Source organism: Ensifer sp. SL37, assembly GCF_026672675.1.
Taxonomy (GTDB): Bacteria; Pseudomonadota; Alphaproteobacteria; order Rhizobiales; family Rhizobiaceae; genus Ensifer; species Ensifer adhaerens.
In genome coordinates, this window is sequence record NZ_JAPPRN010000006.1 from 3,503,373 (window position 1) to 3,559,682 (window position 56,310).

A 56,310-nucleotide genomic window follows, 5' to 3' on the forward strand; every position below is an offset into this window, starting at 1 on the left:
GATCGGCTGAAGCGCGGCATAGTCGCCAGCAAGCGCCGGCGACGCAGTGGCGGCCGCGGCCAGGCAACAAAGGCCGGAAATTGCCGCGCGTGTCGTCATCGATAAGCCTTCTCGGCCGGCGCACGGATCGCTTCGATCGCCGAGCGATAGGCCTCGACCGAGCCGCCCTTGAAGATCGCCGAGCCGGCAACGAGAACATTGGCGCCGGCGCCGGTGGCAATGGCTGCCGTTTCAGGCGCAATGCCGCCGTCGACTTCGATCTCGATCGGTCGATCGCCGATCATCGCCTTGATGCGACGGATCTTTTCCGCGGTGGCGTCGATGAACTTCTGCCCACCGAAGCCCGGATTGACGGTCATGACGAGGATCAGGTCAAGCTGATCGAGCACGTATTCGATCGCGCTTTCTGGCGTTGCCGGATTGAGCGACACGCCGGCCTTCTTGCCGAGCGACCGGACCGTCTGCAGCGAGCGGTGCAGGTGCGGACCGGCTTCCGCGTGCACCGTCAGGATATCGCAGCCGGCCTTGGCGAAGGCTTCGAGGAACGGGTCGGCCGGCGAAATCATCAGGTGGCAGTCGAACGTCGCATCGGTGTAGCGGCGCAGAGACTTGATGACATCCGGGCCGAAGGTGATGTTTGGCACGAAATGACCGTCCATGACATCGAGATGGATCCAGTCCGCGCCGGCATCGACGACATCGCGAACCTCCTGGCCGAGCTTGGAGAAATCGGCCGCCAGGATCGACGGGGCAATGCGGATAGGGTGGGTCATGGCGCACTCCAGCGTGTTTTCCGCGGGAATAGCACCGCCGAGCCCCGCAAACAACATGCCTGCGATCAAAGCTGCGTCAGCTACGCTCTGACCAGCAGGGCATGAGATCGTTTTCCGCCGGCGTTGCGTCGTGGACGCCGCGGGCGATCGCGCGCGCCATGGTCGAGGCTGCAACGGCGCCGAGATCGATGAAATCCTCTGTTGTCGGCGTCTTGCCGCTGGCGCCGGTCGCAAGCGCGAAGATCAGATCGCCGTCGAGCGGCGTGTGCGCCGGCCAGAGCCCGCGGGCGAAGCCGTCATGGGCGGCAATCGCCAGGCGCTTGGCTTCGGCCTTCGTCAGCACCGCATCCGTCGCTATGACCGCGATCGTTGTATTGGCGACGGCGGCCTGGCGGTCGCGGAACTTGATGCGGATGTCGGCCGCATCGGCCGGAATCGGGTGGGGCAGGCCAAGTCCGCCGAACTCGCTCTCCAGTTCGAAGGGCGCAGACCAGAAATGCCCGGTGTCGCCGACGGTGGCGGATCCGAGCGCATTGACGGCGACGAGGGCGCCGATGGTGATACCGTTCGGCAGAACCGTGGATGCCGAACCGAGACCGCCCTTCAGGCTCGCGGTCAGCGCGCCTGTGCCGGCGCCTGCCGAACCGGTCGAGAATGTCGCGCCGGCCCGCCCGACGGCCTCGAAGCCGAGTTCGCGATAGGGCGGGAAGCGGCCCCAATCCTTGTCGCCACCGTTGATGAGGTCGAAGAGGATCGCCGTCGGTACGATCGGTATCCGGTGTGGGCCGACGGCGAAGCCGCGACCCATTTCCCTGAGCGCCGCCTGAGCACCGGACGCGGCATCGAGCCCGAAGGCTGAACCGCCGGAAAGAACGAGCGCATCGACCGTCTGTACCGTATTGTGCGGATCGAGCAGGTCGGTCTCCCGGGTTCCCGGCGCACCGCCCAGGACCTGGACCGCAGCCGTCGCCGGGGGGTCGCAGACGATCGCGGTGACGCCCGATTTCAGGCGATGGTCTTCGGCGTTGCCGACCGTCAGACCTTTGACATCGGTGATCAGGTTCAGCGGTCCGGGACGCATCATGGGGCGGCTCCTTCAGCGGCCGCGGGCGCGAAATGGCCGCCTTGCCACTGCATCAAACGGTAGGGATTGTCGGCGCGCTCGTGCCCAGCGTTGAAGGCGGTGAGGCCGAGAACGGTCGGGTAGGGCCCCTTGCCGGCGATCGCTTCGATCAGCGACTTGTCGTCCTGTGCTGCCCGGTCCTTGGCTTCCTCCAGCAACGCCATCACGGCGAAGGCCGGCATCACATAACCTTCCGGCTCGATGCCGGCGGCGCGCATTTCGTCGGCAAAGGGCTTGCCCTCCGGCGACTGCGCCGCATCCGGCAGCGTTACCGCAAGCACGCCATCGGCAAGCGGGACAGTGAGATCGGCCGCATTCAAGGCATCGCCGCCAAGCAAGGTAAGGCTCGCGCCTTCGCCAATGGCATCGCGGGCGATCACGGCGGTATCCTGCCGGTCGCCGCCGGTGAAGACGTGGGTTGCACCGCTTTTCACCAGGCGCCGCACGAGGTTGATCTGCTGCTCCTGCGCCGGCCGGTAGGTGTCGCTGAAGACCGGCGTCATGCCGATTTCGGCGAGTGCTGCGCGCACCGCCTCGACCAGTTCCCGGCTGTGGATCGTGCCGTCGTCGACGAGCGCGATGGGCTTGTCCTTCCAGCGGTTGACGATGGCATCGACGATCGCCGCTGCCTCGGCATTGCCGCTGGGTGCGAGGCGGAAGAGCGGCCATTTGTTCTTGAGCGCGTCTTCCATCAGGATATCGGAGCGCACACTGAGCGTGATCGCCGGCAAGCCCGCCTCGGTCAGTGCCGGAAGCGCCGCATCCAGGCTTTCGGTGCAGAGGAAGCCGACTGCGGCCTCGGCACCTGCGGCAAGCAGCGCTTTGGTCAGTGCCTCGCTGCCGGCGGTATCGCAGGTCTCGGGAATGACGACGATCTCGCTGCCACGATCACCGGCCTTGAAGCCGGCGCCGTCGACAATCTGCTTGCCGAGCGGCGCGAACGGACCTTCCACAGGCGCCACGACCGCCACCTTGATGCCGGCCGCCAAAGCCGGCGTTGCCTGTACCAGTCCGGCAAGGATAAGGCTGCTGACAATGGATCGACGCATTCACTTACTCCGCCGCCGCAAGCTTTCCCGACCGAACCGATCCGGGGCAAAGTCCTACGGCGAGCCACCACAGCTTCCTGTTCCGTTGCCGCTCGCGTCAGACGCGAGGCAGGGTCGTTGCCGCATGTTTTAAGGATGTGCCTCCCGGCGTCAAAGGAAAAGATGCCGCTCCTGGCGAAGAAGGTTCAATCTGCGTCACGGCCACGTCGCAGATGTGCAAGATTCTCCCTCCGGCGGGTTTCATATTTTCCGCCAGCGTCTATGTATGTGCCTGACATCGCCCGGAGAAAGATGTGTTGGAGAAGACCCGGCTGGACCCTATCAGTTATCGCGACGCGATGAGCCGCCTGGCCGGTCACGTGCAGATCATCACCGCCGCTGACGGCAGCGAGCGGCGCGGCGTTACTGTGACTGCGGCCTGCTCGGTTTCCGATAGCCCGCCGACGGTTCTCGTCTGCCTGAACGGCGCCAATCCGCGCAACGATATCTTCACGCGCAGCGACAGCTTTGCACTCAACCTGCTCGGCGACGAGCACCGGGCGCTTGCCCATGGCTTCTCCGGCCGCGACCAGCTCGACATGGATCTGCGTTTTGCGCTCGGACAGTGGACGCGGCTTACAACCGGTGCGCCAATCCTCGTCAATGCCACCGCCGCTTTCGATTGCCGTCTGGTCGAGGTGAAGACGATCGCCACGCATCTGGTACTATTTGGCGAGGTCGTCGACGTCGCGATCGGGCCGTCCCGCCCGCCGCTTATTTATGTGGACCGCGGATACCACTCGCTATAAGTTTTTTGCTCAGCGGTCGACTGCTCATCGCAACATGAGAAGATCGCTCTAAGTCGTTGAGTTGGCCGGTGGATTTTGCCCCCTTCCAGCATCCAGCGATCGATTCTGGCCGCGGTGGAGGAGACATGGCGACACAGGCGGCAACGGGCCTGCCACAGTCCATCGAAGAGACGATGGCACTGCTGGAGGCACATGATTATCTCGCCGGCACGGCGCTGGCGACGGTGCTGTTTCTTGCACTCCGGATGAAGCGCCCGCTTTTTCTTGAGGGCGAAGCCGGCGTCGGCAAGACGGAGATCGCCAAGGTTCTGGCCAAAGCGCTCGACCGGCCGCTGATCCGGCTGCAGTGTTACGAGGGGCTCGACGTCGCCTCGGCCGTCTACGAGTGGAACTATCCGGCGCAGATGCTCGAAATCCGCCTGTCGGAAGCATCCGGCAAGGTCGACCGCAAGCGGGTCGAAAGCGACATCTTCTCCGAACGTTTCCTGATCCGCCGTCCTGTTCTGCAGGCCATTTCCTCCAATTCGGGACGCGCGCCCGTTTTCCTGATCGACGAGCTCGACCGGACAGATGAAGCCTTCGAGGCGTTCCTGCTGGAAGTTTTGTCCGATTTCCAGGTGACAATTCCGGAACTTGGTACGATCCGGGCGGACGAACCGCCTGTTGTCATCATCACCACCAATCGCACCCGCGAGATCCATGACGCACTGAAGCGCCGCTGCCTCTATCATTGGGTCGATTATCCCAAGGCGGCGCAGGAACTGGAGATCATTCGCCGCAAGGTTCCCGGCTGCAATGCCACCTTGTCACGGGAAGTCATCGCCTATGTGCAGCGGCTGCGCACGATCGACCTCTTCAAGAACCCGGGCGTTGCCGAAACCATCGACTGGGCAACGGCGCTGACGGAACTCGACCGGCTGGCGCTCGATCCAGAGACGATCGCCGACACGCTTGGCACCCTACTCAAATACCAGGACGACATCGCCAGGATAGAGGGGGCAGAGGGGCGAAAGCTGCTCTCCGAGGTCAAGGCGGAATTGCTGGCGGCAAGCTGATGACGGAGGCGCGGGAACAGCACAGGGACGATGTTCCCCCGCCAATCGCGGCAGGCGACGGACGGCTTGCCGACAATATTGTCTTCTTCGCGCGCGCGCTCCGGCGCGCCGGCATCAAGATCGGGCCAGGCGCCATCGCCGACGCCATCGATGCGGTGGCGCTGATCGGGATCGGTGGAAGGGACGCGTTCTACGCCGCGCTGCAATGCGTCTTCGTCAAACGTCACGAGGACCAGCCGGTCTTCGACGAGGCGTTTCGCTTGTTCTGGCGGTCGCGCGGTCTCGTCGAAAAAATGATCGCGATGATGTCGCCGCTGGCGCCGGAACGCGAGAGCGAACGGGAGCGGCGCCGGGCAGGAGAGACCCGCGTCAGCGACGCGCTGCTTTCTGGTCACGAGGCCGATCGACCGCCGCGCGACGAGCCGGAGATCGAAGTCGATGCACGTTTCACGGTCTCCGGTCGCGAGCTTTTGCGCCGGGCCGACTTCGCGCAGATGAGCGCTGCCGAGCTTGCCGAGGCCAAGCGCGCACTTTCGGCATTGACGCTACCGATGGACCGCGTCGTCACGCGCCGCTTCCGCCCCTCGAAGCGTCAGATCCGCATCGACCCGCGCGCCACCATGCGCGACGCCATGCGCTTTGGCGGCGAACTGATCCTTCCGAGGTTTCGGGAGCGGCGCGTCGTCCATCCGCCGCTTGCCGTCCTCGCCGACATCTCCGGCTCGATGAGCCAGTACACCCGCATCTTTCTGCACTTTCTGCATGCGCTGACCGAGGAACGGCGGCGCGTTCATACCTTCCTCTTCGGAACGCGGCTGACCAATGTCTCGCGCCAATTGCGCAATCGTGATCCCGATGCGGCGATCGACGACTGCGTCGCTGCGGTCAAGGACTGGTCCGGCGGCACGCGCATCGGCGAGACCTTGCATGAGTTCAACCGGCGCTGGTCGCGGCGCGTGCTCGGGCAGGGCGCGATCGTGCTTCTGATCACCGACGGTCTGGAGCGCGATGACGTCGCCGATCTCGAAATCGAAATCGACCGCCTGCACCGATCCTGTCGGCGGCTGATCTGGCTGAACCCGCTGCTGCGCTTCGACGGCTTCGAGGCGCGGGCGCGCGGTGTGCGGGCGATGCTGCCGCATGTTGACGAATTCCGGGCGGTGCACAATCTTGAATCAATTGGCGAACTGGTGAAGGCGCTGTCCGGGCAGCGCTCCCGCCAGGCGGACCCACGGCGGTTCCTAGAGCCTGGCCGGGCCACGGTGACCGGCGTGCATGGGAGGTGGCAGGCATGAGGCAGGCAGTCAATGTTCTCGATCCGCTCGACATCGCCGAAGCCTGGCTGAAGGAGGGACGCCGGGTGGCGATCGCAACGGTGATCGAGACCTGGGGCTCGGCACCACGGCCGGTCGGCAGCCATCTGGTGATCGATAGTGACGGCAATTTTCAGGGCTCTGTTTCGGGCGGATGCGTCGAGGGCGCGGTCATCACCGAAGCGGCCGACGTGATCGCCTCTGGCACCTCGCGCGTTCTCGACTTCGGCGTCGCGGACGAGACCGCCTGGCGCGTCGGGCTTTCCTGCGGCGGCCGGATCCGGGTCCTCGTGGAACGGGTTAACGGCTGACGATGGAACAGGCGATCCTGGAAACACTCAATCTTGCGCGCGCGGCCCGCCGCGCCGCCGTCACCGTCAGCGATCTTACCGGTGGTGTCCGCGTCTACCTCGAAGGCGACGACTGTCCAGAAGCCTGGCGCGAAGCCGTTGCCCGTGCCTTGCGGTCCGGCCGGGCCAGCATCGTCGAGACCGGGCAGGGCTCCTTCTTCCTCAATGTCTACCTGCCGCCGCCGCGCATCCTCGTCATCGGCGCGGTGCATATTTCACAGGCCCTGGCGCAGCTTGCGCCCGTTGCCGGCTTCGACATGACCATCATCGATCCGCGTACGGCCTTTGCCACGCCGGAACGTTTTGCCGGCGTCGACCTCATCGCCGATTGGCCGGAGGACGCCCTGAAACTCAGACCGCTCGACCGCTTCACGGCACTTGCAGCCGTGACGCATGACCCGAAGATCGACGACGAACCGATCCGGGCGGCACTGTCGGCCGGTTGTTTCTATGTCGGTGCGCTCGGCAGCCGCAAGACACATGCCACACGGATCGAAAGACTGCGGCATGCGGGTGTCGCCGATGCTGACATGGCTCGCATCCGTGCGCCGATCGGTCTCGATATCGGCGCGGCAAGTCCCGCCGAAATCGCGGTTGCGATCCTCGCCGAAATCATCGAGGCGCTGCGACGGCGGGACGTTGCTTCCGCAGGGAGTGGAGTATGAGGTTCGGCCCGATCAAGGTCGCAGAAGCAGAGGGCGCGATGCTCGCACATGCGGTGAAGGTCGGTGATGCCAGGCTGCCGAAGGGGCACCGGGTCACAGCCGCCGACATCGTCGCTTTGACCGCTGCAGGCGTCGAGCAGGTGGTGGCCGCCCGCCTTGATGCCGGTGACCTCCCGGAAGACGAGGCAGCCACGCGCATTGCCGCGGCCGTAGCCCCCGATCATCTCCGGTTTTCGCGGGCAGCGACCGGCCGCGTCAACGTCTATTCCGAGGTCGCCGGCCTCTTCGTTGCGAGCCGCGAAATTGTCGATCGCTTGAACCGCCTAGATCCCTCCATCACCTTCGCCTGTCTCGACGACCATATGCCGGTGCAGCCCGGCGATATGGTCGCAACGATCAAGATCATCCCGCTTGCGGTCGCCGGCGCCTTCGTCGAGCAGGCGGAGAGGCTTCTGCGCGACCATCGCGCCTTCGAGGTCAAGCCGTTTGCGCCGCGCCGCGCGGCCTTGATAGCAACGGAGTTGCCGAACCTCAAATCCCAGGTCATGGACAAGACCCATGCCATCCTCGCGGCGCGGCTGCGACAGGCCGGAAGCGAACTCTTCACCGAACGGCGCGTCGCGCATAGCGAAGACGCCGTGGGGGCGGCGATCGCCGAAATGCGATCAACGCACGACCTGCTGATCGTCTTCGGCGCTTCGGCGGTCGCCGATCCCGAAGACGTCATTCCGGCGGCGATCCGGCGGGCCGGCGGCGTGGTCGATCATGTGGGAATGCCTGTTGACCCCGGTAATCTTCTCGTTCTCGGCCGCGTCGGCGAAACGCCGGTCATCGGTGCACCCGGCTGCGCCCGCAGCCCGCGCGAGAATGGTTTCGACTGGATCCTCGACCGGATCCTTGCCGGCGAGTGGCCGAGTTTCGACGATATTACCGGCCTTGGCGTCGGCGGCTTGTTGAGTGAGATCCCGACCCGGCCGCAGCCACGCGAACATGCAACGGAGTTGTCATCCGGCTCGGTTTCAGTCGTCGTTCTGGCCGCTGGCCGGGCCAGCCGTATGGGCGCTGACGGCGGGCACAAACTTCTCGCAACTTTCGATGGCGTGCCGCTCGTGCGCCGCAGCGTCGAAGCCGCGCTTAAGGCCGCTCCGGGCAAGGTCAGCGTCGTGACCGGCCACCGCGAGGCCGATATCCGCCACGCGCTGCAAGGGCTGCCGGTGACGTTCGTTTCCAACCCCGACTACATTTCGGGCATGGCCTCTTCGCTGACGGCCGGGCTTTCGGCAGTCGGGGCGCGGGCGCCGGGCATGCTGGTGATGCTTGCAGACATGCCCGGGATAACCGGCGACGATCTGCGCCGGCTCATCGAACGTTTCGTCGCCGAAGGTGGCCGCTCCATCATCCGCGCGACCGCAGGCGGACAGCGCGGCAATCCGGTGATCCTGCCGCGACAGACATTTTCGGCGATCAAGCAACTGGTCGGAGACGTTGGTGCAAGGCACATTATCGAAAAGAGCGGGCTGCCGGTCATCGATGTCGAACTCGGCGCGGCGGCGCGCCTCGATCTCGACACGCCGGAACAGATCGTCGCCGCCGGCGGTATCTTGGAGGAACAGACGCGTGGATAATGCCGCAATCGAAGACATGTTCGCGGCCCTCGGGCCGGTGACCATCAAGCGGATGTTCGGCGGCAAGGGCATTTATTGCCAGGGTGTGATCTTCGCCCTTGAGGTCGATGGCGAAATTCTGCTGAAGGGCGACGAGCAAACAGCGCCGGCGCTGGAGGCGGCCGGTTCGCGGCAATGGGCCTATGACGGCAAGGGCAAGCCGGTGAAGATGCCCTATTGGAGCATTCCGGACGACGCATTCGACGATCCCGACGAGATGGCGCGGTGGGTGCGACTTGCCTATGAGGCGGCGCTACGCTCCAGGAAGTAGGCCGTCCAGCCTATGCGCGGCAGCTGCGCCTCAGATGAAAATATTGACACGATCACCACGTTTCCCATCGTCGCGCCTAAGTGACATCGGCCGGATCCGTTGGTGCCCGCGGAACGCCGCCAACAACGGCACCAGCAATGCGCAGAACGAGGGACGTACGAAGAACACCGGCCCCCGGTGGGCGGCTGCTATGCGGCGACGCCCTGTTCATGCCTGCGCAAGGCTTCGACGGCATCGGCGGTAAAGCGGGATAGCGGTTGGGGCAGGGCGTCGAGGCTAAACCAGCCGAATTCGGAAAGCTTGTCCGGCTCGGGGAGTTGAGGTTCACCTGAGAAATCCCGGGTCACATAGATCATAGAGATCCAGTGCTGGCGGTCGGCGTCGATCACCTGTTCGCTGAGGCAGAGGAATTCGGTCGAGCCAATCTTGAGGCCGGATTCTTCTTCGGCCTCGCGGCAGGCCGCAGCCTGCGAACGCTCCATGTGATCGACCTTGCCGCCGACGATGTTCCAATGCCCGGCCTCAGGCGCATTGACGCGCCTGTAGAGCAGAATCTTGCCATCGCGCACGATGACAAGTCCGCAGCCGAAGCCCGGAAAATCGATGCCCGGCTGGCCCATCCTTTCGGATCAGGCCTTGCCGGCAATCAGCATGAAGGCAGGGATTTCGTCGCCGAAGCCGACGGGCGTCGGGCCGTCGTCATAGTCGCGGCGGTGACGGTTGCGGCGGTCGCGATTGTCGTCGTTGGCAGGGTTCGATGCACGCACCGGACGATCGCCACGGTTGTTCTGTGCCTGCTTGTTCTCTGCGCTGCGTGCCGGTTTCACCGATTCCGCCCTTTCCACGACTGTTTCAATTTCGGCCTCACTATCGGCGCGCACGGTATCGGATTTATGATCGGAACGGGCCTTGGAGCCGCGATCCCCATCTTTTTTCCGGTCCTTGCGGCCATCACGACCGCGTTCACGGCGGCCGGTATCGTGGCTTTCCATCGGCTCAGGCAGATTGGAAAGGTCGCCGTTCAGCCATTCGACCTTCTGGCCGATCAGCTTTTCGATGGCGTCGGAGAATTTCGTGTCGCGCTTGGTCACCAGCGTGAAGGACGCGCCCGAGCGGCCGGCACGGCCGGTACGGCCGATGCGGTGGACGTAGTCTTCCGCATGGATCGGAACGTCGAAGTTGAAGACGTGGCTGACATCAGGGATATCGAGGCCGCGGGCCGCAACGTCGGAGGCGACGAGCAGCTTGATGTTGCCGTCCTTGAAGTTGGCCAGCATCGTCATGCGCGACCGCTGGTCCATGTCGCCATGCAGCGCACCGACGGAGAAGCCGTGGCGGTCGAGCGAACGGAAGAGGTCGGCGACATCCTTCTTGCGATTGCAGAAGATGATCGCGTTCTTCAGTTCGTCCTGGGCGCGAATCAGATCACGCAGTACCGCGCGCTTCTCGTAATCCTTGGCATGCGCCGCAACGAAGCGCTGCGTCACCGTCTGAGCCGTGGAAGCCGGGCGGGCGACTTCGACGCGCTCCGGGTTCTGCAGGAAGCGGTCGGCAAGCTTCTGGATTTCCGGCGGCATCGTCGCCGAGAAGAACAACGTCTGGCGCGTGAACGGGATCAGCTTGGCGATGCGCTCGATATCGGGAATGAAGCCCATGTCGAGCATACGGTCGGCCTCGTCGATGACCAGGATTTCCACGCCGCTCATCAGCAGCTTGCCGCGCTCGAAGTGGTCGAGCAGGCGGCCGGGCGTGCAGATCAGCACATCAGCGCCACGCTCAAGCTTGCGGTCCTGCTCGTCGAAGGACACGCCGCCGATCAGAAGCGCGATGTTTAGTTTGTGGTTCTTGCCGTACTTGTCGAAGTTCTCTGCGACCTGTGCGGCGAGTTCGCGCGTCGGCTCCAGAATGAGCGTACGCGGCATGCGCGCGCGGGCGCGGCCCTTTTCGAGCAGCGTCAGCATCGGCAGCACGAACGAAGCGGTCTTGCCCGTGCCCGTCTGGGCGATGCCCAGAATATCACGACGCTGCAGCGCCGGCGGGATAGCGCCTGTCTGGATCGGGGTCGGGATTGTGTAGCCCGCATCGGTGACAGCGGAGAGAACTTTTTGGCTCAGGCCAAGGTCAGCAAAATTGGTCAAAGGGAAATCTGTTTCCGTTCCGGTTCAATAGAACACTGATCGATCGATGGAAAACGCACGAGCACGTGGCCGCGCTCTTAAGCTGAACGCCGCCGAAAGTCAAGAAATCCAGCACGTTGAAGCAGTAAAAGGTAAATAGTGGCGAATCTGTCGCATTTCTTGTCAAGCGGAACCGCGCGGCAGCGTCAGTTCATATAGCTCGCAAGCTTGGTGCTCGCATCCAGAAACCGCATGGGATCCACGGCATTGCCGTTCAGCCGGATTTCATAGTGTAGGTGCGGTCCGGTGGAGCGCCCGGTGTTGCCGGACTTGGCAATGACTTCGCCAGCCTTCACCCGGTCGCCGGCTTTCACCAGCACGGTGGAAAGGTGGGCGTAGCGCGTCGCGACACCATTGCCGTGGTCGATCTCGACCATGTTTCCATAGCCGCCCGTCAACCCTGCATTGGTCACCGTTCCAGGCGCGGCCGAGCGGATGCGTGTACCGACCGTTGCGCGAAAGTCGATGCCGGCATGCAGCGCCAGACGCCCGAGAAACGGATCAAGCCGGTTGCCGAAATCGCTGGTGATGTCGCTGGCCGGCGAGGGGTTGCCGAAGGGCAGCTTGCGGACCTCGGCGCGCGTGCGGTCGAGCTCCAGGAGTGCGGTATCGAGTGCGGCAAGCGAACGGCCGAAATCGTCATCGTTCACAGGCTCGACGAAGGGGCCGCCGATCGCCGTCTCGGCCGAGCCGGATATGTCGTTGGCCGGAATCAACTCGGCGACATCGTCAACGGGCAGGTCGACACCGGTGCGCCCGACGATCGAACGAATCGCATCCGACGTCTTCGCCGCACCGTCCGTCAGTCGCTGGACCCGCGTCATCTGCTCGCGCTCGACATCCTTCAGCGAGAGCGTCACTTTTGAGAAAATCCGGTCGGCGCGGTCGGAACTTGATTCGCCGGCATCGGGTGCTGCATAGGCGAGGGCGGGGACAGCTGCAGCACTGACCGGCGCAACGTTCAGTCCCATCAGCTTCTCAATTGCCTTGACACTGCCGCTGCTGCTCGCATCGGCGCGTTTTTCATAGGCAAGCGGCTCGACGGCCGCAGGCGCATCGGTTGCGGTCGTGACGCCGGAACTTTCGGCCCTTTCGACCAGGGCGCCGAGCTTTCCGTTGCGCGAGGTCAGCGCCATCTGCTGGCGCAGCAGCTTCTCGACCTTTTCCTCGACCACTTGCTGGTCGAGCAGTTGCCGGCTGGTGACCCGATCGACCTGCGCCCGCAGCGCGGTGATCCGATCCTCGTATTCATGCTGCATGCGGGCCTGGCGGGCAATCGTGCCGCCGATCAGGTCGTCGCGCAAAACCAGATAGGAAGTGGCCGCGAGATAGCCGATGCTGCAGACGCCTGCAAAGGAGACAGCGATCGCCGCCATCCACGGGCGCACGGTCATGTGCCGGACCTTGTCGCCGCTGGCCAGGATCAGGACGTGATTCTGCTTGCGTTTTCCAAAGGTACGATTTGCCTGATGTCCAGACACCCGTTCTCTCCCGCCATGTGCGCGTTGCCTCGCATCACCTGGGGATCATTACACTTTGTTAGGGTTAACAATCAGTAAGCAAGATTGCGGGAAGGTGATGTCCGCTATCGATTGGTCGAAGCGGTCATCGAGCGGTAGAACGACGGCGTCAGGCCGGCCTCGGCGCGGGCGATATCGTTGAACGGCGCCTTCAGGGGACCGCGGAAATTGGCGCGCACCAGCTGCTGGAAGGTCGCTGCCGGGTCCTTCTTCTCGCGGGCGCAGAGAAAGCGGAACCATTTGGCGCCAACGGCGACGTGGCCCTTCTCGTCCTCGTAGATAACGTCGAGCACGGCCGCACTCTCGAAGTCGCCGGTTTCGCGCATCTTGGCCTGAAGCGCTGGCGTCACGTCGAGACCGCGCGCTTCGAGAATGAGCGGCACGACGGCGAGCCGCGCCGTCAGGTCGTTGCGCGTATCGTGCGCCGCCTGCCAGAGGCCATCATGGGCAGGCAGGTCGCCATAGTCGGCGCCGAGGTCGTTCAGGCGCTGGCGGACCATGCGGAAGTGCTTCGCCTCTTCGAAGGCGACACGCATCCAGCCGTCGAAGAAGGAGTTGGGCACCGGCTCGGTTGCAAAGCGGGCGACGATATCAAGGGCGAGATCGACGGCGTTCAATTCGATATGGGCGATGGAGTGCAGAAGTGCGATTCGGCCCTTCAGCGAACCGAGAGACCGGCGCTTGACCTGCGTCGGTGGCGTCAGCACCGGCTTGTCCGGTCGGCCCGGGCGCACCGGCACCGGCCGGTCGAGCGGCGAGCGCAGCGACAGCGTGCGGCGCTGCCAGCGCCGGGCGGCTTCCTGCGCGAGCGCCGTCTTGACCTCGAGGTCGGCGGCGCGGATCGCTTCGATGGCACCGCCCCGCAGGCTGTGGAACACGGGCAACTCGGTCATCGGCGCCCTCAGATCGCCTTTGCGGCGTCAAGGACCTCGCGGGCGTGGCCGTCCACCTTCACCTTTTCCCAAACCCTGACGACGACGCCGTCGGCGCCGATCAGGAAGGTGCTGCGCTCGACACCCATGTACTTGCGCCCGTACATCATCTTCTCGACCCAGACGCCATAGGCTTCGACGACCGATTTCTCCTCGTCGGCAGCGAGCGGCACCGTCAGGTTGTGCTTCTTGGCGAAGCGGTCGTGCTTCTTCACCGAATCGGGCGAAAGCCCGATCAGGGCGATGCCGGCTGCGGCGAAGTCGTCGGCAAGTTCCGAAAACGAGATCGCCTCAAGCGTGCAGGCCTGCGTATCGTCCTTTGGATAGAAGAACAGAACAACCGGGCGGCCGCGCAGGGCCGAGAGCGAAATCGTACCGCCGCCGTCACGCGGCAGGGTGAAATCGGGAGCGACATCTCCGGGACCGGGTCTTGCCATGATTAAACCTTCCTTCCGCCAAGTTTTGCAGACAATCGGGCGCTACCGCATGTTTTCATTGGTCTTTGCCGACCAGAGGGCAAAACGTGCAGTGCTCAAGGTAGTCGAGCGACATTTGCGCGCCACAAGGCGCGCGGCGCTCTTGGGCATAGCGAAAATCGTCGACTGCCGTCCAGCGCATTTGTGCTAGATTCGACAGGTTTCGGACGGCATGGGCCGCTACGAAACGTTGCAGTCGCCTGCGCGCGCGAATTCCATCGCAGGTGGTCGCTTTCCACAGCATGGTCCCGCGTCCCTTGGTGACTCGGCACGATGACATGTGGTCTACAAGAAGCGAGAAGTGGTCGCCCCGAAATGACAGAGACGGAGGGCGACGACGAAGCTCGTATCGTATGGAGGACGCCCGCGCTGATGAGTGAGATCCGCGGCGAAAAAGTCGGCTTTCGCAAGAAAGACATCGTCGCGTTGCATGCGTTGCCTTCGGCGCAGGCGCACGAACCCATGATCGTGCACGCGCCGCGCAAGAACAAAGCCGCGCGCTTCTGTGCCAAGATCGCACTGCTGACATCGCTGCTCGCGCTTTCCATCGCGGCGATCCTCATTGTCGTCATCGAAAGCGGGGTGATGGACAGCACGCTTAACGCGCGCGCCCGCACCGCACTCAATGCAGCGCTCGGCGATGCCTACCGCGTAGAGGTCGGCAGCACTGTGGTGCGCATGACCGCGGGCGGCGCGATTGCGCTCAGAGCCCGCGAAGTGGCGCTCAGCGAAGCGTCCTCAGGCCAGCCGGTCGCCAAGCTCCGCGCGATCTCGATCGCGCTCGACCCGCTGGCGTTGATGACCGGACGCATCGCCGTCTCCAACCTCGAAGCGGAAGGCGGCGATTTCGATTCCGGGTTGCTGCCGCGCGGCGAACCGCTCGATCTCACCAAGATCCGCATTGCCGACGTTGGCGATACGCTGGAGGCAATCTTCTCCCACGTCGACCGCATATCGCAGATGGCGGCCGGCCGCGGCAGCCAGAAGGTCACGCTGTCGGATTTCAGCTTCTCCGTCATCGGCTCCCGCGATCGCGTCGTGCCCGTCGTCGCCAACGCGCTCGAGTTCAACCGTGACGCGGGCGGCTCGATGAGCGTCAAGGGCAGCGTCACCGTCGACGGGGTGGACGTCGATCTCAGCGCCGACGCCCTTGGCGACAAGGGGCACATGACCGGCTTCGAAGCGTCGATCACCAATCTGCCGCTCGCACCTTTCTTCTACCACGGTAAAGTCGGCTCGGAGCCGCCCTTCGGCGTCGTCGCATCGGCCGGGCTGTCGCTGAAGGCGACGCGGGCCGCCGGCAATGCGAAACCGGATCTGCGCGTGACAGTGCGCACGTCCAAGGGCGAGTTTCACGCGGGCAACCTCGTCTCGACGCTCAATGCCTCGCAAATGGACGTCGCCTATGACTTCGAGCGCTCGTCCGTCGAAATTCTACCGTCGGCCGTCAAGATCGGCCGTTCGACCTTTCCGTTTACCGGGGCGATTATCGACCTCGACAAGATTGCCGGCGCAACGGAGAAGGGGTTTGCCATCGACCTCCTGCTCAAGAACGCAAGCTCCGCCCCGGAAGACGTCGCCGACGCGCCGCTGATCTTCGATGCCAAGGCAAATGGCCGGTTTGTGTCGGACAAGCGCCAACTGATCTTCGACCAGCTCGCCGTGTCGACCCCGCTCGGTTCGATGTTCGGATCGCTTTCCGTCGCCTTCGGCAAGACATCACCGCAGATCAGCTTCGCCTCGGTCAGCGATCGCATGGAGGCGACCGCCGTCAAGCAATTGTGGCCGTGGTGGTTGGCCAAGGGCGCGCGGCGCTGGGCGATCGCCAACCTCTTCGGCGGCACGGTCACCAATGCCCGCATCGAAGTATCGGTCGCCGAGGGGCGGATCGCCACCAACGAAGGCGAGCTCAAGCTCAATGAGCAGGAGCTCAATATCAACTTCGATATCGACGACACGCGCATCAACATCACCGGCGAGATACCCCCGCTGCGCGACACCTCCGGCAAGTTCAAACTGAGCGGCCAGCGCATGACAGCCGAGATCGAGAAGGGGACCGCCTTCTTCCCGTCTGGACGCGCGGTCGCGCTCAACGGCGGCGACTTCATCCTTCCCGACGTCTACACGAAACCACTGATGGCGGAGATGAAGATCGAGGTTGGCGGCGATGCCGATGCGATCGCCGAGCTCGTGAGCTACAAGCCAATTCAGGCGCTGCAAAAGACCCCGCTGCTGCCGGAAGATTTCAGCGGTCCTCTGACCGCCGTCGTGGGCGCCCGTTTCGGCCTGATCTCGGATCAGAAGCCGCCGAAACCGCTCTATCAGGTACAGATGCAGCTCGACAAGGTCACCGTCCAGAAGGCCATGTTCGGGCGCGCCGTAGAGGATCTCGTCGGCACATTTCGGGTCGACAATCAGCAGGCGGTCCTCGATGCGGATGCCCGTATCGAAGGCGCGAAGGTCAAGGTCGCGCTGACGGAACCGGTCGATTCCGGTTCGACCGTCAAGCGTTCGCGCGAGATTTCGGGCTCGCTGGAGCAGGGTGTCTGGCAGAAACTGATACCTGGGCTTTCTCGGATCGTTTCCGGACCGATCACGATCGATGTTGCAATCGACGAGGCGAGCCGGCAGACGGCAGAGATCGACCTCACGAAAGCCCAGCTCTCGCTTCCCTGGATCGGCTGGAGCAAGGGCGTCGGGATTCCGGCCGAGGCGCAGTTCACGTCCTCGATGGACGGCAAGATCGCAACAATCAGCAATTTCGCGGTTGCCGGCGACGGCTTTGGTGCGCGCGGCAAGCTGCAGATCGACGATGGCGGTCTGCTCTCGGCGGATCTCGACAATGTCCGCCTGGCGCAGGGCGACGACTTCAAGGTCTCCATCGACCGCACCAGGGGCGGCTACACGGCGTCGCTCAGCGGCGCTGCAGCCGATATCAGGCCGATCCTGGCGCAATTGAAGACCGGAAGCGACCAGAACCAGGGTGGTGGCGACGACATTGCCATCAAGGCCCAGCTCGATCGCGTCACCGGTTTCAATGGCGAATCGCTCTCGAACGTCAATCTGGTCTACGGCGAGCGCGGACGTCAGATCGAGGACGTCAACCTCTCGGCCGTGACGAGCAGCGGTCAGGCGCTGGTTGCCCGGCTCGCCAAGGCCGGTGCCGACAACACGCTAGAGCTGACCACGGGCGATGCCGGCGCGCTGGCGCGGTTTGCCGACATCTACCAGAACATGCGCGGCGGCCTGCTCAATCTCAAACTGCGTGACCGTGGCGGACGCTCCTGGCGGGGCAGCGTCGATATCCGAAAGTTCCAGCTGGTCGGCGAGCAGCGCCTGCAATCGATGGTGTCGACGCCCACCGGTGCCGACGGCCGAAGCCTGAACCAAGCCGTGCGCCGTGACATCGACGTCAGCTCGGCCCGCTTCGAACGCGGCTTCGCGCAACTGGCGCTCGATCGCGGCGCGATTCGCGTCGAAGGCGGTGTACTGCGCGGCACCGATGTCGGCGCGACCTTTCAGGGAACGGTGCGCGACAACAATGGCATCATGGACATGACTGGCACTTTCATGCCGGCCTATGGGCTGAACCGCATCTTCGGCGAACTGCCGCTGATCGGCGTACTGCTCGGCAACGGCCGCGACCGCGGCCTGCTCGGCATCACCTTCAAGCTCAACGGCCCGTTCAACCAGCCGAAGCTGACGATCAATCCTTTGTCGATCATCGCGCCGGGCGTCTTCCGCAGCATCTTCGAGTTCCAATGAAGAAGGCCGACGCACTGCATGTCCTTAAATCGTCGCCGATTTAAGGACAAAACATGCAGCACTTCAAAGTTCTACAGCGACCTTTGCGCGTCTTAACAGACGCGCGGCGCTGTCGGGCCGGCCCTTCAAATTCTTGAGTGGCGCTCCGGTTCAGGCCGGGCGCACCAGAATGTGCTTCTTCTTGCCGAGCGACAGCTTGACGACATTGTCGGCGGTCACGTCGCCGGTGCCGATGATCCGACGCTCGTCGCTGACGGCCTCGTCGTTGATCCTGACGGCACCGGCCTGGACATGGCGACGAGCCTCGCCGTTGGAAGCGGCAAGACCGGCGCGTACGATCAGCGTCAGCAGGCCGAGGCCGGCTTCAAGCTCAGCAGTCGGGATCTCGACCGAGGGCAGGTCGGCGGCGAGCGCGCCTTCCTCGAAAGTCTTCCGAGCGGTCTCCGCCGCCTGCTCGGCGGCCGGTCGGCCGTGCAGCATGGCGGTGATCTCGGTTGCCAGGATCTTCTTGACCTCGTTGATCTCAGAGCCGCCAAGCTCGGAGAGCCGATCGATCTCGGCCATAGGCAGGGTCGTGTAGAGCTTCAGGAAGCGGGTGACGTCCGCATCCTCGGTGTTGCGCCAGTACTGCCAGAAGTCATAGGCCGACAGCATGTCCGGGTTCAGCCAGATGGCGCCGTTGACCGACTTGCCCATCTTTGCGCCCGACGAGGTGGTCAGAAGCGGCGAGGTCAGGGCATAGAGCTGCTCGGTGCCCATGCGGTGGCCGAGGTCGATGCCGTTGATGATGTTGCCCCACTGGTCCGAGCCGCCCATCTGCAGGCGGCAGCCGGTGCGCTTGTGCAGCTCGACGAAGTCGTAGGCCTGCAGGATCATGTAGTTGAATTCGAGGAAGGACAGCGACTGCTCGCGATCAAGCCGCGTCTTGACGCTGTCGAAGGACAGCATGCGGTTGACCGAGAAATGACGGCCGACGTCGCGCAGGAATTCGAGGTAGTTGATGCCGAGCAGCCAGTCGGCGTTGTTGATCATCAACGCGTCCTTGGGGCCTTCGCCATAGCTGAGGTAGTTGGAGAACACCGTCTTGATGCTGGCGATGTTGGCGTCGATCGTCGCCGGCGTCATCAGCTGGCGAGCCTCGTCCTTGAAGGACGGGTCGCCGACCATGCCGGTGCCGCCGCCCATCAGCGAGATCGGCCGGTGGCCGGTCGCCTGCATCCAGTGCAGCATCATGATCTGGATCAGGCCGCCGGCATGCAGGCTCGGCGCCGTCGGGTCGAAGCCGATGTAGGCCGTCACGGTTTCCTTCCGGAACAGTTCGTCCAGGCCAGTCTCGTCGGAGATCTGGTGGATGAAGCCGCGCTCGCTGAGGGTGTGAAGGAAATCGGACTTGAAACCGGACATGATCTGTCTCTCTTGCGGGGGGAGTTTTTGAACGAACGGGCGTTTAGCACTGTTTTTGCGCATAATCACTTCAAAAGTGATTCTGGAAATATTGACCCGCATGACGCAGACAAGAACCGCAATCGGCCTGATGAGTGGCACGAGCATGGACGGCATCGACGTGGCCCTGTTGCGAACCGACGGGGAGACTGTCGTCGAGCGCGGACCATCTGCCAGCTTTCCCTACGACGCGCAATTTCGGGATCGTTTGAAGCAGGGACTGGTTGAAGCGAAGGCGATCACGCAACGTGACCAAAGGCCGGGCGCCCTTGATGCGCTTGAGCGCGACCTGACGCTGCGACACGCAGAAGCGGTCAAGATCTTCCTCAAACAGAACAACCTGTCGGCGGCTGATATCGACGTGCTCGGCTTTCACGGACAGACCGTGCTGCACCGCCCCGACGAGGCCCTGACGGTGCAGATCGGCGACGGCGCGCTCCTTGCCGGAGAAACGGGCATCGATGTCGTCTACGACATGCGCGCCAACGACATGGAACATGGAGGGCAGGGCGCGCCGCTGATCCCCGCCTACCACGCAGCACTGGCGCGAGGCGCGGCCGGCCTTCCAGCACCGGTTGTCTTCGTCAACATCGGCGGCATTTCCAACCTGACCTTCATTGGCGAAGGCGAGACGCTCATTGCCTATGACAGCGGTCCCGGCAACACGCTGATCGACCAGTGGGTCGAAGCGCATGCCGGCATTCCCTTCGACCAGGGCGGCATGATCGCCAGCGAGGGAACGGTGCTGCCGGCGCTTGCCGAACGCTATCTCACCAATGCCTTCTTCACCGCGGCCACGCGCCGCTCGCTGGACCGGAACGATTTTGCACCACCGGCCGGAAGCGATGCCGGCCTTGCCGACGGCGCACGTACGCTTGCCCATGTCACGGCGGCAGCGATCATCAAATCGGCGGGGCACTTGCCACAGCGGCCAGTCACCTATGTCGTCTGCGGCGGCGGCCGGCTCAATCCGGTGATCATGCGTGACCTCGCTTCGCTTGCCGAAGTAGAGGGCGCGACAGTGCTTGCGGCGGAGGCGGTGGGCTTCAACGGCGATTCGATGGAGGCCGAGGCCTGGGCCTACCTCGCCGTGCGTGCCTTGCGAGGCCTGCCGCTTACCTATCCGGGAACGACGGGCGTGCGGCAACCGGTCAGCGGCGGCCGGCGCGCGGCAAGAACTTGAAGTTGATCTCGCGTTTCGCCATAAGTCCGTCATCCCAACGGATTAATCAAATTTTCGCAACAGCGAATTAGGATCTCAGCCGCTGCCACTGGAGGTGGTGAGGAGCGGCTTGGTGCCGCACGAGGGTTTCGGGTTCGTCGATGGGTGGTGCGATTTCTCTGCTGGCCGTGAATTTCATCATCGCGCAGATCTTCACGGCCGCATTTCTCATCATTGCCGCAAAGAGCCGGCAGCGGCGTGCGGCGCTCTGGTGCGCTGCCGGATTTGCCGTCGCCTCGCTTGCAGCCGTCTGCGAAACGATCGTTCCCTTTTCCTCGACCCCGCGGCTCTTTGCCGTCAGCGCCTTTGCCTGCGTGCTCGGCGGCTTCTGTCTTCTGCGTTTTGGCCTCGGCCTTTTCTATCAAGTGCCGGTGCGCGTGCCGTTGCTCGGCGCCTTCTTCGTCGCCGGCGTTTCCCTGGACCTGGCGATCTACGACCTGCCGAGAGGTACCTGGGAGCATGCGATCCCGTACCAGGCGCCCTTTGTCGTGATCCAGGCGTGGACGGCATCGGTCGTCCTTCGCTCCGGCCGCCGCACCTTCTTTGACTGGCTGTTGTTCGGCCTGCTGGCGCTCTCGGCCGTCTACTACCTCGTAAAGATCTATGCCGCGGTCGTCGCAGGCTCGGGCGTAACGGCCCAGGACTATGTTTCCAGCCCGTTTGCGCTCATCTCGCAGGCGCTCGGTGCGATCCTCATCGTCGGCGCCGGCCTTGCCATGCTCGGCGTGATGGTCAAGGAGATTGTCGACGACGCGCAGGCGCGCTCGGAAATCGACCTGCTCTCCGGCCTCTACAATCGCCGTGGCTTCATCGAACGGGTCATGCCGCTCCTGCACGCCCGCACCACCCAGACGCCGGGAACAGTCATTCTCGCCGACCTCGATCGCTTCAAGTTGGTCAACGACACCTATGGCCACCTCACGGGCGACGAAGTCATTCGCCGATTCGCCCGGGTGCTGATGGACGTGATGCCCAACCGCGCCGTCGCCGGCCGTCTCGGCGGCGAAGAGTTCGCGGTGTTTCTGCCCTGCACGGACCTGTCGGAAGCACGCGTCGTCGCCCATGGCATGCGTGCGGCGATCATGTCCCAGCAAATCGGCGGCCTTCCGGAAGCAGCAAGGGTGACGGCAAGCTTCGGCGTCACGGCCGTCGGCATCGGCGAGGCGCTCGATCCGGTGATACAGCGCGCCGACGAGGCGCTCTATACAGCCAAGGCCAACGGTCGCAACCGTGTCGAATGTGCCGAAGCACCGACCACGGTCGTCAACCCAAGCGTTCCACACTGGATCGGGCGGTCATAGACGACCGGCGTCTAGGCGATGCATTTCTCTCGGAGAAACCGGAGGATGTCTTCGGTGAACTGGTGCGCGTTCTGCAGTATCGAAAAATGGCTGACTTCAGGCTGGATCAACAGGCCGGCCCCCGGAATGTTGTCGGCGATGAACAGCGTGTCGTCCCGTTTGATGGCTTCCTCATGGTCGCCATCCACCACCCAGACAGGGACCCGGATTTTCTGAAGGTCGCCGGCCGTGATGTTCGGCTGCGAAGTCCACATCGCCATCATCTCGTCGAAGAAGCGCTTAAATCCCCCTGGCGTCGACGACAGCAGGGCGTACTCTTCGCCCGTTCGCGCGACATAGGCGTTGAAGACGACGCTCTTGGTAAAATCGTGTGTTCCGGATGGATTGCTGTTTGCCCCGAAGGAAAAGACACCGGCTATGAGATCGGGATGCCGCATCGCCAGCAGGAGCCCGATAATCGCGCCGTCGCTCCAGCCGACGATGACCGCCTTTGGCAACGTCAGGTGAGCCATCAGTGCCATGACATCGCCTGCCATGAGTTCATAGCTCATGCTCCCACCACCTCGGGAGCTGCGTCCGTGCCCCCGGCTGTCCATCACGATGACCTGACAGGTTTTGGCGAGCTCCGTGACCTGAAGCCCCCAATAGTCGGAATTGCCTAGCCCGCCATGTAGCAAAATGACGGGAGCACCCGAACCATACACCGCGTGCCAGATCCTGGCGTCCGCGAGCTCGACAACACCCTCACGTCCGCCAGCCGGAAGCTGCGGAGTGGCGGGCAGGGTTAGCCACCTCGGCTCGCACGCCGACACATTCGACACCTGCGACATGGCTCCCTCCCGTGAATGCTGCTCGGCTCTGCCCCACCCAGACAGCCTAGACTTGCACTATACGCCGATCACACGGCGCTGAAACTCATCCTATCGGGTGAGAGTTTTTGCAGCCTTCGGGCGCACGACCATGGGGCGCATTTGTCCATAAAAAACGCCGCGCACCCGAAGGGGTACGCGGCGCTCCTGTACGTGGCCCGGGTTTTCAGCGAATACGCTTGGCGGCCGGCTCCGGTGTCAGTTCGCCGTTAAGGCGACGGTCGAGGTAGTCCTCGCATTCCGTCATCAGGCCTTCGACCTGGCCGTTGAAGAAGTGGTTGGCGCCGGGCACAGTCTTGTGGGTGATGAGAATGCCCTTCTGCGCCTTCAGCTTCTCGACGAGGCCGTTGACGTCCTTTTCCGGCGCGACCTTGTCGGAATCACCATTGATGATCAGGCCCGAGGACGGGCAGGGCGCGAGGAACGAGAAGTCGTAGATGTTCGGCTGTGGCGCGACGGCCATGAAGCCTTCGATTTCCGGGCGGCGCATCAGGAGCTGCATACCAATCCAGGCACCGAAGGAATAGCCGGCAACCCAGCAGCTCTTCGAATCCGGATGCAGGCTCTGCACCCAGTCGAGCGCGGATGCCGCATCCGAAAGCTCGCCGGCGCCGTGGTCGAATTCGCCCTGGCTGCGACCGATGCCGCGGAAGTTGAACCGGAGCGTGGTGAAGCCGCGCTTCTGGAACATATAGAAGAGCTGGTAGACGATCTGGTTGTTCATCGTGCCGCCGAACTGCGGGTGCGGGTGCAGGATGATGGCGATCGGCGCGCTCTTCTGCTTCGAAGGCTGATAACGGCCTTCGAGGCGGCCGGCGGGTCCGTTGAAGATGATTTCGGGCATTGGCTCTCCGGGAGTGTTCCTGGTTCGAATCTTGGGTTCAGATCGTGATGAGTCTTGACGAAAGCAGTCAGCTTTTCTAAAACCTAGTTTAGAACCGTTCAAAACTTCTGTGCGGGCATTCCGCCTTGTGCTTCGTCTCATAAGGCAAGCGGCGCGGAAAATTCAAGGAAAATGCATCGCCAGAGGTTGCGGGCCTGTGACCTGTTGATCTAGCGAAGGAAATCATGTCGAGTTCGCGCATCTATATGGACTGGAACGCCACGGCGCCGCTTCTGCCCGAAGCGCGCGAGGCTTGCCTGTCGGCGCTCGACCTCCTTGGCAACCCTTCTTCCGTTCACGGAGAGGGCCGCGCGTTGCGCACGTTGATCGAAAACGCCCGTCGCGACGTGGCAGCGCTCTGCGGCGCCAAGCCTGGCAGCGTCATCTTTACCAGCGGCGCCACGGAAGCGGCCAACCTGGTGCTTACGCCCGATTTCCGCATGGGCCGCACGCCGCTGAAGATCGGCCGGCTCTATGCCTCGGCGATCGAGCACCCGGCTGTGCGCGAAGGCGGACGCTTTCCGCGCGAAGCCCTCAGCGAAATCCCGGTGATTTCAGACGGCGTCGTCGATCTCCCGGTGCTGAGGGAGCTGTTATCCGCGCATGATCGCCAGCTCGGCTTGCCGATGGTTGCCGTCATGCTGGTCAACAACGAGACGGGCATCATCCAGCCGATCGCCGAGATCACCGAGATCGTTCGCGCCCATGGCGGCATTCTCGTCGTCGACGCGGTGCAGGCCGCCGGCCGCGTGCCGCTTTCGATTGAAGACCTCGGCGCCGATTTCCTGATCGTCTCCTCGCACAAGATCGGCGGCCCGAAGGGCGCCGGCGCGCTGGTGGCGCGCGGCGAGGTTATGATGCCCGCACCGCTGATCCGCGGCGGCGGACAGGAAAAGGGGCACCGTTCCGGGACTGAAAATCCGGTGGCTATTGCCGGCTTTGCAGCGGCCGCCCGGAAGGTCGGCGAAGATGTCGGCCAACGAATGGGCGTGGTCACCGCGTTGCGCGACAAGCTCGAAGGCGAGATGCTGGCCGCGGCAACCGACGTGGTTATTCACGGCCGCGACGTTTCGCGCGTTGGCAACACGATCTTCTTCACGCTTCCTGGCCTCAAGGCCGAGACCGGGCAGATTGCCTTCGATCTCGAAGGTGTGGCGTTGTCGGCGGGTTCAGCCTGCTCCTCCGGCAAGGTCGGGCAGAGCCACGTGCTGACGGCGATGGGTTACGATCCGCGCCAGGGCGCACTTCGAATCTCGATCGGCGAGGGCACGACACAGGCTGATATCGACCGTTGCGCCGCGGTCTTTGCAAAGGTAGCAGCAAGAAGACGAGCGCCCGGGCAAGCAGCCTGAGCGGAACGACCGGACGAAATTGCGGAAAAGCAATTTTCCGCTTGGCAAACAGGGTGAAAAGCGCCTTTTAGCCATTACATAAGCGGTGTGCCAAGCGCATCGTGTTGACAAGCTGCCGGACCTTGGATCCGGCAAGATTGGAGAACGACATGCCTGCCGTGCAGGAGACCATTGATCAGGTCCGTCAGATCGACGTTGACCAGTACAAATACGGTTTTGAGACGACCATCGAAGTCGAGAAGGCCCCGAAGGGTCTCTCGGAAGACATCATTCGCTTCATCTCCGAGAAGAAAAACGAGCCGGAATGGATGCTGGAATGGCGTCTTGAGGCCTATCGCCGCTGGCTGACGCTCGACGAGCCGACCTGGGCACGCGTCAGCTATCCGAAGATCGACTTCAACGAGATCTACTATTACGCCGCTCCCAAGGGCGTGACGGGCCCGAAGTCGCTCGACGAAGTCGATCCCGAGATCCTCAAGGTCTACGAAAAGCTCGGCATTCCGCTGAAGGAACAGGAAATCCTCGCCGGCGTACAGAAGTCGAAGATCGCCGTCGACGCCGTCTTCGACAGCGTCTCGGTCGTCACCACCTTCAAGGAAGAGTTGAAGAAGGCCGGCGTGATCTTCATGTCGATCTCCGAGGCGATCCGCGAGCACCCTGATCTCGTCAAGAAGTATCTCGGTTCCGTCGTTCCGACGACCGACAACTACTATGCGACGCTGAACTCCGCAGTCTTCACCGACGGCTCCTTCGTCTACGTGCCGAAGGGCGTTCGTTGCCCGATGGAACTGTCTACCTACTTCCGTATCAACGAGAAGAACACCGGCCAGTTCGAGCGCACGCTGATCATCTGCGAAGAGGGCGCCTACGTGTCCTATCTCGAAGGCTGCACCGCACCGCAGCGCGACGAGAACCAGCTTCATGCCGCCGTCGTCGAACTCGTTGCGCTCGATGACGCAGAGATCAAGTACTCGACGGTCCAGAACTGGTATCCGGGCGACAAGGAAGGCAAGGGCGGCATCTACAACTTTGTCACCAAGCGTGGCGATTGCCGTGGCAAGAACTCCAAGATCTCCTGGACGCAGGTCGAAACCGGTTCGGCGATCACCTGGAAGTATCCGTCCTGCATCCTGCGCGGCGACGGTTCGCGCGGCGAGTTCTACTCGATCGCGGTGTCCAACGGTCACCAGCAGATCGACAGTGGCACCAAGATGATCCACCTCGGCAAGAACACGTCGAGCCGCATCGTCTCCAAGGGTATTGCTGCCGGCGTCTCGGAAAACACCTATCGCGGCCAGGTTTCGGCCCACCGCAAGGCCGAGAATGCCCGCAACTTCACCCAGTGCGATTCGCTGCTGATCGGCGACAAGTGCGGCGCGCATACCGTTCCTTACATCGAGGCGAAGAACTCGACGGCACAGTTCGAGCACGAAGCCACGACGTCGAAGATTTCCGAGGACCAGCTGTTCTACTGCCTGCAGCGCGGCATCCCGACCGAAGCGGCGATCGCGCTGATCGTCAACGGCTTCGTCAAGGAAGTCATCCAGGAACTGCCGATGGAATTCGCCGTCGAAGCGCAGAAGCTGATCGGCATCTCGCTTGAAGGCTCGGTGGGCTAAGGCCCTGGACTGAAAATTGAATGGCGCGCACCGAGAGTTTGCGCGCGAACGAACGTTCGTTTCCCAAGAGGACGATAGAAATGCTTGAAATCAAGAACCTGCACGCCCGCATCGCCGAAGACGGCACCGAGATCATCCGTGGCCTGAACCTGACCGTGAAGGCCGGCGAAGTTGCCGCCATCATGGGCCCGAACGGCTCCGGCAAGTCGACGCTCTCCTACATCCTGTCGGGCCGCGAAGATTACGAAGTCACCGAAGGCGACATCCTCTACAACGGCGAAAGCATCCTGGAACTCGACGCGTCCGAGCGTGCGGCCAAGGGCATCTTCCTTGCCTTCCAGTACCCGGTCGAAATCCCGGGCGTTGCCACCATGCAGTTCCTGAAGGTGGCGATGAACGAACAGCGCAAGTATCGCGGTGAAGACGAGCTGACGACGCCGGAATTCATGCGCCGCGTCAAGGAAGCCGCTGCCGAGCTGAAGATCGCACCGGAAATGCTGCGTCGCCCGCTCAACGTCGGCTTCTCCGGCGGTGAGAAGAAGCGCGCCGAAATCCTGCAGATGTCGCTGCTCCAGCCGAAGCTTTGCGTGCTCGACGAAACCGACTCCGGCCTCGACATCGATGCGCTGAAGATCGTCGCCGACGGCGTCAACGCCCTGCGTTCGCCGGATCGCGCCGTCGTCGTCATCACCCACTACCAGCGCCTGCTCGACTACATCGTGCCGGACACCGTACACGTCCTCTACAAGGGCCAGGTGATCAAGTCGGGCGACAAGACGCTGGCGCACGAACTCGAAGCCAACGGCTACGCGGATATCATCGAGGCCGCAGCTTAGAGCCTGTTGAAGGAGTGTTCGAATGAATATGCAACAGGCAATCAAGATGACGGCGGCCGAGACGGCGCTCGTCGACGCCTATACCGCGCAGATCGGCGATCTGCCGGGTGACGGTTCGGTGCTTTCGGTTCGCGACACGCTGGTGCACGAACTGAGGACTGCGGGTCTGCCGACCCGCCGTGTCGAATCCTGGCACTACACCGACCTGCGCACGCTGCTGCGCGCGGTGCCGGCTACCGATCCGACGGCCTTTGCCGATCGCGTCGACGCGCTGGTTCCGGGCTCGACGGTGTTTTCGGTCCGAAACGGCCAGGCCGAGGTCAAGGGCAACCTTCCCGAGGGCGTGACGGTCCGCTCCTATGTCGACAGCCTGCTCGACGGTTCGGCCACGGCTGGCCTCGCTGTGCTCGGCTTTGACGACGCGATCGGCCGCATCAACGGCGGTCTCGTGCGCGGCGGTCTCGAAATCGCCGTCGGCGATGATGCAACGGTCGAAAATCCGCTGGAAATTCAGCTGGTACAGAGTGTCGGCCAGGCGCATACGCGCTTCCCGGTGACGTTCGGCGCCAACGCCAAGGCAACCGTGATCGAGCGGCATCTGTCGACCAAGGACGGCGAGAGCTTCGTCTCCTCCGTTAGCGACATTACGCTCGCCGACGGTGCCGATATCATCTGGATCATCCTGCAGCAGCAGGGCGCTGCCGATACCCATCTCGGCCAGATCCGCTTCGACCTCGGCAAGAATGCCAAGCTGCATCTCTTCGTGATCAACGCCGGCGGCAAGCTGGTGCGCCAGGAGATCCATGGCAAGACGAGCGGCGAGGGTGCGGATTTCAAACTGCGCGGCATCAACCTGCTCGGCGGCGAGAGCCACACGGACGTGACCTTCACGCTCGGCCACAACGTACCGCACACCACGTCGACGGAGATCATCCGCAACGTCGTGTTCGATCGTGCCAAGGGCGTGTTCCAGGGCAAGATCCTGGTTGCCAAGGACGCGCAGAAGACCGACGCGAAGATGGCATGCAACACGCTGCTTCTGTCCGACGACGCCGATCTCTCGGCGAAGCCTGAGCTGGAGATCTTCGCCGACGACGTGCAGTGCGGCCACGGTGCGACGGTTGCCGATATCGACCACACGCAGCTCTTCTACCTGATGGCGCGCGGTGTTCCGGAAAACAAGGCTCGGGCCATGCTCGTCAATGCCTTTGTTGCCGAGATCGTCGAAGAGCTGGAAGATGACGAGGCGCTGGTCGAGGCGCTGGAAGAGGTCATCTCGACCTGGCTCGACAAGCACGCCTGACGGGCTGTCTGCGTAATTCCTTAAATCGGCGTCGATTTGGGGTAAAATTGCGCAGGACTTCAACATGTTGCAGTGCGCTTAGCGCGTCCTCAGGGACGCGCGGCGACGTGGCGAAATTGGATTGAAGACATGGAACACTCTGTACCGGTGCCCGCCTACGACGTCGAAACGATCCGCAAGGATTTTCCGATCCTGTCGAAAACCGTCTACGGCAAGCCGCTCGTCTATCTCGACAACGGCGCATCGGCACAGAAGCCACAGGTCGTGATCGATGCGATCTCCCATGCCTATTCCAACGAATACGCCAACGTCCATCGCGGCCTGCATTTCCTGTCGAATGCCGCGACGGAAGCCTATGAGGCGGCACGCGAAAAGGTGCGCCGCTTCCTCAATGCCCCGTCGGTCGACAACGTCATCTTCACCAAGTCCTCGACCGAGGCGATCAACACGGTCGCCTATGGCTACGGCATGCCGAAGCTCGGCGAGGGCGACGAGATCGTGCTGTCGATCATGGAGCACCACTCCAACATCGTTCCCTGGCATTTCATCCGCGAACGCCAGGGCGCCAAGCTCGTCTGGATCCCGGTCGATGACGACGGCGCGTTGCACGTCGAAGATTTCGTCAAGTGCCTGACGGACAAGACCAAGCTCATCGCCATCACCCATATGTCGAATGCGCTCGGAACCGTTGTTCCGGTCAAGGAAATCTGCCGCATCGCCCGCGAGCGCGGGATTCCGGTTCTGGTCGATGGCAGCCAGGGCGCCGTGCACATGCCGGTCGATGTCCAGGACATCGACTGCGACTGGTACGTGATGACCGGCCACAAGCTCTACGGCCCCTCCGGTGTCGGTGTGCTCTACGGCAAGACGGACCGGCTGAAGGAGATGCGACCGTTCCTCGGCGGCGGTGAGATGATCGAGGTGGTGACCGAGGATTATGTTACCTACAACGATCCGCCGCACCGGTTCGAGGCCGGCACGCCCCCGATCGTGCAGGCAATCGGCCTTGGCTATGCGCTCGATTACATGGACAAGCTTGGTCGTGCAGCGATCCAGGCGCATGAAGCCGATCTGACGGCCTATGCGCGCGAGCGCCTCTCGTCGGTCAATTCGCTGCGGGTCTTCGGCAACACGCCCGACAAGGGCAGCATTTTCGCCTTCGAGCTTGCCGGCATTCATTCGCATGATGTGTCGATGGTGATCGACCGTGCCGGTGTCGCTGTTCGCGCCGGTACCCATTGCGCCCAGCCGCTCTTGAAACGTTTCGGCGTGACCTCCACATGCCGTGCATCCTTCGGGCTCTACAACACACGGGCCGAGGTCGATGCGCTGGTCGACGCGCTGGAGCATGCACGAAAGTTCTTCGCCTAAGAAGTTTGTAAAAGGTTCAGGGATTTATCCCAATCTGCTGAACCACTAGAGAAAGTCCAGGAGGCCGACATGAGCCTTGATGCAACGGAAGAAAAGGTCGACGTCCGCGAGGGCATCGTGCATTCGGCGATCCCAACCGAAGAGATTGCGCGCCTCAGCGACGACATCATCGCGGCGCTGAAGACCGTCTACGACCCGGAAATCCCGGCCGACATCTTCGAACTCGGTCTCATCTACAAGATCGACATCGAAGACGACCGCATGGTCAAGATCGACATGACGCTGACAGCACCCGGCTGCCCGGTGGCGGGCGAGATGCCGGGCTGGGTCGAGAACGCCGTCGGCGCCGTCGAGGGCGTCTCGGGTGTGGAGGTCAAAATGACCTTCGATCCGCCGTGGACGCCGGACCGCATGTCCGAGGAAGCACAGGTCGCCGTCGGGTGGTACTGAGCCTCGCGTATTGATCCGTTAAGGCACGGATACTACATTTGATTCTGTAAGGCGCCGGGCCTTTACCCCGGTGACGACAAGGAGAATGAGCCCATGCGCTTTGCCGTGATGAGCCTGACCGATGCCGCTGCCGGCCGCGTGCGCGCGATCGTCGAGAATTCCGGCGCCGATGCCAAGGGCATTCGCGTCGGCATCAAGAAGGGTGGCTGCGCCGGCATGGAATATGCCGTCGATCTCGTGACCGAGCCGAACCCCAAGGACGACCTGATCGAGCATCAGGGCGCCAAGGTCTGGATTGCGCCGGAAGCCGTGCTCTATCTGCTCGGCACGCAGATGGATTTCGAAGTGACGACGCTGCGCTCCGGATTCACCTTCCACAATCCCAACCAGACATCCGCCTGCGGATGTGGCGAATCGGTCGAGCTGAAGCCGGCCGATCTGGCCGCACTTGCGGCACAGGGTGACGCCGTAGTGCGCGCCAACTGAGTTTTACCATTCCTTCAATTGAATAGGTCGGCCCGGTTTTCGCCGGGCCTTTTTTCTGCTGAGATACACATCTATGGAATAGGGAGAGGGACATGGCGGCGTTGAACGAAGATCTCGTCTTCAAGGCGCTCTACGAAACGTTTCCCGATCCCGTGATCATCATCGACGCCGAGCGTATCATCCGTTCCGCGAACAATGCAGCACTTCGCCAGTTCGGTTATCCGTCCGCGGAGTTCATCGACAGATCCGTGCGCCTGATCTACGCGACCGATGCGGAATATGCCAAGCGCCTGCAGAACCGGGCGGCGCGCGTGGACGAAACCGCCCCCCGGACTTCGAACTATCTTTATATCAGGCGTGACGGCTCGACATTTTCCGGGCATCTGCGCACCACGCCCCTGATCAACGACCAAGGCGAAGAACTGGCGCTTATCGGTATCATCAGAGACGTTTCGGACCTGACCGAAGCGGTGAGCGAACGGCAGAAGGCTTCCGAGATGCTGAATGCGGCCCTCGAAGCAATGCCTGAAGGCTTTGCCATCTTCGACAGGGAGGAACGGCTGGTCGTCTATAACAGGGCCTATCAGGCGATCTGCGGGCCGGCCGGTCCGGCACTCAAGCCCGGCATCACCGCCGAGGAAATCCTGCTCTTGGCGCGCCAGGGCGGTCACTACCCGGACGCCTTGCCGGGGACGCGCGAAGGCAACGAATGGATCGCCTCGCGTCTGCGCGATTTCCGCTATCCGGACGGAAAGCCGAAGATCCACCGCTATGCCGACGACCGCTGGCTGAGGGTGGAGAACATCAAGGCCAAGGATGGCAACACGGTCGTCGCGCGTGTCGATGTCACGGATCTGAAGCGCGCCGAGCTCGCGCTCGAGCGGCAACGGCAGGAACTTGAACACAAGAACGAGGCGCTCGATCAGTTCACCGCCACCGTTTCCCACGATCTCAAGGCGCCGCTTCGGCACATCTCGATGTTCTCCGAGATGATCGAAGACGACCTCAAGGCAGGCAATCAGGCCGAACTTGCGGAAAATGCCCGGCACCTGCGCGACAGCGTCCGCCGCATGAACCGCGTGGTCGACAGCCTGCTCGACTATGCGCAGATCGCGCATCGCATCACCGACTGGACCCAGGTGCGGCTGAGCGACGTCGTCTCGGAGACGCTGACGATTCTCGCCGGTGACGCGAACGACGCAAACGCAACCTTCCAGGTAGGCCCACTGCCGGAACTGGAAGGGGATCCCGAGCTGCTGCGCCGCCTGGTCCAGAACCTCGTCGGCAATGCGATCAAGTACCGGCACGCCGACCGCCCCCCGGTCATCCGCATCCACGGCAGCGTTTTGCACCAAACGGTGGAGCTGGTCGTAGAGGACAACGGCATCGGCATCGATCCGCGGTTTGCGACGCGCATCTTCGAAGTGTTCCAGCGGCTGCACAAGGATGAGACGGTCTATGGCGGCACGGGAATCGGCTTGTCGCTCGCCAAACGCATCGCCGAAAGCCATGGCGGTTCGATCTGCCTTGACACGAGCTTCCGAGAAGGCGCACGTTTCATCGTGTTGCTTCCGAGGTGGCTGAGGAAGGCGAAGTAGGGCGGAACAAGGTGACCTCGACGCCAAAGCGATTGCTCTTGGTGGAAGACGACGCGCACGATGCGCGTTTCGTGATGCGCGCCTTTGCCCAGATCGACAAATCGATCGAACTCGTCCTGGTGACCGACGCGGACGAGGCCGTGGAACAGCTCTCCAGCGGGCACTTCGACTACGTGCTGATGGATATCAAGCTGCCCGGCAGCGATGGGATCGAGCTCCTAAGGCGCGTTCGCAAGAGCCGTGCCACTGCGCTCATCCCGATCATCGTGCTGACGTCCTCGATCAATCCGGCCGACGTGCTTCACTGCTACGGTGCCGGCGCCAATGCCTATGCGGCAAAGCCGTCTTCGGTCATCGAATATCGTCGCTTCGCCGAAGCGTTCATTCGCTTCTGGGTCGAAAGCACAATCCTGCCACCGGGCATGAGCGCGCGCCGATAGGCCAGCTGTCTTCACGCGATCGGTATTACACGCCACTTTTTTTGGGGAATGGGGTCGAGCGCACAGGCGCGCATCCGTCCGGGCGTGGCCACGCCGGAGAAAACAACCGGCGGAGCATTGCTGCTCCGCCGGTCGATGTCGTTACTCTGCGGCTTCCGCGTAGCTTTCGAGCGGCGGGCAGGTGCAGACGAGGTTGCGGTCACCGAAGACGTTGTCGACACGATTGACCGGCGACCAGTACTTGTCGACCCGGAAGGCGCCCGGCGGGTAGCAGGCCTGCTCGCGCGAATAGGGGCGATCCCATTCGCCGACCAGGTCTTCGACCGTGTGCGGAGCGTTCTTCAGCGGGTTATTGGTCTTGTCCATGCGACCTTCCTCGATCGCACGGGCTTCCTCGCGGATGGCAAGCATTGCCTCGCAGAATCGGTCGATCTCGGCCTTGGTTTCCGATTCGGTCGGCTCGATCATCAGAGTTCCGGCAACCGGCCAGCTCATGGTCGGGGCGTGAAAACCGCAGTCGATCAGGCGCTTGGCGACGTCGTCAACGGTCACGCCGGCGCTTTCGACCAGCGGACGGGTGTCGATGATGCACTCATGCGCGACACGGCCTTTCGATGACTTGTAGAGCACCTCGTAGGCGCCCTTGAGCCTTGCTGCAATGTAGTTGGCGTTGAGGATCGCCACCTTCGTCGCCTGGGTCAGACCTTCGCCACCCATCATCAGGCAGTAGCTCCAGGAGATCGGCAGGATCGAGGCCGAACCGAAGGGAGCAGCCGAAACCGCGCCGTCCTGGCCGTCCGTTTCCGGGTGGCCGGGCAGGTAGGGCGCCAAATGCGCCTTGACGCCGATCGGGCCCATGCCGGGACCGCCGCCGCCGTGCGGAATGCAGAAGGTCTTGTGCAGGTTGAGATGGCTGACGTCGGAACCGATGTCGCCGGGGCGGGCAAGGCCGACCATGGCGTTCATGTTGGCGCCGTCCATGTAGACCTGGCCGCCGTGCTTGTGCACGATTTCGCAGACCTCGCGCACATTCTCCTCGAACACACCGTGCGTCGAAGGATAGGTGATCATGCAGCACGAGAGATTTTCGGCATACTGCTCGGCTTTCGCACGGAAATCTTCCATGTCGATGTCGCCGTTTTCGCTGACCTTGATGACGACCACCTTCATGCCGGCCATCTGGGCCGACGCAGGGTTGGTGCCGTGCGCCGAGGTCGGGATCAGGCAGACGTCGCGATGGGCGTTGCCCTGCGCAAGGTGGTATGCACGGATCGTCAGGAGACCGGCATATTCGCCCTGTGCACCGGAGTTCGGCTGCATGGAGATCGCGTCATAGCCGGTGACGGCGCAGAGCTTCTCCGACAGGTCCTCGATCATGTGCTGGTAGCCAGCCGCCTGATCCTTCGGCACGAAGGGATGGATCTCCGAGAATTCCGGCCAGGTGATCGGCAGCATCTCGGCGGTCGCGTTCAGCTTCATCGTGCACGAGCCGAGCGGGATCATCGCCCGATCGAGCGCCAGGTCGCGGTCCGACAGACGGCGGATGTAGCGCGTCATCTCGCTTTCGGCGCGGTTCATGTGGAAGATCGGGTGCATCAGGTATTCGCTGGTGCGCAGCAGCGGCTGCGGCAGGCGGTAACCCGGCTCGAACTCTTCCACCTTGAAGTCGCCGCCGAAGGCGCGCCAGACAGCTTCGAGCGTGACGGGGCGCGAGCGCTCGTCGAGGCTGATGCCGATCTTGGTCTCGCCGATCTTGCGCAGGTTCACTTCCTCGGCGACTGCGGTCTTGAGGATGATGCCCTGCAGCTTGCCGACTTCGACGGTGATCGTGTCGAAAAACACATCGGGCTCGACCGTGTAGCCGAGCTTTTCGAGGCCCATGGCGAGACGAACGGTCTTCTGGTGAACGCTCTGGGCGATCGCCTTGATGCCCTTCGGGCCATGGAAGACGGCATACATCGAGGCCATGACGGCGAGCAGCACCTGCGCGGTGCAGATGTTCGACGTCGCCTTTTCGCGGCGGATGTGCTGTTCGCGGGTCTGCAGCGACAGGCGATAGGCGCGGTTGCCGCGCGCGTCGACCGAGACGCCGACGAGACGGCCGGGCATCGAGCGCTTGTGTGCATCCTTGACGGCCATATAGGCCGCATGCGGACCCCCATAGCCGACCGGAACGCCGAAGCGCTGGGTGCAGCCGATGGCGATATCGGCGCCCATTTCGCCAGGCGACTTCAGAAGCGCCAGCGCCAGCGGATCGGCGGCAACGGTCGCGATCGCGCCGGTCTGGTGCAGGCGGGCAATCAGGCCGGTGAAGTCGTTCACATGGCCGTAGGTGCCCGGATACTGGAAGATCGCGCCGAAGACGTCGACCGGATCGAGATCGGCGAAGGGATTGCCGATGACGATCTGCCAGCCGAGCGGCTCGGCGCGGGTCTTCAGAAGCGCGATCGTCTGCGGATGGCAATTTTCGTCGACGAAGAAGGACTTGGCCTTCGACTTCGAAACGCGCTCGGCCATCGCCATCGCTTCAGCGGCTGCGGTCGCTTCATCGAGAAGCGACGCGTTGGCAACGTCGAGGCCAGTCAGGTCGCAGACCATGGTCTGGTAGTTGAGCAGCGCTTCGAGGCGGCCCTGGCTGATTTCCGGCTGGTAGGGCGTATAGGCCGTGTACCAGGCCGGGTTTTCCAGGATGTTGCGCTGGATGACCGGCGGCGTGATCGTGCCGTAGTAGCCCTGGCCGATCAGCGACACGAGCTTCTGGTTGCGGTTGGCCGTTTCGCGCATCTTGTCGAGCGCCTCGCGCTCGGTCATCGGCGCGCCCCAGGCAAGCGGCGTTTTCTGGCGGATCGACGGCGGCACGGTGTCGTCGATCAGCGCATCGAGCGTCGGGTAACCGACGACCTTCAGCATCTCGTCCATTTCGGCCGGCGACGGACCGATATGACGCCGATTGGCGAAGTCATACGGCTTGTAGTCCGTAAACGTGAAATCCTTGGGCATGCTCATCAGGCGACGAGCTCCTTGTAGGCCGCTTCCTCAAGGAGGGCATCGGCATCGCTGGGGTTGGCAAGCTTCAGCTTGAAGAACCAGGCAGCACCCTGCGGGTCGCTGTTGACGAGCGACGGGTCGTCGACGATCGCCTGGTTCACTTCGACGATTTCGCCGTCAAGCGGACAATAGACGTCGGAAGCTGCCTTGACGGATTCGACGGTGGCGGCGCTATCGCCCTTGGCAAAGTTCGAGCCGGTTTCCGGCAGTTCAACGAAGACGAGATCGCCGAGCTGGCCGGCGGCATGCTCGGTGATCCCGACGGTTGCGACACCAGCTTCGATTTTCAGCCACTCGTGTTCCTCAGTGAACTTCAACATGTGCGCTCTCTCCTGATCAGCGTTTGTAGGTTTGTTTGACGAAGGGAAGGGCGGCGACCGCCACCGGCAGGTACTTGCCGCGCACTTCCGCAAAAAGGGTGGTGCCGTTCTCGATATGGCCGGCATCGACATAGCCCATGGCGACCGGGCCATCGACCGAGGGGCCGAAGCCACCCGAGGTCACCTGGCCGACCGGGGTCTTGCCCTCGGCATCGGCAAAGAGGTTAGCGCCGCCGCGAACCGGCGCGCGTCCCTCGGGCTTCAGGCCGACGCGGCGGCGCGACGCGCCAGTGGCGAACTGGCCGAGGATACGATCGGCACCGGGGAAACCACCTTCGCGGGCGCCACCGGCGCGGCGCGCCTTCTGCAGTGCCCATTCGAGCGCCCCTTCGACCGGGGTCGTGGTGGTGTCGATGTCGTTGCCATAGAGACAAAGACCGGCTTCAAGGCGCAGCGAATCGCGGGCGCCAAGGCCGATCGGCTTCACATCGGGATGTTCGAGCAGGCGCTGGGTAACATCGACGGCGGAGGCAACGGGAATGGAGATCTCGAAACCGTCTTCGCCGGTATAGCCCGAGCGGGAAATGATGCAGGTGACGTCATGCAGGTCGGCTTCGGCGACGTCCATGAAGCGCATGGCGGAGACATCAGCCCAGAGTTCTCCGAGCACGGCTTCGGCGTGCGGGCCCTGAAGCGCGATCAGCGCGCGATCGTCGAGCATCGTCACGTCGCAGGTATCGGAGAGACCGGCCTTCAGGAGCTCGAAGTCGGCGTCCTTGCAGGCGGCGTTGACGACGAGGAAGAGATGGTCGCCGCGGTTGGTGATCATCAGGTCGTCGAGGATGCCGCCTTCGGCATTGGTGAAGAGGCCATAACGCTGGCGGCCCTCGGCAAGGCCGAGCACATCGACCGGCACCAGCTTTTCGAGCGCCAGGGCCGCGTCCTCGATCTTGCCGGACTTCGGCCGAACGATGACCTGGCCCATATGCGATACATCGAAGAGACCGGCAGCAACACGGGTGTGCTGGTGTTCCTTCATCACGCCATCGGGGTACTGCACCGGCATGTCGTAACCGGCAAAGGGTACCATGCGCGCGCCCAGCGAAAGGTGCAGCGCATGCAGCGGCGTCTGTTTCAAATGAGGATTGTTTTCCAAATCCGGCCTCCAGGTCTGGCGCTCCCGCGCCGGCTCACACTTCCGGCGTCAATCGCCGTCGATTCGAGCCCCCTCTGTCCCTTTGCCTGAGATTGTTATCCCTTCGGCGAGCGTAAAAACGCTTCTCTCCAGAGTCCTACCGGCACCTTGCTGGTCCTTTGGCCTGAGAGTTTCCGGGGCGGTTGCTCCTTCGGCACCGGAGCGAACCGGCTTCTCCCAACAAGATCGTCTCCAGATAACGGCGAAGGCCAGAGCTTGGCAAGGGGGCGGTGTCGCGCTGAAACACATTTTTGTCGCATGACCAAAAGACGCAGCCGGGCAGGGTGCGGCAATTCTGCCTTTGCATTCTTCTCCGGTTGAGGATAACCCAAGACAGATACCGGGGATAACCATGACAGGGCGCTACGGAAAATTCGGGATAGCAGTGCGGCTGATCGCCGTCTTTGCGCTCGTTTTCCTGACCTTTGCCCACAAGCCGCTCAGCGCCAAGACGCTCAGCCCGGGCGAAATTTCCGCCTATCAATTGCCTGACGGAACGATCGCCGAAATCTGCTTCGGCATGGATGGCGTCGACCATGAAAGCGGTAAGGGCCAGGCGATGGCCCCGGTCTGCGAGGCCTGCCGTCTTTCGGGCTCTATCCTGCTGCCGGCTCCGCCAACCGAGAACGTTCGCGCCGAAACGGGCGCCTGGCAGGTTTCGACAGCTGTCGCTGAATACGCGACGCCCCATCAGCATCTGCGGTTGCTGCCGCCTTCGCGCGGGCCTCCGGCGCGTTCGTAATTCTCCTCTCGCATCCCAATACAATTTGCCGCGTTCAAGCGGCTTGGACCACCGGACATCGGGCAAAGCCCGGCGCGTGGTCAGGAGATTACGACATGACAAAGACCAGGATCGTTTCGCTTTCGCTCGGCCTTACCCTTGCCGCAAGCGGCATCGCCCACGCCCATGCCACCTTCGAGAAAGACACGGCGCCGGTGGAAACCACCTTCAAGGCGGTGCTGCAGGTTCCGCATGGCTGCGACGGCAAGCCGACGACGGAAGTACAGATCAAGCTGCCGGAAGGCTTCGTCTTCGCCCAACCGCAGCCGAAGCCCGGCTGGGAAATCGAGATCATCAAGGGCGATTACCAGAAGACCTATGACAATCACGGCAAGAAGGTCTCGTCCGGCCCACTGGAGATCCGGTGGAAGGGCGGCAATCTTCCCAACGAATACTACGACACCTTTGTCGTGCGCGGTAAAGTCTCGGGCTTCGACAAGGAGACTGTGCTGGCCTTCCCGACCACGCAGCTTTGCGGCACCGAAGGCAAGGTCGTCTGGGACCAGGTGGCTGCCGAGGGCCAGAACGCACATGACCTGAAAAGCCCGGCACCGACCGTAACGGTGACGATGGCCGATGCCGCCGATCCGCACGCCGGCCATGGCGGACATATGGCTGCGGCCGGCGGCTCGGCGAAGGTCGGCGATCTCGATATCTCCGGTGGCTCGGTGAAGGCCATGCTGCCGGGCGCCAAGGTCGGCGGCGGCTTCCTGACGATCAAGAACGGTGGGGCAGGTGAAGACCGGCTCGTTGCTGTCGAGAGCCCTGCGGCCGCGCGTGTCGAGATCCACGAGATGAAGATGGAAAACGACGTGATGCGGATGCGCAAGCTCGACGACGGCGTGGCATTGCCGGCCGGCGAAACGGTGGAGCTCAAGGCCGGCGGCCTGCATCTGATGTTCATGGACGTGAAGACGCCCTTCAAGGAAGGCGATACGGTTCCCGTCACGCTCGTCTTCGAAAAGGCCGGCAAGGTCGATGCGACGTTCCCGGTCGGCTCGGCCAAGGGCGGTGAGGCAGCCGGCGGCCAAAAGCATCATTGACCCGAGAAATCGCGATACCGCCTCAGGCGGCGTCGCTTTCATCCTCCTGGCCGGCGGGTTCATCCTGCCGGCCTTCGTTTTCCTGCTTCTCGGAACCGCCGTCGTCATCGCGCATGAATTCGAGATACCGGCGCAGGGCTTCGGCTTCCGAGCGCTCCGGCAGACGGCCGTCGGCCGTGGCCAGCATGAAGGAGAGGGGCAGGGCGCCTTTGGTCTTCGGGATCGAGACCGGCGTCAACTTGGGCTCTTCGGTGCGCCGCGCCGAGAGCAACGTGATCGCTTCATCGGTCGGACCGTCGCCACGCACACGTGCAGACGGCTTCAGCGCTTCTGCCGCATAAGCCGCCGTCGTTGCGGATACTGTGACGACCTGTGTCACGTTTTCTCTGCCTTCCCGTTAGCAATCCATTCTTGTCGCTCAGTTTCACCTGAAGGCGGGTAAAAACTGGTGGTTGCATTTTAGGAAAACTCTAACGATGGTCACCGCGACCGGTGCGAAGCGGGCCGAAACACCACTAATACTTGCGCGATCACTAAAGTTAAAACACACTCGTTCTAATAGAAACGGGGAGGCTGTCATGACTGAGCGAAGCATGCTGGAATTCAGGGTGCGGGCCCTTTATCTCGCCCGCGATGTCAACGACCTCGACACCATGATGGCGCAACTTGATCCGGACTTCAGCTTCCGCATCGTGGGAAGCGGCAGGCTCGGCACGTTGGCACTGGCCGTCAACACGCCGGAAACAGTGCGCGACAGTTTCTCGACGCTCGTCAAGAACTGGGACCTGAGCGAGATGGAGATGGTCGGCTGCTATGCCGATGGCGATACCGTCATCGTCCACCGCGCCGGCTTTGTTCGCTTCATCCCGTCGCAGACCCGCGAGCGAACCGAAATCATCGACAAGTTCACGTTCCGGGACGATCGGATCGTCGACCTTACGGAGTTCGTCGATACCCTGTTTGTCGCCGAAACGATCGGGCTGCTGAACGAGCCGGCCGTTGCCTAATCCTCCTCGGCGCTCGACAAGATGAGCTTTTGAACCGCCGGCTCCTGGGAGCGAATGGCGTTCATCAACACCGCTAGGCGACCCCGTAGGCTGTGGACCTGGTCGAGCAGTTGCATGGCCACGTCGACGCCGTTGTCATTGACCCCCATGGGGCCCGTCAGATCCTGGATCAGACGCGCGCGCGCAAGGTCGGCATCCTCGAACAGCCAGCCGGCGTCAGCCTCCTGGGGCATCAGCCAGCGCTGCTCGACCCAGATGCGCAGAACCTTGACCTCGATATCGAGATGTTCGCAAAATTCACGGTCGTTCATAGGTCATCCTCCCATGCCCTTGCGCGGATCTTCCGTCTTGCCGGCGGCCCAGCCTTCGACGAAGGCGGAAAGCGCCGGGTCGGGGGCCTGCGGCAGCACGATCTTCAGGCTGACATAGGCATCGCCATGGCCACCGCCCGGCTTGTGCAGTCCCTTGCCCTTCAGCCGCAGCGTCTTGCCCGTGTTGGTGTGCGGAGCGATCGAAACGTTCACGGCACCATCGATCGTCGGAACGCGGATCTTGCCGCCGAGCACGGCCTCGCTCAGCGATATCGGCACCTCGTAGCGCACGTCGTCACCATCCGTGGCAAAGAGCGGATGCGGGCGGACGCGAATGTCGATCAGCGCGTCGCCAGCCGGTGCGCCGTCGCGACCCGGTTCTCCCTTGCCGCGCAGCCTCAGCGTCTGGCCATCGCGCGTGCCGGGCGGAATGGTCAGGTCGAGCGCCGGTCCGCCGCCGGGCAGGGTGATCTGGGTCTTGGTGCCATTGGCCGCGTCGAGAAATGCGATCTCCATCGAGAAATGGGTATCGCGACCGCGCTGGCGCTGCTGCTGCCCGCCCGCGCGCCGTGAAAAGAAGCTCGAAAAGATATCGTCCGCTTCGGCGAAATCAGAAAAGCCATGCGCGCTTTCGTAACGTGCCCCCGCATCGCCTGATTGGGCATAGTCGCGGTAGTAGTGCCGGGGCGGCGTTTCCGCTCCGGTCTCGTCGATCTCTCCGCGATCGTATTTTCCGCGTTTGTCTTCGTCTCCAAGCAAGGAATAGGCCGCTGAAACCGCCTTGAAGCGGTCCTCCGCGCCCTTGTCTCCCGGATTGAGATCCGGGTGCAGCTTCTTGGCAAGCTTGCGATAGGCGCTCTGGATGTCCTTTTGCGTCGCGTCGCGGCTGACACCGAGCGTTTCGTATGGGCTCGTCATGCGATCTCCTTTGGGCGAGCGCGGATCGACCACGGTCCCCGAGCCTTGCCGGGCCGGCGCGTGCGTCTTCAATCGCTCGCCTAAAAGCATAGAGCAGATTTGCGCCCGCGACAGGGGCGAGACGCCGCGCGAACTCCACCATTTCGCGAATGAGAGCGGTCTGCTACAATCCGCCGCGCAAATGCACGCTTAAGGGGCGTAGCGCCCCGAAGCTTCGGGAGGTCGAAATGTCCGTCCGCCTGCAACTCGCGATCATGGTCGGCCTGATGATCAACGCCATCCTGTTCGCCATCGGGATCCTGATCGTTCTGTCGGTACCGGCCCTCACAGCCAACGCCAAATATGCGATCCCGATCGTGGTCGTCAGCTGTTTCCTCGTCACGCCGTTCATCGCCTGGATCATGGCGCCGCGACTTCGGCTGCAGTACTGGAGAGAGCGCGAACAGACCAACCGGCAGCGCCCGATCTAGGCGACCTATTCATCCATTGTTGACCGTGTCCGGATTGCCGCCCCATAGCGGGCGGCAATCGTTGAAGATTACATCTTCAACGATCATAGATTTTGTTATACCACCATTTTAGTACTTGTTTTCTAACCGGCTCCGCCTCAGATTCTCCCAAGTCTCAAGGACATAGCCGGCATGCGGGCCAGAAGGGGACTTCATGAGAACGATCGTATTGTTGCTTGCGCTCACCACGCTGGCCGCCTGTTCACAAACCTACAATGGTCCGCCGCGGGTCGTCGGCGGCGATGGCGACTACTACCAGGGCATCGTCGCGCCGCGGTAAGTGCCGGCGTCAGAATCGGTCATCGGGCGATCGCTCAGGCGGGGCATGCGGGTCAGGTCTCGTCCTTGAGTGCGTGCCGGGCTGGGGCTGATCAAGTCCGATCGTCTTTCCACGTCCAGCTGCCATCCTCCCGGCAATCCAGGAAGGCGCCGTAAAGGTCGCGTGTATCGCCTTCCTCGCCGTTGTTGATGCAGGTGATCGAACTCTGGCGGAGAAGGCCCAGGGTGTTGCGCAAGGCCTCACGACCAAGCGTTGCCTCAATCCGGTCGAGAAACACATACCGTGGCGTGGCGAGAAGCACCTTGGCGAGGGCCAGGAGCTGCTGGTCGCCCAAGGACATATCCCGATCCTGTTCCTTCTCCAGCCCCTCGGCGTCATCGGCGAGCCCACCGAGACCGAGGCTGCGCAAGACATTGAGCACCTGGCTATCGGAGATGCCTTCGGAACTTCCAGGCGGCAGAAGATATTGCCGAAGAGAACCCGGCAGCAGATAGGGTCGTTGCGGCAGAAACATCAGACTTTCCGGGCGCTCGATCCGCCCGGTGCCGGCGGTCGGAATTCCCGCGGTGGCCCGGAAGAGGGCAGCCCCCGCGGCCGCATGCGGCCCTGAGATCAGCACAGGCGTTCCCATTGGGATCGACAGCGACAGATCGCGAAGCAATGGGTGGGTGACTGCCGATCCCAGCGTTACCTGGTCAAAGGCCAGATCGCCGTCTTGCTTCACCAGTTCGATGCTCGAGACGCTGCTTTTTCGGCTTTCCTCGATCGCCTCCAGCAAGGCGCTCAGTCGAGAAACGACGACGGCGAAATTCGAGATCGAGTTGAACTGCCTGACGATCAGCGAGAATGCGCCGACAAGCATGGCAAAGGCTGCACCTGATTGGGTAATCACCCCAAACTCGATTTCGCCGCGCATGAAAGCCGGAGCGATGATCAAATCCGGGATGATCTGGATCATCCAGTTGTAGCCGCTGGTAAAAAAGGCCAGGTTGCGATTGACCGCGGTAATCGTCAGGATGTTGACGACCAAGGCATCGAGGCGATCTAGCAATCGCGTCTTCTGCTGCCCCTCGACGCTGGTCACCATCACCGCTTCTGCGTTTTCGCGCAGGTGCATGAGGCTCGACCTCAAGTTCGCCTCCCTGTCGAGCCGCTCATAGTTCAGGCCGATCAGCGGCCGACCGAGCACGATCGTCATATACGAGCCGCAGGCGGCATAGAAAACAGCGACGACAAACAGCAGCGGGCTGATCGACCAGAGCACGCCTGAGAACGTCACCACCGTCAGCGTGCTGCTGAACAGCATGATGATGTAGGAAAGCGTGGTGACGGTGAACGCCTGGATGTCCTCCGATATCCGCTGGTCCGGATTGCTTAGCGTCCCCGAGACTTCCACGCGATAATAGGTCTCCTCCTCCAAATAGAGATCGACGGCGCGTCTCGTCATGAATTCACGCCACAGCAGCGCCAGCCGTTCTTCGACAAAACGTGCGATAACACCGGTGACGGTGAGAACGGCAAAGACGCAGACGTAGAAAACCGCTTGCCGAATGAACTCGTTCATCTGGCGCTCGGCGATCGCCGTCATGAAGTTTCGGCCGACGTAGTTGTTGACGACGTTGAGGCCGTTCAGACCGAAAAGCAGCGCAATAAGCCCGGCAAACATCAACTTGGCACGGCCTCCGACCTCGGAGGTCAGCAGCATCCGGACAGCCCGTGCGAAGCGAAGTGCGGTTGTTCTGATCGGCACTGGCTGGCTGTCCATCAGAGTACCTTTGTTGCTTTGGCCGTCAGAGCCAGCCGCCGGAGAAGCCTGCCCGTCGCAATCCCACCACCATCGGCTCGCAGCGGCGCATGATGTTCCACAGCAGGCCGGTCCTGTAGTTCTCGATCATCAGCACCACGGGGCCCTGGTCGATGCCGAAATGATAGGGGCTGACCCACCAGCCGGATTCGGTTCCTTCCGCCGGAAAGCTGCGGTTGAAGGAGGGCCTGAAGCCGTAAAGCCTGGTCATGCCGAGATTCATACGGGCACAATTCCAGACCGTCGGAATGACGATTTCCGGCGCGAAGGGCAGGGAGGCGACGACTGCCCAGGGCGACACGGTCCCATCGTCAGGACCGAAGGGGGCGCCGCGGGCGATGTAGTCGAAGAACTCCCGCTCGACACCGTTCACCGTGCGCTTGGTCCAGCCGGGACCGTCGCTTGCGGTGAAGCCCCAGCAATGCTCGCCGTAGCCGACGAAATTCAGCGGGTTGCGGATGGCATATTCCTGCTGGACGAAGGTCGCGTGGCGACTGTTCTGGAAATAGTCGCTGTTGTGCTCGCGCATGAATTCGTCGCGGATGCCGCGGAAATCGACCCACATATGCGAGAGTTGGTGGGTGAAGAGCGGTCCCGAATAGAGCAATTCGCGCCCGTAAAGGTTCCGCCAGTCGTAGCTTGCGGTGTAGGCCGCATAGGCTTCCGGCGGGAGCGGGTGGGTCGGTGAGCCGAGGCCGAGGATGTAGAGGAGCAGGCCCTCGTCGTAGCCACGCCAGCGATAGGGGATGAAGCCGCTTTCCGGCCGCCAGCCGTGGGTGAGCGTCAGCCCGTGATCGCAGGCCCAGTTCCAGTCGGCCCGTTCATAGAGCGCGTTTGCCACCCTGCGGATTTCGACTTCTTCGGCGCCATCGCCGTCGAAATAGGCGGCCACCGTCAGAGCACCCGCGAAAAGAAAGGCGGAGTCGATCGTCGAAAGCTCGCACTCCCAAACGCGCCTGCCGGTTTCGATATCGAGGAAGTGGTAGAAGAAGCCCTTGTAGCCGGAGGCGTCGGGTTCCGGTCCCTGCGGGCACTCCAGGAGAAACTGCAAGCGCCGACGCGCGATCTTTGCGGCAAACTTGCGGATGACGATGCCGCGCTCGACCAACACCGGGATCGTCGCGAGCGCCATGCCGACCGCGGCGATGCTTGCGGGCGCGTCTTCCTGCGTCTTGTCACGGACCAGGCCGTTGTCCGGGTTGGTGCAGTGGAGATAGTAGAGCAGCGTCGTGAACTGCAACCGGGCAAGATCCTGCTCGGTCGGCATGCGGTTCAGTTCGGGATCTGTCGACAGCAATTCCGACATGGCAGCCAGCCGCAATGACGATGAGGGTTCGTTCGTGTCGTGTGCGCGAGACGCTCCTTGCGGAGCGGCTCGCAAGCTCAGGCAAGCCGGGCAGGGTGATCGTCAATCCAGCCGTGCGCGGGCCTTAGACGTTGTCCCCTTCGGTCGATGTCCCAGCCTTGGCAGGCTGCACCCCGTTAACGCCCCATTTCCAGCCGCTGATCGAGGGCATGTCGTCGCCATGCTTCTCGATATACTCCCGATGCTCGATCAGCTTGGCCTGGATCGCCTGCTTGAAGTAGGCCGCCCGCGCGCCGAGCTGCGGCAGGCGATCGATGGCATCGCCGGCCAGGTGGAAGCGGTCGAGTTCGTTCAGCACCACCATGTCGAACGGTGTCGTGGTCGTGCCTTCTTCCTTGTAGCCGCGAACATGCAGGTTGCCGTGATTGGTGCGGCGATAGGTGAGGCGATGGATCAGCCACGGGTAGCCGTGGAAGGCAAAGATGATCGGCTTGTCCCTGGTGAAGATGCCATCAAAGTCGCTGTCCGAAAGGCCATGCGGATGTTCTTCCGCCGGTTGCAGTTTCATCAGGTTGACGACGTTGACGACCCGGACCTTCACTTCAGGCAGATGCTCGCGCAGCAGCTGGACGGCGGCGAGGGTTTCCAGCGTCGGAGTGTCGCCGCAGCAGGCCATGACGACGTCCGGCTCACTGTTGGCGTCGTTGCTGGCCCAGTCCCAGATGCTCACACCCATGCTGCAATGGCGCACGGCTTGTTCCATCGTCAGCCATTGTGGGCCCGGCTGCTTGCCGGCGACGACGACGTTGACGTAGTTGCGGCTGCGCAGGCAATGGTCGGTGACCGACAGCAGCGTATTGGCATCCGGCGGCAGGTAGACGCGGACGACCTCAGCCTTCTTGTTGACGACATGATCAATGAAGCCCGGATCCTGATGGCTGAAGCCGTTGTGATCCTGCCGCCAGACATGGGAGCTCAGGAAATAATTGAGCGACGCGACCGGCCGGCGCCAGGGGATCTCGTTGCAGACCTTCAGCCACTTGGCGTGCTGGTTGAACATGGAATCGATGATGTGGATGAAGGCTTCGTAGCAGGAGAAGAAGCCGTGGCGCCCGGTCAAGAGATAGCCTTCAAGCCAACCCTGGCATTGATGCTCGCTCAAGACCTCCATGATGCGGCCATCCGGTGAGAGGTGATCGTCCTCCGGATAGATCTCGGCCATGTAGCAGCGCTCGGTGACCTCGAGCACATCCTGCCATCGGTTGGAGTTGTTTTCGTCCGGGCTGAACAGCCGGAAGTTCTTCGCATCCATGTTGTTCTTCATCACGTCGCGCAGGAACTTGCCCATCACGCGCGCCGCTTCCACGGTCGTGGCGCCGGGGCTCGGAACGTCGACGGCGTAGTCCCGGAAGCCCGGCATTTTCAGGTCGCGCAACAGCAGGCCGCCGTTTGCATGCGGATTGTCGCTCATGCGGCGATGTCCGGATGGGGCGAGCGCCGCGATCTCGGGCTTCAGCCGGCCCTCGTCACTGAAGAGTTCTTCCGGGCGATAGCTCTTCATCCATTGTTCGAGGATGCGGATGTGCTCGGGCTTGTCCATCTCGCCCATCGGCACCTGGTGCGCGCGCCAGTAGTCCTCGCATTTCTTGCCGTCGATTTCCGGCGGGCAGGTCCAGCCCTTTGGCGTGCGGAAGATGATCATCGGCCAGGCCGGGCGCTTCAGATTGCCCCTGATGCGGGCATCGTCCCAAATCTGCCGGATTTCGGCCGTCGCCGTATCGAGCACGTCTGCCAGTTGCTGGTGGACCTTTGCCGGATCATGCCCTTCGACGAAATAGGGTTTGTAGCCCATGCCCTCGAAGAACTTCTTCAACTCGTCGTGCGGAATGCGGGCGAGGAAGCAGGGATTGGCGATCTTGTAGCCGTTCAGGTGCAGGATCGGCAGAACACAGCCGTCGCGGGCAGGGTTGAGGAACTTGTTGCTCTGCCAGCCCGTCGCAAGCGGCCCGGTCTCGGCCTCGCCATCGCCGACGATGCAAGCAACGACCAGATTGGGATTGTCGAAGGCGGCGCCATAGGCGTGGCTGAGCGCATAACCAAGCTCGCCGCCCTCATGGATGCTGCCGGGCGTTTCCGGCGCCACATGGCTCGGGATGCCGCCGGGAAAGCTGAACTGCTTGAACAGCCGCTGCATGCCTTCGGCGTCTTCGGCGATGTTCGGATAAAACTCCGTATAGGTCCCTTCCAGATAGGCATGCGCCACAAGAGACGGCCCGCCATGGCCGGGACCGATGATATAGATCATGTCGAGGTCGTCGCGTTTGATGACGCGATTGAGATGCACGTAGAGCATGTTGAGGCCCGGCGACGTGCCCCAATGGCCGAGCAGGCGCGGCTTGATGTGCTCGCGCTTCAGCGGCTCGCGCAGAAGCGGATTGTCGAGCAGATAGATCTGCCCGACCGACAGATAGTTAGAAGCACGCCAATAGGCGTCCATCAGGCGGAGTTCGTCGGCCGATAACGGTGCTGCTGATTTTCCGGATGCCGTCTCTTTCATCGATGCTGTTTCAGGCGAAACCATCTGAGCCTCCCGGTCAAAAGGACCTATGCTGAAATTCCCTCCAGCTTGCCGTCGCGCAAGCCATCGCAGTCTCTCGAATTCGCTACGGTCGTTGCTGTTTTTTCTGCGGCGGGCAGGATGGTGGAACGCTTGAAGTACGAACGACAGCAGCAGGAATACGCTTGCAGCGCCGCGGACACAGGCCGCGGCGGTCTCGACGCATATCTTATTGCGGATAGGGCTCGGCGTAGTGCTCGACCACGCCGCGAACGCCGCGCACGTTCTCAGCGAGGATGCGGGCCGCCTTACGGCAATCGGCGGTATCTACGTTGCCCCAGAGGTGCACGATGCCGTCGGTCACGGCGACCTTTATGTCCAGGCCTTCAAGACCGGTATTTTCGCCGATGCGCACCAGGATACTGCGCCGGATGGCTTCGTCGCCGGCCGCCGTCTCGTCTTGCTTTGCAGACAAGATCGCCTGCAGCAGATCGGCGCGACTGACGATACCGACAACAAGGCCGTTTCTAAGCACCGGTACACGCTTGATGCCGCGCTCCCGCATCAGAGACGCAACGCGCGCGACTGAGGCATCCTCATCGATGGTCACGGGATTGGCCGTCATGGCATCACCGACCCTCCAGGAGGATCGGCGCACATAGGCGCTCGCCCGCTCGTCCGCGGCCCCGGCCGGGTCGGCGACCGGAATGCCGCCGCCAAGCTCGCTCCGGCGAATGAGGTCGCCTTCGCTGATGACGCCCACCAGGGCTCCATCACCGTCGACCACGGGAAGGCCACTTACATGATTGTCGAGCATGATCCGGGCCGCCTGCCTGACGCTGTTGTCAGGGGACAACTTGACGACCGACGTCGTCATTACATCTTTAACGCGCATGTCGATCCCGCTCCCCAAAGGACTTGGCACCGTCATTACGCTTCGTAAGGTAGTCCCATCTCGTCGGTTCGACAACTAATGGGTGGAGAAAAGAGAAATGGCGGACAGGGTGGGATTCGAACCCACGGTACGGTTTCCCGTACGCTGGTTTTCAAGACCAGAGCCTTAAACCACTCGGCCACCTGTCCTTGCCTGAAGCACCGCGCGACTGCGTGCCGGGCACGGCGTTATTGCGCGAAGCCTTGGCGCTTTGCAAGAATTAACATGCGTCGCTGCAAGATTTTCTCGACCGCTTTGAAGAGCAGGCACCGGGCCCGATTGCATTAACCAGCCGTAAACCATAACGCGCGAAATGCGGAACCAGCCTGTGGATGAGTTCGCATTTTTGCCTTGATGATGTCATGAATACACACCTGTTCCGTTTCGGGACGTCGAGATTTCCGCTGGGGGTAGGCGGCAGGTTTCGAGTACGGCTTTATCGATCGATGTTGTGGGACAGATGACCTCCAATAAAAATGCGGCATATCTGGTCAAGGGACTGCGCCTTGCGGCGATCCCGGCACTGTGCGTAACGCTTGCCGCCTGCGGCTCCACGTCGAATGTCAAGAAAACTGCGCGGAGCAAGGAGTACTTTCCTGAATCCGTCTATGGCGTAAAGGCGAGCCCGCGCGTTGCCACCGGCAACAACATCCCGAAGGGCGGCGGACGCTTTCAGGTCGGCAAGGCCTATCAGGTCAAGGGCAAGTGGTACCAGCCCAAGGAAGACTTCGGCTATAACAAGACGGGTATGGCATCCTGGTACGGCTCCGCCTTCCACGGACGCCTGACCGCCAACGGCGAAGTCTACGACAAGGCGCATCTGTCGGCCGCCCATCCGACGTTTCCGCTGCCGAGCTACGCCCGCGTCACCAACATGGAAAACGGCACCTCGGTCATCGTGCGCGTCAACGATCGCGGCCCCTACGAATACGGCCGCATCATCGACGTTTCCTCGAAAACGGCAGACCTGCTCGACATCAAGCGCAAGGGCAGCGCACAGGTGAAGGTGCAATATGTCGGCCGCGCACCGCTCGAAGGTAACGACATGCCTTACCTCATGGCGTCCTATGTCGAGAAGGGCCAGCGCGGCCCGAGCATCATGCCCGAAGGGCAGATTGCAACCGGCGTGATGGTTGCCTCGAACGAACCGTTCCGCAAGCAAAGCCTCGGCACCATCACCGTGCCGGCCAAGGCGTCGCTCGACGTCAGCGAACCGGTCACCGCGATGGCCGCGCCCGTGCCGCAGTTTGCCCAGCAGCCGGCGTCGTTCAACGAATTCGTCATGCTGCCGGAAATCGGCCCGATCCCGCGCGAGCGGCCGGAGTACATTCCGATGCCCGACGGCAACATGGCCTATGCGGCTGCCTATTACGAAGTTCGCGTCAGCGACGCCGAATCGCCCTTCGAAGCGATCATGGTCGACAAGAAGCAGCTAACGCCGCAAGTCATCGTCGACTACGCCAAGCGCCAGAAAACGAACGGTTCGGCCCGTTAACAGTTCTCGGCGTTGTGCCAAAATGACCACGCTGCTATGCCCGAGGGGAAACCGGAGTTTCCCATGCGCATGAAGATGCTTTCGGCCGCTTTCCTTGGCCTTGCGTTGTTTGCCGGCGCCGCATTCGCGCAAACGCCGGCACCCGCCTTCGACACCAAGGCAAAGCAGATCCTGCTGGTCGACGCAGAAACCGGCACGGTGCTTTTCTCGCGTGCCGAAAACGACCCGATCCCGCCAGCCTCGCTTGCCAAGCTGATGACCATGGAGGTGGTTGGCGAAGCGCTTGGCAGGGGCGAAATCTCGCCCGAAACCCTCTACGACGTATCGGAGCATGCGTGGCGGACCGGCGGCGCGCCGGCCGGCACCTCGACGATGTTTGCCGCTCTGAAGTCGCGCATCCGGGTCGCCGATCTCCTGCAGGGCGTAGCGGTTCAGCTGGCCAACGACGCCTGCATCATTCTCGCCGAGGGCATGACCGGCAGCGAAGGTGCATTTGCCGAGCGCATGACGGCGCGCGCGCGCGAACTCGGCATGCCGGTCGCGACCTTCCGCAACGCGACCGGGCTGCCCAATCCCGGCAACAAGATCACAATGAGCGAACTGGTGACGCTCGTCCGCCACCTGCACGAAGCGCATCCCGATCTCTACCGGCTCTATTCGCAGCCGGAATTCGAATGGAACAAGATCCTCCAACGCAACAAGAACCCGCTGATCTCCGCCAATATCGGCGTGGACGGCCTGGCAACGGGCTTTGCCGAAGGTTTCGGCTTTTCGCTCGCCGCGTCGCTGCAACGCGGTGACCGCCGCGTTTATCTCGCGATGGGCGGCCTTGAAACCGACAAGGAACGTATCGAAGAAAGCCGCAAGGTTCTCGACTGGGCGATGACCGCCTTCGAGAAGAAGCGGATCTTCGCCGATGGAGAAGCGATCGGCGAGGCAGCCGTCTATGGCGGCGATGCATCTCACGTCGCGTTGGTGGCCGGCGGTCCGGTCGACGTGCTGCTGCCGGTCAACAATCCCGAGCGGCTGACGGCGCGCATCGTCTACAAGTGGCCCTTGCGGGCGCCGGTGACGGCCGGCACGGAAGTCGGCGTCGTCAAGCTGTGGAACGGCGAGAAACTGTTGCGCGAGGTCCCGGTCAAGACGGCCGGTGCGGTGGGGCAGGGAACCCTGACGAGCCGCGCGGTCGACGCCCTGCAGGAACTGCTTTTCTTCTGGCTCTGAGCCGCGCTCACTGGAATGCCTCTTCAAATCGTCACCTGACGGTTTCGCCCGGAGGACCAATCGGCTAAACAGGGCCAAACCGCATGCCGATACGGGAAAGCATGGTGTCGCTGAAAAAAGGTCTATTCGTAACATTCGAAGGCGGGGAAGGTGCCGGCAAGTCGACGCAGCTCCGCCTGCTAGCCGATTCCCTGCGCGCCCGCGGCTACGAGGTGCTGACGACGCGCGAGCCGGGTGGTTCTCCCGGCGCCGAGGCGGTGCGTCACGTGCTGCTTTCGGGGGCTGCGGAATCCTTCGGAGTGCGGATGGAGGCGATTCTCTTTGCCGCAGCCCGCAGCGACCATGTCGAGGAGGTCATCCGGCCATCGCTCGACAAGGGCACCATCGTGCTTTGCGATCGCTTCATGGATTCTTCGCGCGTCTACCAGGGCATCACCGGCAATCTCGAACAAAGCTTCGTCGAAAGCCTGGAGCGCGTAGCAATCAACGGTGTCGTGCCGGACCGCACCGTGATCTTCGACCTGCCCGCCAGCGTCGGCCTCGAGCGGGCGCAACGCCGCGCCGGCGACGACAATCCCGATCGTTTCGAAAAGGAACAGCTAGAGACCCACGAGAAGCGGCGCGACGCCTTTCTCGACATTGCCAGACGCGATTCCGAGCGGTGCCGGGTGGTGGATGCGACGCAGCCGGTTGAGGCCATCGCCGCCGAGGTGCTTTCGCTTGTCGAAGCGCTTCTGCCGCATGGCGACGGCACGGACACGTCCGCCGAGGAAGCCGTGTCATGAGCGAAAGAGCCGGGGTCCTTGATGGCGCCATTGCGCCCACGGAGAACAATCGCCTGTTCGGCCATGAGCAGGCGGAAGCCTTCCTGGCGCAGAGCTATCGCTCCGGCAAGGGGCACCACGCGATCCTGATCGAAGGGCCGGAAGGGATCGGCAAGGCGACGCTTGCCTTCCGCTTTGCCCATCACATCCTAAAAAATCCTGAACCGGCCGATGCGCCTGAAACGCTTGCCGACCCGGACCCGACCTCTGCGATCGGCAGGCAGCTTGCCTCCGGCGCCTCACACAATCTCCTGCACCTGGCCCGTCCGATCGATGAAAAGACGGGAAGGGCGAAGGGGGCGATCACCGTCGACGAGGTCCGGCGCGCGGGCAAGTTCTTCAGCCAGACCTCCGGCACGGGCAATTGGCGCATCGTCATCATCGATCCGGCCGACGATCTCAATCGCAATGCGGCCAACGCCATCCTGAAGATCCTCGAGGAACCGCCGCGCCGCTCGCTGTTCCTGGTGCTGACGCATGCACCCGGAAAACTGCTGCCGACGATCCGCTCGCGCTGCCTGCCGCTGCGACTGAAGCCGCTCGACGCAGCACCGCTCGGCCAGGCATTGGCCCATCTCGGTTTCGATCTCGAGGGCGAGAATGCCGGGCGCATCATCGCAGCCGCCAGCGGCAGCGTCGCCGAGGCGCTGAAGCTGATCAACTATGGCGGACTGGAAATCGCGGCAACCTTCGAGGGCATCCTCGCAGGGCAGGGACCGTCTGTCCGGAAAAACATGCACAAGCTCGCCGATGCCCTCGCCGGCAAGGACAGCGAAACGATCTTCGATTTCTTCCAGGCCCTTGCCAGCGATCGCATCATGCGCGAGGCGCGGGAGGCGGCCGTTTCGGGCGATATCATGCGCGCCGAACGCTTCGCCCGACTGTCAGCCTCCGTGACCGAGCGACTGACGGTCAGCGATGCCTATAATCTCGACCGAAAGCAGACCATTCTGTCGCTGCTCGACGATATGAAAGCGGCGCTATAGCGCCGGCTGAAAACGCCATTTTCGCTCGATCGCCGCCTGGAGGTCCAGCTTGTGGTGTTGCGCGAAGAGCAGGACGTGCCCAAGAAGGTCTGCGGTCTCGTCGGCCATCTGTGCCCGGAGGTCGTCCGGCGATTTCCCCCGGGACCGCCCGCGACCGCTCAGCTTGTTCCAGGCCTAGGTCAGTTCCCCCATTTCCTCCTGCATCTTCAAAATGAACCAGTCGGGGTCGCGCTCGATCCCGTGCGCGGCGGCATAGCCGGCCGACGCGGTTTCAAATTGGCTGCCAAGTTGATCCAGCACGACTCACCCCTTCATTTGTTTCCTGTTTGTTCTAAATCTTGCACGCGGGGCGCGCAAGGAGGAGGGCGGTGGCGGCGGCCGCTTCGGCCGGGCTTTTCATGGATCGCATGTTTCTTCCTAACAGCGTATGCGCTAAGAGCGTGCGTAGCTTAATCCGAGATAGATCGAATCCGCCTATGAGAGACACGTCCCCCTTCTACATCACGACAGCGATTTCCTACCCGAACGGCAAGCCGCACATCGGCCATGCCTATGAACTGATCGCGACGGATGCCATGGCGCGCTACCAGCGCCTCGACGGACGTGAGGTTTTCTTCCTGACCGGCACGGACGAGCACGGGCAGAAGATGCAGCAGACGGCGCGCAAGGAAGGCGTGACGCCGCAGGAACTTGCCGACCGCAATTCGGCCGAATTCCAGAAGATGGCCGTGGCCCTGAACGCGTCCAACGACGATTTCATCCGCACGACCGAGCAGCGCCACCATCAGGCGTCGCAGGACATCTGGATCCGCATGGGCGAGGCGGGCGACCTCTACAAGGACTCCTACGCCGGCTGGTATTCGGTGCGCGACGAAGCCTATTATCAGGAGAACGAGACCGAGCTGCGCGCCGACGGCGTGCGCTACGGCCCGCAGGGGACGCCGGTCGAGTGGGTCGAGGAGCAGAGCTACTTCTTCAAGCTGTCCGAATACCAGGACAAGCTGCTGAAGCACTACGAAGAGAATCCGGATTTCATCGGCCCGGCCGAGCGCCGCAACGAAGTGATCTCCTTCGTGAAGTCCGGCCTCAAGGACCTCTCGGTTTCGCGCACCACCTTCGACTGGGGCATCAAGGTGCCGAACGATCCGGCGCATGTCATGTATGTCTGGGTCGACGCGCTGACGAACTACATCACCGCGACCGGTTATCTCGACGATCCCAAGGGCCCGCGCGCCAAGTTCTGGCCAGCGAACATCCATGTGATCGGCAAGGACATTATCCGCTTCCACGCGGTCTATTGGCCGGCGTTCCTGATGTCGGCCGGCCTGCCGCTCCCCAAGCGCGTCTTCGCGCACGGCTTCCTGCTCAACAAGGGCGAGAAGATGTCGAAGTCGCTCGGCAACGTCGTCGACCCGTTCAACCTCGTCGAACATTTCGGTCTCGACCAGATCCGCTACTTCTTCCTGCGCGAAGTCTCCTTCGGCCAGGACGGCAGCTATAGCGAGGAAGGGATCGCGACCCGCATCAATTCCGACCTTGCCAACGGCATCGGCAACCTGGCGAGCCGCTCGCTGTCGATGATCGTCAAGAACTGCGACGGCCAGGTGCCCGTGTGCGGCCCCCTGACCGACGAAGACAAAGCGATGCTGACCGCCGCCGACGCGCTGCACGAGATCACGCGCGACGAGATGGGTAAGCAGATGATCCACCGGGCGCTGGCGGCGATCATCGCCGTCGTCTCCGAGACCGACCGCTACTTCGCCGGCCAGGAGCCCTGGGCGCTGAAGAAGACCGATCCAGCGCGCATGGGCACAGTGCTTTACGTGACGGCCGAAGTCGTGCGCCAGATCGCAATCCTGCTTCAGCCGTTCATGCCGGAATCCTCGGCGAAGCTGCTCGACCTGGTGGCAGCACCCGCCGACAAGCGCGACTTCGCAGCGCTCGGCGAGGCCGGACGTCTCGTCTCGGGCACGCCGCTCGAGGCGCCGAAGCCGGTCTTCCCGCGCTATGTGGCACCGGAAGCGCAGTAAGGCATCTTGAGCATGCTGATCGATACCCATTGCCATCTGGACTTCCCCGATTTCGAAGCGGAGCGCGACGCAATCGTCGCGCGGGCGCGCGAGGCCGGTGTCGAGCAGATGATCACGATCTCGACCCGCGTGAAGCGGTTCGAGACGATCCTTGCGATCGCCGAGGCCTATCCGAACGTCTTCTGTTCCGTCGGCACCCATCCGCACAATGCGGACGAGGAGCTCGATATCACCACCGAGGATCTCGTGCGGCTTTCGGCCCATCCGAAGGTGGTGGCGATCGGCGAGGCGGGTCTTGATTACTTCTATGACAATGCGCCGCGCGAGGCGCAGGTCGAGGGCCTGCGTCGTCACATTGCCGCTGCCCGCGAGACCGGCCTGCCGCTCGTCATTCACAGCCGCTCGGCCGATGAGGACATGGCGGCGATCCTGACCGAGGAAAGCGGGAAGGGGGCCTTCCCTTTCCTTCTGCACTGCTTCTCTTCCGGTCCGGAGCTTGCCCGCATCGGCGTCGAGCTCGGCGGCTATGTTTCCTTTTCGGGCATCCTCACCTTCCCGAAATCCGAAGAACTCCGCGAGATCGCCAAGACCGTGCCGCATGACCGGATGATCGTCGAAACCGACGCGCCGTACCTCGCGCCGAA

52 protein-coding genes, 1 tRNA gene, 2 pseudogenes and 1 riboswitch (2 of these 56 running past the window's edge) are annotated in these 56,310 nt (G+C 62.7%); of the genes and pseudogenes, 30 read left to right on the forward strand and 25 right to left on the reverse strand.

Annotated features, from left to right (window positions below; all coding sequences use genetic code 11):
* The 4 genes from OVA00_RS29270 to OVA00_RS29285 form a co-directional block, all read right to left on the reverse strand.
* Nucleotides 1–99, reverse strand: partial view of a DUF2259 domain-containing protein gene (locus OVA00_RS29270; protein ID WP_060520748.1) — the 5' end (the start) only. The gene continues 645 nt to the left of window position 1, outside the view; 99 of the gene's 744 nt are visible here — the first part of the coding sequence; it begins with the start codon at nt 97–99; its stop codon lies off the left edge, out of view.
* Entirely contained in the window at nt 96–773 is a 678-nt protein-coding gene (rpe, locus tag OVA00_RS29275) for a ribulose-phosphate 3-epimerase (RefSeq protein ID WP_034794395.1), read from the reverse strand. The genes OVA00_RS29270 and rpe overlap by 4 nt, the downstream gene beginning before the upstream one ends.
* Before the next feature lie 76 nt (nt 774–849).
* Entirely contained in the window at nt 850–1,857 is a 1,008-nt protein-coding gene (locus OVA00_RS29280; RefSeq protein ID WP_060600725.1) for a P1 family peptidase, read from the reverse strand.
* On the reverse strand, nt 1,854–2,945 hold the full coding sequence (locus OVA00_RS29285) for a branched-chain amino acid ABC transporter substrate-binding protein (RefSeq protein ID WP_268090132.1): 1,092 nt from the start codon (nt 2,943–2,945) through the stop codon (nt 1,854–1,856). The genes OVA00_RS29280 and OVA00_RS29285 overlap by 4 nt, the downstream gene beginning before the upstream one ends.
* Nucleotides 2,946–3,206: 261 nt before the next feature.
* Between OVA00_RS29285 and OVA00_RS29290 the strand changes: the two are divergent.
* The 7 genes and pseudogenes from OVA00_RS29290 (at nt 3,207) to OVA00_RS29320 (ending at nt 9,051) form a co-directional block, all read left to right on the forward strand.
* Nucleotides 3,207–3,733 (forward strand): annotated as a pseudogene (locus tag OVA00_RS29290) (flavin reductase family protein).
* 125 nt (nt 3,734–3,858) lie between these two features.
* Nucleotides 3,859–4,788, forward strand: coding sequence for an AAA family ATPase (locus tag OVA00_RS29295; RefSeq protein ID WP_060520752.1), 930 nt, complete (start codon nt 3,859–3,861; stop codon nt 4,786–4,788).
* Complete coding sequence (locus OVA00_RS29300) at nt 4,788–6,083, forward strand: vWA domain-containing protein (RefSeq protein WP_268090133.1); 1,296 nt, start codon at nt 4,788–4,790, stop codon at nt 6,081–6,083. Before OVA00_RS29295 ends, OVA00_RS29300 begins: the two co-directional genes overlap by 1 nt.
* Nucleotides 6,080–6,412: an XdhC family protein gene (locus OVA00_RS29305; RefSeq protein ID WP_060520754.1), complete on the forward strand. Its 333-nt coding sequence runs from the start codon at nt 6,080–6,082 to the stop codon at nt 6,410–6,412. Before OVA00_RS29300 ends, OVA00_RS29305 begins: the two co-directional genes overlap by 4 nt.
* 2 nt (nt 6,413–6,414) lie before the next feature.
* The gene (locus OVA00_RS29310) at nt 6,415–7,116 is read left to right on the forward strand and encodes an XdhC family protein (RefSeq protein ID WP_268090134.1); all 702 of its coding nucleotides are present in this window, start codon (nt 6,415–6,417) and stop codon (nt 7,114–7,116) included.
* Nucleotides 7,113–8,741: a molybdopterin-binding/glycosyltransferase family 2 protein gene (locus OVA00_RS29315; protein ID WP_268090135.1), complete on the forward strand. Its 1,629-nt coding sequence runs from the start codon at nt 7,113–7,115 to the stop codon at nt 8,739–8,741. The genes OVA00_RS29310 and OVA00_RS29315 overlap by 4 nt, the downstream gene beginning before the upstream one ends.
* On the forward strand, nt 8,734–9,051 hold the full coding sequence (locus OVA00_RS29320) for a TfoX/Sxy family protein (RefSeq protein WP_268090136.1): 318 nt from the start codon (nt 8,734–8,736) through the stop codon (nt 9,049–9,051). The genes OVA00_RS29315 and OVA00_RS29320 overlap by 8 nt, the downstream gene beginning before the upstream one ends.
* A gap of 188 nt (nt 9,052–9,239) precedes the next feature.
* Here the strand turns inward: OVA00_RS29320 and OVA00_RS29325 are convergent, their stop codons facing one another.
* From OVA00_RS29325 to OVA00_RS29350, 6 genes are all read right to left on the reverse strand, one after another.
* Nucleotides 9,240–9,671, reverse strand: a complete 432-nt coding sequence (locus tag OVA00_RS29325; RefSeq protein ID WP_268090137.1) for an NUDIX domain-containing protein — start codon at nt 9,669–9,671, stop codon at nt 9,240–9,242.
* A 9-nt stretch (nt 9,672–9,680) separates the two neighbouring features.
* Nucleotides 9,681–11,189 (reverse strand): DEAD/DEAH box helicase, encoded by a 1,509-nt coding sequence (locus OVA00_RS29330; RefSeq protein ID WP_034794369.1) that lies wholly within the window; start codon nt 11,187–11,189, stop codon nt 9,681–9,683.
* Nucleotides 11,190–11,374: 185 nt separating this feature from the next.
* Complete coding sequence (locus tag OVA00_RS29335; protein ID WP_034794366.1) at nt 11,375–12,709, reverse strand: M23 family metallopeptidase; 1,335 nt, start codon at nt 12,707–12,709, stop codon at nt 11,375–11,377.
* A 104-nt stretch (nt 12,710–12,813) separates the two neighbouring features.
* A complete protein-coding gene (locus tag OVA00_RS29340) occupies nt 12,814–13,641 on the reverse strand; it encodes a ferritin-like domain-containing protein (RefSeq protein WP_060600703.1) in 828 nt (275 codons plus the stop codon).
* Between the two features lie 8 nt (nt 13,642–13,649).
* Entirely contained in the window at nt 13,650–14,117 is a 468-nt protein-coding gene (locus OVA00_RS29345) for a peroxiredoxin (RefSeq protein ID WP_034794362.1), read from the reverse strand.
* Nucleotides 14,118–14,172: 55 nt separating this feature from the next.
* Nucleotides 14,173–14,400: a hypothetical protein gene (locus tag OVA00_RS29350; protein WP_143034188.1), complete on the reverse strand. Its 228-nt coding sequence runs from the start codon at nt 14,398–14,400 to the stop codon at nt 14,173–14,175.
* 128 nt (nt 14,401–14,528) lie between these two features.
* Between OVA00_RS29350 and OVA00_RS29355 the strand changes: the two genes are divergently transcribed.
* Entirely contained in the window at nt 14,529–17,921 is a 3,393-nt protein-coding gene (locus OVA00_RS29355; RefSeq protein WP_268090138.1) for a YhdP family protein, read from the forward strand.
* Between the two features lie 150 nt (nt 17,922–18,071).
* Here the strand turns inward: OVA00_RS29355 and tyrS are convergent, their stop codons facing one another.
* A complete protein-coding gene (tyrS, locus tag OVA00_RS29360; protein WP_268090139.1) occupies nt 18,072–19,325 on the reverse strand; it encodes a tyrosine--tRNA ligase in 1,254 nt (417 codons plus the stop codon).
* A 100-nt stretch (nt 19,326–19,425) separates the two neighbouring features.
* On the opposite strand from tyrS, the gene OVA00_RS29365 reads away from it, so the two are divergent.
* Nucleotides 19,426–20,547 carry an anhydro-N-acetylmuramic acid kinase gene (locus OVA00_RS29365; protein WP_268090140.1) on the forward strand — a complete coding sequence of 374 codons (1,122 nt, stop codon included), beginning with the start codon at nt 19,426–19,428 and terminating at the stop codon, nt 20,545–20,547.
* Nucleotides 20,548–20,687: 140 nt separating this feature from the next.
* The gene (locus tag OVA00_RS29370; RefSeq protein WP_268090141.1) at nt 20,688–21,887 is read left to right on the forward strand and encodes a GGDEF domain-containing protein; all 1,200 of its coding nucleotides are present in this window, start codon (nt 20,688–20,690) and stop codon (nt 21,885–21,887) included.
* Nucleotides 21,888–21,898: 11 nt separating this feature from the next.
* Here OVA00_RS29370 and OVA00_RS29375 read toward each other — a convergent pair whose 3' ends face one another.
* Both OVA00_RS29375 and OVA00_RS29380 read right to left on the reverse strand, forming a co-directional pair.
* Nucleotides 21,899–22,717: an alpha/beta fold hydrolase gene (locus tag OVA00_RS29375; RefSeq protein ID WP_268090143.1), complete on the reverse strand. Its 819-nt coding sequence runs from the start codon at nt 22,715–22,717 to the stop codon at nt 21,899–21,901.
* A gap of 205 nt (nt 22,718–22,922) precedes the next feature.
* On the reverse strand, nt 22,923–23,600 hold the full coding sequence (locus OVA00_RS29380) for an alpha/beta hydrolase (protein ID WP_034794344.1): 678 nt from the start codon (nt 23,598–23,600) through the stop codon (nt 22,923–22,925).
* A 224-nt stretch (nt 23,601–23,824) separates the two neighbouring features.
* Here OVA00_RS29380 and OVA00_RS29385 point away from each other — a divergent pair, with 224 nt between their 5' ends.
* From OVA00_RS29385 to OVA00_RS29425, 9 genes are all read left to right on the forward strand, one after another.
* Nucleotides 23,825–24,991 carry a cysteine desulfurase family protein gene (locus tag OVA00_RS29385; RefSeq protein ID WP_268090144.1) on the forward strand — a complete coding sequence of 389 codons (1,167 nt, stop codon included), beginning with the start codon at nt 23,825–23,827 and terminating at the stop codon, nt 24,989–24,991.
* Between the two features lie 149 nt (nt 24,992–25,140).
* The gene (sufB, locus tag OVA00_RS29390) at nt 25,141–26,610 is read left to right on the forward strand and encodes a Fe-S cluster assembly protein SufB (protein ID WP_060585120.1); all 1,470 of its coding nucleotides are present in this window, start codon (nt 25,141–25,143) and stop codon (nt 26,608–26,610) included.
* A gap of 80 nt (nt 26,611–26,690) precedes the next feature.
* Entirely contained in the window at nt 26,691–27,446 is a 756-nt protein-coding gene (gene sufC / locus OVA00_RS29395; protein WP_034794631.1) for a Fe-S cluster assembly ATPase SufC, read from the forward strand.
* A 22-nt stretch (nt 27,447–27,468) separates the two neighbouring features.
* Nucleotides 27,469–28,749, forward strand: coding sequence for a Fe-S cluster assembly protein SufD (gene sufD / locus OVA00_RS29400; RefSeq protein ID WP_113188699.1), 1,281 nt, complete (start codon nt 27,469–27,471; stop codon nt 28,747–28,749).
* 129 nt (nt 28,750–28,878) lie between these two features.
* Nucleotides 28,879–30,120, forward strand: coding sequence for a cysteine desulfurase (locus OVA00_RS29405; protein ID WP_034794323.1), 1,242 nt, complete (start codon nt 28,879–28,881; stop codon nt 30,118–30,120).
* Nucleotides 30,121–30,189: 69 nt separating this feature from the next.
* Nucleotides 30,190–30,570, forward strand: a complete 381-nt coding sequence (locus OVA00_RS29410; RefSeq protein ID WP_034794321.1) for an SUF system Fe-S cluster assembly protein — start codon at nt 30,190–30,192, stop codon at nt 30,568–30,570.
* Nucleotides 30,571–30,663: 93 nt separating this feature from the next.
* Complete coding sequence (gene sufA, locus OVA00_RS29415) at nt 30,664–31,056, forward strand: Fe-S cluster assembly scaffold SufA (protein ID WP_268090146.1); 393 nt, start codon at nt 30,664–30,666, stop codon at nt 31,054–31,056.
* A gap of 92 nt (nt 31,057–31,148) precedes the next feature.
* Entirely contained in the window at nt 31,149–32,654 is a 1,506-nt protein-coding gene (locus OVA00_RS29420) for a sensor histidine kinase (RefSeq protein WP_268090147.1), read from the forward strand.
* Nucleotides 32,655–32,665: 11 nt separating this feature from the next.
* Nucleotides 32,666–33,094 carry a response regulator gene (locus tag OVA00_RS29425; RefSeq protein WP_143556334.1) on the forward strand — a complete coding sequence of 143 codons (429 nt, stop codon included), beginning with the start codon at nt 32,666–32,668 and terminating at the stop codon, nt 33,092–33,094.
* 141 nt (nt 33,095–33,235) lie between these two features.
* On the opposite strand, the gene gcvP is transcribed toward OVA00_RS29425, so the two are convergent.
* From gcvP to gcvT, 3 genes are read right to left on the reverse strand one after another with little or no spacing between them, the layout of a single operon-like run.
* Nucleotides 33,236–36,100: an aminomethyl-transferring glycine dehydrogenase gene (gene gcvP, locus OVA00_RS29430; RefSeq protein ID WP_112976728.1), complete on the reverse strand. Its 2,865-nt coding sequence runs from the start codon at nt 36,098–36,100 to the stop codon at nt 33,236–33,238.
* Entirely contained in the window at nt 36,100–36,462 is a 363-nt protein-coding gene (gcvH, locus tag OVA00_RS29435; protein WP_034794310.1) for a glycine cleavage system protein GcvH, read from the reverse strand. Before gcvH ends, gcvP begins: the two co-directional genes overlap by 1 nt.
* 16 nt (nt 36,463–36,478) lie before the next feature.
* On the reverse strand, nt 36,479–37,618 hold the full coding sequence (gcvT, locus tag OVA00_RS29440; protein ID WP_060585129.1) for a glycine cleavage system aminomethyltransferase GcvT: 1,140 nt from the start codon (nt 37,616–37,618) through the stop codon (nt 36,479–36,481).
* A 141-nt stretch (nt 37,619–37,759) separates the two neighbouring features.
* Nucleotides 37,760–37,847: riboswitch (glycine riboswitch) on the reverse strand.
* Nucleotides 37,848–38,009: 162 nt separating this feature from the next.
* Between gcvT and OVA00_RS29445 the strand changes: the two genes are divergently transcribed.
* Nucleotides 38,010–38,399: a hypothetical protein gene (locus OVA00_RS29445; RefSeq protein WP_268090149.1), complete on the forward strand. Its 390-nt coding sequence runs from the start codon at nt 38,010–38,012 to the stop codon at nt 38,397–38,399.
* A 95-nt stretch (nt 38,400–38,494) separates the two neighbouring features.
* Nucleotides 38,495–39,481, forward strand: a complete 987-nt coding sequence (locus OVA00_RS29450; RefSeq protein ID WP_034794300.1) for a copper chaperone PCu(A)C — start codon at nt 38,495–38,497, stop codon at nt 39,479–39,481.
* A 22-nt stretch (nt 39,482–39,503) separates the two neighbouring features.
* Here OVA00_RS29450 and OVA00_RS29455 read toward each other — a convergent pair whose 3' ends face one another.
* Complete coding sequence (locus OVA00_RS29455) at nt 39,504–39,860, reverse strand: hypothetical protein (RefSeq protein WP_034794298.1); 357 nt, start codon at nt 39,858–39,860, stop codon at nt 39,504–39,506.
* A 199-nt stretch (nt 39,861–40,059) separates the two neighbouring features.
* Between OVA00_RS29455 and OVA00_RS29460 the strand changes: the two genes are divergently transcribed.
* The gene (locus tag OVA00_RS29460; protein WP_060520770.1) at nt 40,060–40,488 is read left to right on the forward strand and encodes a nuclear transport factor 2 family protein; all 429 of its coding nucleotides are present in this window, start codon (nt 40,060–40,062) and stop codon (nt 40,486–40,488) included.
* Here the strand turns inward: OVA00_RS29460 and OVA00_RS29465 are convergent.
* Together OVA00_RS29465 and OVA00_RS29470 are read right to left on the reverse strand one after the other, a co-directional pair.
* Nucleotides 40,485–40,799, reverse strand: a complete 315-nt coding sequence (locus OVA00_RS29465; RefSeq protein WP_060520771.1) for a chaperone modulator CbpM — start codon at nt 40,797–40,799, stop codon at nt 40,485–40,487. The genes OVA00_RS29460 and OVA00_RS29465 overlap by 4 nt on opposite strands.
* Before the next feature lie 3 nt (nt 40,800–40,802).
* On the reverse strand, nt 40,803–41,717 hold the full coding sequence (locus tag OVA00_RS29470) for a DnaJ C-terminal domain-containing protein (RefSeq protein WP_060585138.1): 915 nt from the start codon (nt 41,715–41,717) through the stop codon (nt 40,803–40,805).
* 227 nt (nt 41,718–41,944) lie between these two features.
* Here OVA00_RS29470 and OVA00_RS29475 point away from each other — a divergent pair, with 227 nt between their 5' ends.
* Together OVA00_RS29475 and OVA00_RS29480 are read left to right on the forward strand one after the other, a co-directional pair.
* Nucleotides 41,945–42,187 carry a hypothetical protein gene (locus OVA00_RS29475; RefSeq protein ID WP_060520773.1) on the forward strand — a complete coding sequence of 81 codons (243 nt, stop codon included), beginning with the start codon at nt 41,945–41,947 and terminating at the stop codon, nt 42,185–42,187.
* A 193-nt stretch (nt 42,188–42,380) separates the two neighbouring features.
* A complete protein-coding gene (locus OVA00_RS29480) occupies nt 42,381–42,506 on the forward strand; it encodes a hypothetical protein (RefSeq protein ID WP_255380881.1) in 126 nt (41 codons plus the stop codon).
* A 91-nt stretch (nt 42,507–42,597) separates the two neighbouring features.
* Here OVA00_RS29480 and OVA00_RS29485 read toward each other — a convergent pair whose 3' ends face one another.
* From OVA00_RS29485 to OVA00_RS29505, 5 genes are all read right to left on the reverse strand, one after another.
* Nucleotides 42,598–44,271: an ABC transporter ATP-binding protein/permease gene (locus OVA00_RS29485; protein WP_268090150.1), complete on the reverse strand. Its 1,674-nt coding sequence runs from the start codon at nt 44,269–44,271 to the stop codon at nt 42,598–42,600.
* 25 nt (nt 44,272–44,296) lie between these two features.
* The gene (locus OVA00_RS29490; RefSeq protein ID WP_218686627.1) at nt 44,297–45,616 is read right to left on the reverse strand and encodes a glucoamylase family protein; all 1,320 of its coding nucleotides are present in this window, start codon (nt 45,614–45,616) and stop codon (nt 44,297–44,299) included.
* A gap of 124 nt (nt 45,617–45,740) precedes the next feature.
* Nucleotides 45,741–48,197: a phosphoketolase family protein gene (locus OVA00_RS29495; protein WP_268090151.1), complete on the reverse strand. Its 2,457-nt coding sequence runs from the start codon at nt 48,195–48,197 to the stop codon at nt 45,741–45,743.
* A gap of 205 nt (nt 48,198–48,402) precedes the next feature.
* Nucleotides 48,403–49,068, reverse strand: a complete 666-nt coding sequence (locus tag OVA00_RS29500; RefSeq protein ID WP_034803496.1) for a CBS domain-containing protein — start codon at nt 49,066–49,068, stop codon at nt 48,403–48,405.
* 98 nt (nt 49,069–49,166) lie between these two features.
* Nucleotides 49,167–49,256 (reverse strand) — tRNA-Ser (locus OVA00_RS29505).
* A 311-nt stretch (nt 49,257–49,567) separates the two neighbouring features.
* On the opposite strand from OVA00_RS29505, the gene OVA00_RS29510 reads away from it, so the two are divergent.
* From OVA00_RS29510 to OVA00_RS29525, 4 genes are all read left to right on the forward strand, one after another.
* Complete coding sequence (locus OVA00_RS29510) at nt 49,568–50,602, forward strand: septal ring lytic transglycosylase RlpA family protein (protein WP_060517172.1); 1,035 nt, start codon at nt 49,568–49,570, stop codon at nt 50,600–50,602.
* A 63-nt stretch (nt 50,603–50,665) separates the two neighbouring features.
* The gene (locus OVA00_RS29515; RefSeq protein WP_268090152.1) at nt 50,666–51,826 is read left to right on the forward strand and encodes a D-alanyl-D-alanine carboxypeptidase family protein; all 1,161 of its coding nucleotides are present in this window, start codon (nt 50,666–50,668) and stop codon (nt 51,824–51,826) included.
* An 83-nt stretch (nt 51,827–51,909) separates the two neighbouring features.
* Nucleotides 51,910–52,611: a dTMP kinase gene (tmk, locus tag OVA00_RS29520; RefSeq protein ID WP_268090153.1), complete on the forward strand. Its 702-nt coding sequence runs from the start codon at nt 51,910–51,912 to the stop codon at nt 52,609–52,611.
* Complete coding sequence (locus OVA00_RS29525; RefSeq protein ID WP_268090154.1) at nt 52,608–53,636, forward strand: DNA polymerase III subunit delta'; 1,029 nt, start codon at nt 52,608–52,610, stop codon at nt 53,634–53,636. The genes tmk and OVA00_RS29525 overlap by 4 nt, the downstream gene beginning before the upstream one ends.
* Here the strand turns inward: OVA00_RS29525 and OVA00_RS29530 are convergent.
* Nucleotides 53,631–53,936 (reverse strand): annotated as a pseudogene (locus tag OVA00_RS29530) (pyrophosphatase). The gene OVA00_RS29525 and the pseudogene OVA00_RS29530 sit on opposite strands and share 6 nt — an antisense overlap.
* A gap of 176 nt (nt 53,937–54,112) precedes the next feature.
* Here OVA00_RS29530 and metG point away from each other — a divergent pair.
* Both metG and OVA00_RS29540 read left to right on the forward strand, forming a co-directional pair.
* Entirely contained in the window at nt 54,113–55,666 is a 1,554-nt protein-coding gene (gene metG, locus OVA00_RS29535) for a methionine--tRNA ligase (RefSeq protein ID WP_268090155.1), read from the forward strand.
* Nucleotides 55,667–55,678: 12 nt separating this feature from the next.
* On the forward strand, nt 55,679–56,310 hold the 5' portion of the coding sequence (locus tag OVA00_RS29540; protein WP_268090156.1) for a TatD family hydrolase. The gene runs 148 nt beyond the window's last position; 632 of the gene's 780 nt are visible here — the first part of the coding sequence; its start codon is at nt 55,679–55,681; the stop codon falls past the right edge of the window.

What these genes read in the sequence shown, in the direction of transcription:
- rpe (WP_034794395.1), bottom strand. Translation starts at nt 773, where the DNA reads ATGACCCACCCTATCCGCATTGCCCCGTCGATCCTGGCGGCCGATTTC.
- OVA00_RS29280 (WP_060600725.1), bottom strand. Translation starts at nt 1,857, where the DNA reads ATGATGCGTCCCGGACCGCTGAACCTGATCACCGATGTCAAAGGTCTG.
- OVA00_RS29285 (WP_268090132.1), bottom strand. Translation starts at nt 2,945, where the DNA reads ATGCGTCGATCCATTGTCAGCAGCCTTATCCTTGCCGGACTGGTACAG.
- OVA00_RS29295 (WP_060520752.1), top strand. Translation starts at nt 3,859, where the DNA reads ATGGCGACACAGGCGGCAACGGGCCTGCCACAGTCCATCGAAGAGACG.
- OVA00_RS29300 (WP_268090133.1), top strand. Translation starts at nt 4,788, where the DNA reads ATGACGGAGGCGCGGGAACAGCACAGGGACGATGTTCCCCCGCCAATC.
- OVA00_RS29305 (WP_060520754.1), top strand. Translation starts at nt 6,080, where the DNA reads ATGAGGCAGGCAGTCAATGTTCTCGATCCGCTCGACATCGCCGAAGCC.
- OVA00_RS29310 (WP_268090134.1), top strand. Translation starts at nt 6,415, where the DNA reads ATGGAACAGGCGATCCTGGAAACACTCAATCTTGCGCGCGCGGCCCGC.
- OVA00_RS29315 (WP_268090135.1), top strand. Translation starts at nt 7,113, where the DNA reads ATGAGGTTCGGCCCGATCAAGGTCGCAGAAGCAGAGGGCGCGATGCTC.
- OVA00_RS29325 (WP_268090137.1), bottom strand. Translation starts at nt 9,671, where the DNA reads ATGGGCCAGCCGGGCATCGATTTTCCGGGCTTCGGCTGCGGACTTGTC.
- OVA00_RS29340 (WP_060600703.1), bottom strand. Translation starts at nt 13,641, where the DNA reads ATGACCGAGTTGCCCGTGTTCCACAGCCTGCGGGGCGGTGCCATCGAA.
- OVA00_RS29345 (WP_034794362.1), bottom strand. Translation starts at nt 14,117, where the DNA reads ATGGCAAGACCCGGTCCCGGAGATGTCGCTCCCGATTTCACCCTGCCG.
- OVA00_RS29350 (WP_143034188.1), bottom strand. Translation starts at nt 14,400, where the DNA reads ATGCTGTGGAAAGCGACCACCTGCGATGGAATTCGCGCGCGCAGGCGA.
- OVA00_RS29355 (WP_268090138.1), top strand. Translation starts at nt 14,529, where the DNA reads ATGAGTGAGATCCGCGGCGAAAAAGTCGGCTTTCGCAAGAAAGACATC.
- tyrS (WP_268090139.1), bottom strand. Translation starts at nt 19,325, where the DNA reads ATGTCCGGTTTCAAGTCCGATTTCCTTCACACCCTCAGCGAGCGCGGC.
- OVA00_RS29365 (WP_268090140.1), top strand. Translation starts at nt 19,426, where the DNA reads ATGACGCAGACAAGAACCGCAATCGGCCTGATGAGTGGCACGAGCATG.
- OVA00_RS29370 (WP_268090141.1), top strand. Translation starts at nt 20,688, where the DNA reads ATGGGTGGTGCGATTTCTCTGCTGGCCGTGAATTTCATCATCGCGCAG.
- OVA00_RS29375 (WP_268090143.1), bottom strand. Translation starts at nt 22,717, where the DNA reads ATGTCGCAGGTGTCGAATGTGTCGGCGTGCGAGCCGAGGTGGCTAACC.
- OVA00_RS29380 (WP_034794344.1), bottom strand. Translation starts at nt 23,600, where the DNA reads ATGCCCGAAATCATCTTCAACGGACCCGCCGGCCGCCTCGAAGGCCGT.
- OVA00_RS29385 (WP_268090144.1), top strand. Translation starts at nt 23,825, where the DNA reads ATGTCGAGTTCGCGCATCTATATGGACTGGAACGCCACGGCGCCGCTT.
- sufB (WP_060585120.1), top strand. Translation starts at nt 25,141, where the DNA reads ATGCCTGCCGTGCAGGAGACCATTGATCAGGTCCGTCAGATCGACGTT.
- sufC (WP_034794631.1), top strand. Translation starts at nt 26,691, where the DNA reads ATGCTTGAAATCAAGAACCTGCACGCCCGCATCGCCGAAGACGGCACC.
- sufD (WP_113188699.1), top strand. Translation starts at nt 27,469, where the DNA reads ATGAATATGCAACAGGCAATCAAGATGACGGCGGCCGAGACGGCGCTC.
- OVA00_RS29405 (WP_034794323.1), top strand. Translation starts at nt 28,879, where the DNA reads ATGGAACACTCTGTACCGGTGCCCGCCTACGACGTCGAAACGATCCGC.
- OVA00_RS29410 (WP_034794321.1), top strand. Translation starts at nt 30,190, where the DNA reads ATGAGCCTTGATGCAACGGAAGAAAAGGTCGACGTCCGCGAGGGCATC.
- sufA (WP_268090146.1), top strand. Translation starts at nt 30,664, where the DNA reads ATGCGCTTTGCCGTGATGAGCCTGACCGATGCCGCTGCCGGCCGCGTG.
- OVA00_RS29420 (WP_268090147.1), top strand. Translation starts at nt 31,149, where the DNA reads ATGGCGGCGTTGAACGAAGATCTCGTCTTCAAGGCGCTCTACGAAACG.
- gcvP (WP_112976728.1), bottom strand. Translation starts at nt 36,100, where the DNA reads ATGAGCATGCCCAAGGATTTCACGTTTACGGACTACAAGCCGTATGAC.
- gcvH (WP_034794310.1), bottom strand. Translation starts at nt 36,462, where the DNA reads ATGTTGAAGTTCACTGAGGAACACGAGTGGCTGAAAATCGAAGCTGGT.
- OVA00_RS29445 (WP_268090149.1), top strand. Translation starts at nt 38,010, where the DNA reads ATGACAGGGCGCTACGGAAAATTCGGGATAGCAGTGCGGCTGATCGCC.
- OVA00_RS29450 (WP_034794300.1), top strand. Translation starts at nt 38,495, where the DNA reads ATGACAAAGACCAGGATCGTTTCGCTTTCGCTCGGCCTTACCCTTGCC.
- OVA00_RS29460 (WP_060520770.1), top strand. Translation starts at nt 40,060, where the DNA reads ATGACTGAGCGAAGCATGCTGGAATTCAGGGTGCGGGCCCTTTATCTC.
- OVA00_RS29465 (WP_060520771.1), bottom strand. Translation starts at nt 40,799, where the DNA reads ATGAACGACCGTGAATTTTGCGAACATCTCGATATCGAGGTCAAGGTT.
- OVA00_RS29470 (WP_060585138.1), bottom strand. Translation starts at nt 41,717, where the DNA reads ATGACGAGCCCATACGAAACGCTCGGTGTCAGCCGCGACGCGACGCAA.
- OVA00_RS29475 (WP_060520773.1), top strand. Translation starts at nt 41,945, where the DNA reads ATGTCCGTCCGCCTGCAACTCGCGATCATGGTCGGCCTGATGATCAAC.
- OVA00_RS29480 (WP_255380881.1), top strand. Translation starts at nt 42,381, where the DNA reads ATGAGAACGATCGTATTGTTGCTTGCGCTCACCACGCTGGCCGCCTGT.
- OVA00_RS29485 (WP_268090150.1), bottom strand. Translation starts at nt 44,271, where the DNA reads ATGGACAGCCAGCCAGTGCCGATCAGAACAACCGCACTTCGCTTCGCA.
- OVA00_RS29490 (WP_218686627.1), bottom strand. Translation starts at nt 45,616, where the DNA reads ATGTCGGAATTGCTGTCGACAGATCCCGAACTGAACCGCATGCCGACC.
- OVA00_RS29495 (WP_268090151.1), bottom strand. Translation starts at nt 48,197, where the DNA reads ATGGTTTCGCCTGAAACAGCATCGATGAAAGAGACGGCATCCGGAAAA.
- OVA00_RS29500 (WP_034803496.1), bottom strand. Translation starts at nt 49,068, where the DNA reads ATGCGCGTTAAAGATGTAATGACGACGTCGGTCGTCAAGTTGTCCCCT.
- OVA00_RS29510 (WP_060517172.1), top strand. Translation starts at nt 49,568, where the DNA reads ATGACCTCCAATAAAAATGCGGCATATCTGGTCAAGGGACTGCGCCTT.
- OVA00_RS29515 (WP_268090152.1), top strand. Translation starts at nt 50,666, where the DNA reads ATGCGCATGAAGATGCTTTCGGCCGCTTTCCTTGGCCTTGCGTTGTTT.
- tmk (WP_268090153.1), top strand. Translation starts at nt 51,910, where the DNA reads ATGCCGATACGGGAAAGCATGGTGTCGCTGAAAAAAGGTCTATTCGTA.
- OVA00_RS29525 (WP_268090154.1), top strand. Translation starts at nt 52,608, where the DNA reads ATGAGCGAAAGAGCCGGGGTCCTTGATGGCGCCATTGCGCCCACGGAG.
- metG (WP_268090155.1), top strand. Translation starts at nt 54,113, where the DNA reads ATGAGAGACACGTCCCCCTTCTACATCACGACAGCGATTTCCTACCCG.